The sequence below is a fragment of the Enterobacter sp. GD03975 genome (assembly GCF_029838645.1).
Lineage (GTDB): Bacteria > Pseudomonadota > Gammaproteobacteria > Enterobacterales > Enterobacteriaceae > Enterobacter > Enterobacter quasihormaechei.
The window spans coordinates 115,344-173,014 of record NZ_JAOBZC010000008.1 but is presented as its reverse complement, the minus strand read 5'-3'; the positions used below and the strand labels follow the sequence as shown (position 1 = coordinate 173,014).

The 57,671-nt window shown below is 56.0% G+C and carries 49 protein-coding genes and 1 riboswitch (1 of these 50 only partly in view); of the genes, 27 read left to right on the top strand and 22 right to left on the bottom strand.

Features of this window, described 5'->3' with window-relative positions; translation table 11 throughout:
• Positions 1-2 precede the first annotated feature (2 nt).
• The 4 genes from N5C09_RS14715 (at position 3) to folA (ending at position 3,324) form a co-directional block, all read left to right on the top strand.
• Positions 3-236 (top strand): YgdI/YgdR family lipoprotein, encoded by a 234-nt coding sequence (locus N5C09_RS14715; RefSeq protein WP_003856439.1) that lies wholly within the window; start codon positions 3-5, stop codon positions 234-236.
• 105 nt (positions 237-341) lie between these two features.
• Positions 342-872: a glutathione-regulated potassium-efflux system oxidoreductase KefF gene (kefF, locus tag N5C09_RS14710; RefSeq protein WP_063867430.1), complete on the top strand. Its 531-nt coding sequence runs from the start codon at positions 342-344 to the stop codon at positions 870-872.
• On the top strand, positions 865-2,730 hold the full coding sequence (gene kefC, locus N5C09_RS14705) for a glutathione-regulated potassium-efflux system protein KefC (protein WP_279749303.1): 1,866 nt from the start codon (positions 865-867) through the stop codon (positions 2,728-2,730). The genes kefF and kefC overlap by 8 nt, the downstream gene beginning before the upstream one ends.
• A 114-nt stretch (positions 2,731-2,844) precedes the next feature.
• Entirely contained in the window at positions 2,845-3,324 is a 480-nt protein-coding gene (folA, locus tag N5C09_RS14700) for a type 3 dihydrofolate reductase (RefSeq protein WP_003856431.1), read from the top strand.
• A gap of 38 nt (positions 3,325-3,362) precedes the next feature.
• Here folA and apaH read toward each other — a convergent pair whose 3' ends face one another.
• Genes apaH through lptD form a run of 6 tightly spaced genes read right to left on the bottom strand, consistent with a single transcriptional unit; the run spans position 3,363 to position 10,092 of the window.
• Positions 3,363-4,211, bottom strand: coding sequence for a bis(5'-nucleosyl)-tetraphosphatase (symmetrical) ApaH (gene apaH / locus N5C09_RS14695; RefSeq protein ID WP_204642707.1), 849 nt, complete (start codon positions 4,209-4,211; stop codon positions 3,363-3,365).
• A 4-nt stretch (positions 4,212-4,215) separates the two neighbouring features.
• Positions 4,216-4,593: a Co2+/Mg2+ efflux protein ApaG gene (gene apaG, locus N5C09_RS14690; RefSeq protein WP_003856425.1), complete on the bottom strand. Its 378-nt coding sequence runs from the start codon at positions 4,591-4,593 to the stop codon at positions 4,216-4,218.
• Positions 4,594-4,596: 3 nt separating this feature from the next.
• Positions 4,597-5,418 (bottom strand): 16S rRNA (adenine(1518)-N(6)/adenine(1519)-N(6))-dimethyltransferase RsmA, encoded by an 822-nt coding sequence (gene rsmA / locus N5C09_RS14685; protein ID WP_063450688.1) that lies wholly within the window; start codon positions 5,416-5,418, stop codon positions 4,597-4,599.
• On the bottom strand, positions 5,415-6,404 hold the full coding sequence (gene pdxA, locus N5C09_RS14680) for a 4-hydroxythreonine-4-phosphate dehydrogenase PdxA (RefSeq protein WP_102750038.1): 990 nt from the start codon (positions 6,402-6,404) through the stop codon (positions 5,415-5,417). The genes rsmA and pdxA overlap by 4 nt, the downstream gene beginning before the upstream one ends.
• Positions 6,401-7,687, bottom strand: coding sequence for a peptidylprolyl isomerase SurA (gene surA, locus N5C09_RS14675; protein ID WP_279749302.1), 1,287 nt, complete (start codon positions 7,685-7,687; stop codon positions 6,401-6,403). Before surA ends, pdxA begins: the two co-directional genes overlap by 4 nt.
• A gap of 53 nt (positions 7,688-7,740) precedes the next feature.
• A complete protein-coding gene (lptD, locus tag N5C09_RS14670; protein WP_017383802.1) occupies positions 7,741-10,092 on the bottom strand; it encodes an LPS assembly protein LptD in 2,352 nt (783 codons plus the stop codon).
• A gap of 239 nt (positions 10,093-10,331) precedes the next feature.
• Between lptD and djlA the strand changes: the two genes are divergently transcribed.
• Positions 10,332-11,147 (top strand): co-chaperone DjlA, encoded by an 816-nt coding sequence (gene djlA, locus N5C09_RS14665; RefSeq protein ID WP_102750036.1) that lies wholly within the window; start codon positions 10,332-10,334, stop codon positions 11,145-11,147.
• A 32-nt stretch (positions 11,148-11,179) separates the two neighbouring features.
• On the opposite strand, the gene rluA is transcribed toward djlA, so the two are convergent.
• The 8 genes from rluA to araB all read right to left on the bottom strand — a co-directional run bounded on the left by rluA (position 11,180) and on the right by araB (position 22,727).
• Positions 11,180-11,839 (bottom strand): bifunctional tRNA pseudouridine(32) synthase/23S rRNA pseudouridine(746) synthase RluA, encoded by a 660-nt coding sequence (gene rluA, locus N5C09_RS14660; protein ID WP_279749301.1) that lies wholly within the window; start codon positions 11,837-11,839, stop codon positions 11,180-11,182.
• A 12-nt stretch (positions 11,840-11,851) separates the two neighbouring features.
• The gene (gene rapA, locus N5C09_RS14655; protein WP_063867437.1) at positions 11,852-14,758 is read right to left on the bottom strand and encodes an RNA polymerase-associated protein RapA; all 2,907 of its coding nucleotides are present in this window, start codon (positions 14,756-14,758) and stop codon (positions 11,852-11,854) included.
• Positions 14,759-14,886: 128 nt separating this feature from the next.
• On the bottom strand, positions 14,887-17,244 hold the full coding sequence (gene polB, locus N5C09_RS14650) for a DNA polymerase II (RefSeq protein ID WP_279749300.1): 2,358 nt from the start codon (positions 17,242-17,244) through the stop codon (positions 14,887-14,889).
• A 61-nt stretch (positions 17,245-17,305) separates the two neighbouring features.
• Positions 17,306-17,716 (bottom strand): hypothetical protein, encoded by a 411-nt coding sequence (locus N5C09_RS14645; RefSeq protein WP_239005141.1) that lies wholly within the window; start codon positions 17,714-17,716, stop codon positions 17,306-17,308.
• A gap of 15 nt (positions 17,717-17,731) precedes the next feature.
• Complete coding sequence (locus N5C09_RS14640; protein ID WP_279749299.1) at positions 17,732-18,583, bottom strand: hypothetical protein; 852 nt, start codon at positions 18,581-18,583, stop codon at positions 17,732-17,734.
• A gap of 137 nt (positions 18,584-18,720) precedes the next feature.
• Positions 18,721-19,416 (bottom strand): L-ribulose-5-phosphate 4-epimerase, encoded by a 696-nt coding sequence (araD, locus tag N5C09_RS14635; protein WP_279749298.1) that lies wholly within the window; start codon positions 19,414-19,416, stop codon positions 18,721-18,723.
• A gap of 88 nt (positions 19,417-19,504) precedes the next feature.
• Positions 19,505-21,007: an L-arabinose isomerase gene (araA, locus tag N5C09_RS14630; protein ID WP_063450678.1), complete on the bottom strand. Its 1,503-nt coding sequence runs from the start codon at positions 21,005-21,007 to the stop codon at positions 19,505-19,507.
• Between the two features lie 10 nt (positions 21,008-21,017).
• Positions 21,018-22,727: a ribulokinase gene (araB, locus tag N5C09_RS14625; protein WP_203465642.1), complete on the bottom strand. Its 1,710-nt coding sequence runs from the start codon at positions 22,725-22,727 to the stop codon at positions 21,018-21,020.
• A 335-nt stretch (positions 22,728-23,062) separates the two neighbouring features.
• On the opposite strand from araB, the gene araC reads away from it, so the two are divergent.
• Complete coding sequence (gene araC / locus N5C09_RS14620) at positions 23,063-23,908, top strand: arabinose operon transcriptional regulator AraC (protein ID WP_028015490.1); 846 nt, start codon at positions 23,063-23,065, stop codon at positions 23,906-23,908.
• Between the two features lie 128 nt (positions 23,909-24,036).
• Positions 24,037-24,804, top strand: coding sequence for a DedA family protein (locus N5C09_RS14615; protein ID WP_017383796.1), 768 nt, complete (start codon positions 24,037-24,039; stop codon positions 24,802-24,804).
• A gap of 28 nt (positions 24,805-24,832) precedes the next feature.
• Here the strand turns inward: N5C09_RS14615 and thiQ are convergent, their stop codons facing one another.
• The 4 genes from thiQ to sgrR form a co-directional block, all read right to left on the bottom strand.
• Positions 24,833-25,531: a thiamine ABC transporter ATP-binding protein ThiQ gene (gene thiQ / locus N5C09_RS14610; RefSeq protein WP_279749297.1), complete on the bottom strand. Its 699-nt coding sequence runs from the start codon at positions 25,529-25,531 to the stop codon at positions 24,833-24,835.
• Positions 25,515-27,125, bottom strand: coding sequence for a thiamine/thiamine pyrophosphate ABC transporter permease ThiP (thiP, locus tag N5C09_RS14605; RefSeq protein ID WP_279749296.1), 1,611 nt, complete (start codon positions 27,123-27,125; stop codon positions 25,515-25,517). The genes thiQ and thiP overlap by 17 nt, the downstream gene beginning before the upstream one ends.
• Positions 27,101-28,084 (bottom strand): thiamine ABC transporter substrate binding subunit, encoded by a 984-nt coding sequence (gene thiB / locus N5C09_RS14600; protein WP_279749295.1) that lies wholly within the window; start codon positions 28,082-28,084, stop codon positions 27,101-27,103. Before thiB ends, thiP begins: the two co-directional genes overlap by 25 nt.
• A 31-nt stretch (positions 28,085-28,115) precedes the next feature.
• Positions 28,116-28,216: riboswitch (TPP riboswitch) on the bottom strand.
• 36 nt (positions 28,217-28,252) lie between these two features.
• Positions 28,253-29,908 (bottom strand): HTH-type transcriptional regulator SgrR, encoded by a 1,656-nt coding sequence (gene sgrR / locus N5C09_RS14595; RefSeq protein ID WP_063867445.1) that lies wholly within the window; start codon positions 29,906-29,908, stop codon positions 28,253-28,255.
• Positions 29,909-29,996: 88 nt separating this feature from the next.
• On the opposite strand from sgrR, the gene sgrT reads away from it, so the two are divergent.
• Both sgrT and N5C09_RS14585 read left to right on the top strand, forming a co-directional pair.
• Positions 29,997-30,149 (top strand): glucose uptake inhibitor SgrT, encoded by a 153-nt coding sequence (gene sgrT, locus N5C09_RS14590; protein WP_003856388.1) that lies wholly within the window; start codon positions 29,997-29,999, stop codon positions 30,147-30,149.
• A gap of 120 nt (positions 30,150-30,269) precedes the next feature.
• Positions 30,270-31,448 (top strand): sugar efflux transporter, encoded by a 1,179-nt coding sequence (locus tag N5C09_RS14585; RefSeq protein ID WP_279749294.1) that lies wholly within the window; start codon positions 30,270-30,272, stop codon positions 31,446-31,448.
• Positions 31,449-31,728: 280 nt separating this feature from the next.
• Here N5C09_RS14585 and leuD read toward each other — a convergent pair whose 3' ends face one another.
• The 4 genes from leuD to leuA are packed head-to-tail and all read right to left on the bottom strand — an operon-like array spanning position 31,729 to position 36,410.
• A complete protein-coding gene (gene leuD, locus N5C09_RS14580; RefSeq protein WP_045141617.1) occupies positions 31,729-32,334 on the bottom strand; it encodes a 3-isopropylmalate dehydratase small subunit in 606 nt (201 codons plus the stop codon).
• Positions 32,335-32,344: 10 nt separating this feature from the next.
• Positions 32,345-33,745, bottom strand: coding sequence for a 3-isopropylmalate dehydratase large subunit (gene leuC, locus N5C09_RS14575; protein ID WP_131636667.1), 1,401 nt, complete (start codon positions 33,743-33,745; stop codon positions 32,345-32,347).
• A 2-nt stretch (positions 33,746-33,747) separates the two neighbouring features.
• Positions 33,748-34,839, bottom strand: a complete 1,092-nt coding sequence (leuB, locus tag N5C09_RS14570) for a 3-isopropylmalate dehydrogenase (RefSeq protein WP_063450669.1) — start codon at positions 34,837-34,839, stop codon at positions 33,748-33,750.
• Complete coding sequence (gene leuA / locus N5C09_RS14565) at positions 34,839-36,410, bottom strand: 2-isopropylmalate synthase (protein WP_279749293.1); 1,572 nt, start codon at positions 36,408-36,410, stop codon at positions 34,839-34,841. The genes leuB and leuA overlap by 1 nt, the downstream gene beginning before the upstream one ends.
• Before the next feature lie 805 nt (positions 36,411-37,215).
• On the opposite strand from leuA, the gene leuO reads away from it, so the two are divergent.
• The 18 genes from leuO to ftsA form a co-directional block, all read left to right on the top strand.
• Positions 37,216-38,160 carry a transcriptional regulator LeuO gene (gene leuO, locus N5C09_RS14560; RefSeq protein ID WP_063867450.1) on the top strand — a complete coding sequence of 315 codons (945 nt, stop codon included), beginning with the start codon at positions 37,216-37,218 and terminating at the stop codon, positions 38,158-38,160.
• Between the two features lie 377 nt (positions 38,161-38,537).
• On the top strand, positions 38,538-40,262 hold the full coding sequence (gene ilvI / locus N5C09_RS14555) for an acetolactate synthase 3 large subunit (protein ID WP_279749292.1): 1,725 nt from the start codon (positions 38,538-38,540) through the stop codon (positions 40,260-40,262).
• A gap of 1 nt (position 40,263) precedes the next feature.
• On the top strand, positions 40,264-40,758 hold the full coding sequence (gene ilvN, locus N5C09_RS14550) for an acetolactate synthase small subunit (RefSeq protein ID WP_001252742.1): 495 nt from the start codon (positions 40,264-40,266) through the stop codon (positions 40,756-40,758).
• Positions 40,759-40,933: 175 nt separating this feature from the next.
• A complete protein-coding gene (cra, locus tag N5C09_RS14545) occupies positions 40,934-41,938 on the top strand; it encodes a catabolite repressor/activator (protein ID WP_003856369.1) in 1,005 nt (334 codons plus the stop codon).
• 590 nt (positions 41,939-42,528) lie between these two features.
• Entirely contained in the window at positions 42,529-42,987 is a 459-nt protein-coding gene (gene mraZ / locus N5C09_RS14540; RefSeq protein WP_014830641.1) for a division/cell wall cluster transcriptional repressor MraZ, read from the top strand.
• 2 nt (positions 42,988-42,989) lie between these two features.
• Positions 42,990-43,931: a 16S rRNA (cytosine(1402)-N(4))-methyltransferase RsmH gene (gene rsmH / locus N5C09_RS14535; protein WP_279749290.1), complete on the top strand. Its 942-nt coding sequence runs from the start codon at positions 42,990-42,992 to the stop codon at positions 43,929-43,931.
• Positions 43,928-44,293, top strand: coding sequence for a cell division protein FtsL (ftsL, locus tag N5C09_RS14530; protein ID WP_063450662.1), 366 nt, complete (start codon positions 43,928-43,930; stop codon positions 44,291-44,293). The genes rsmH and ftsL overlap by 4 nt, the downstream gene beginning before the upstream one ends.
• Positions 44,294-44,308: 15 nt before the next feature.
• Positions 44,309-46,075, top strand: a complete 1,767-nt coding sequence (gene ftsI / locus N5C09_RS14525; protein WP_063450661.1) for a peptidoglycan glycosyltransferase FtsI — start codon at positions 44,309-44,311, stop codon at positions 46,073-46,075.
• Positions 46,062-47,549, top strand: a complete 1,488-nt coding sequence (gene murE, locus N5C09_RS14520; RefSeq protein WP_279749289.1) for a UDP-N-acetylmuramoyl-L-alanyl-D-glutamate--2,6-diaminopimelate ligase — start codon at positions 46,062-46,064, stop codon at positions 47,547-47,549. Before ftsI ends, murE begins: the two co-directional genes overlap by 14 nt.
• Positions 47,546-48,904, top strand: a complete 1,359-nt coding sequence (gene murF, locus N5C09_RS14515; RefSeq protein ID WP_112791986.1) for a UDP-N-acetylmuramoyl-tripeptide--D-alanyl-D-alanine ligase — start codon at positions 47,546-47,548, stop codon at positions 48,902-48,904. The genes murE and murF overlap by 4 nt, the downstream gene beginning before the upstream one ends.
• Positions 48,898-49,980, top strand: coding sequence for a phospho-N-acetylmuramoyl-pentapeptide-transferase (gene mraY / locus N5C09_RS14510; RefSeq protein WP_003856353.1), 1,083 nt, complete (start codon positions 48,898-48,900; stop codon positions 49,978-49,980). Before murF ends, mraY begins: the two co-directional genes overlap by 7 nt.
• A 2-nt stretch (positions 49,981-49,982) precedes the next feature.
• A complete protein-coding gene (murD, locus tag N5C09_RS14505; protein WP_279749288.1) occupies positions 49,983-51,299 on the top strand; it encodes a UDP-N-acetylmuramoyl-L-alanine--D-glutamate ligase in 1,317 nt (438 codons plus the stop codon).
• A complete protein-coding gene (gene ftsW / locus N5C09_RS14500) occupies positions 51,299-52,543 on the top strand; it encodes a cell division protein FtsW (RefSeq protein WP_063450657.1) in 1,245 nt (414 codons plus the stop codon). Before murD ends, ftsW begins: the two co-directional genes overlap by 1 nt.
• Positions 52,540-53,604, top strand: a complete 1,065-nt coding sequence (gene murG / locus N5C09_RS14495; RefSeq protein ID WP_279749287.1) for an undecaprenyldiphospho-muramoylpentapeptide beta-N-acetylglucosaminyltransferase — start codon at positions 52,540-52,542, stop codon at positions 53,602-53,604. Before ftsW ends, murG begins: the two co-directional genes overlap by 4 nt.
• 59 nt (positions 53,605-53,663) lie before the next feature.
• A complete protein-coding gene (gene murC, locus N5C09_RS14490; RefSeq protein ID WP_063450655.1) occupies positions 53,664-55,139 on the top strand; it encodes a UDP-N-acetylmuramate--L-alanine ligase in 1,476 nt (491 codons plus the stop codon).
• A complete protein-coding gene (locus N5C09_RS14485; protein WP_279749286.1) occupies positions 55,132-56,052 on the top strand; it encodes a D-alanine--D-alanine ligase in 921 nt (306 codons plus the stop codon). Before murC ends, N5C09_RS14485 begins: the two co-directional genes overlap by 8 nt.
• Before the next feature lies 1 nt (position 56,053).
• Entirely contained in the window at positions 56,054-56,893 is an 840-nt protein-coding gene (ftsQ, locus tag N5C09_RS14480; RefSeq protein ID WP_063450653.1) for a cell division protein FtsQ, read from the top strand.
• A protein-coding gene (ftsA, locus tag N5C09_RS14475) for a cell division protein FtsA (RefSeq protein WP_003856340.1) crosses the window boundary here: on the top strand, positions 56,890-57,671 show its 5' portion. Its footprint extends 475 nt past the window's final position; 782 of the gene's 1,257 nt are visible here — the first part of the coding sequence; the start codon lies at positions 56,890-56,892; the stop codon falls past the right edge of the window. The genes ftsQ and ftsA overlap by 4 nt, the downstream gene beginning before the upstream one ends.

The following is a 57,671-nucleotide window of genomic DNA, read 5'->3' as shown; positions in this document are numbered from 1 at the left end:
CCATGCAAAATAAACTACTGATCGCTTCCGTTCTGGCTGCCACCGCAATGTTCACCGTAGCGGGCTGTTCGTCCAATCAGGCCGTAAAAACCACCGATGGCAAAACGATTGTCACCGACGGGAAACCGCAGGTGGATGACGATACCGGGCTGGTGTCGTACAAAAACGCCGAAACCGGTCAAACTGAACAGATTAACCGCGACCAGGTGAAATCCATGGGCGAACTGGATAACTAATTCAGTTTTCTGACGTTAGCCCGTCAATAATATTCACTATTAGCCTGTTGAATTACTGTCTACACTCTTCTGGTAAAAGAAGGCAGTAAAACAACAGGCTACTCAATGATTCTGATAATTTATGCGCACCCTTATCCGCAGCACTCGCACGCGAATAAGCGGATGCTTGAGCAGGCAAGGACGCTCGAAAACGTAGAGATACGTTCCCTCTATCAACTCTATCCCGATTTTAATATCGATATCGCCGCCGAACAGGAGGCGCTCTCTCGTGCCGATCTGATCGTCTGGCAGCATCCGATGCAGTGGTACAGCACGCCACCGCTGCTGAAACTGTGGATCGACAAAGTCTTCTCGCACGGTTGGGCATACGGACACAACGGCAAAGCGCTTCAGGGCAAAAGCCTGATGTGGGCCGTAACCACCGGCGGCGGTGAAAGCCACTTTGAAATTGGCGCTTTCCCGGGATTTGAGGTGCTGGCGCAGCCGCTTCAGGCTACCGCCCTTTACTGTGGTCTGACCTGGCTTCCGCCTTTTGCAATGCACTGTACTTTTGTCTGCGACGATGAAACCTTGCAGGCGCAGGCTCGTCATTACAAACAACGTTTACTCGAGTGGCAGGAGGCGCACAATGGATAGCCATACGCTGATACAGGCGCTGATTTACCTCGGCGCGGCGGCATTAATTGTGCCGGTAGCGGTGCGTCTGGGGCTTGGATCGGTCCTCGGCTATCTGATTGCCGGATGTGTCATTGGCCCCTGGGGCTTCCGCCTGGTGACGGATGCCGAGTCGATCCTGCATTTTGCAGAGATCGGCGTGGTGCTGATGCTGTTTGTGATTGGTCTGGAGCTGGATCCGCAACGGCTGTGGAAGCTGCGCGCCTCGGTATTTGGCGGAGGCGCTCTGCAAATGCTGGGCTGCGGCCTGCTGTTAGGCGGATTCTGTATTTTGTTAGGCATGGAGTGGAAAGTCGCGGAGCTGATCGGCATGACGCTGGCGCTCTCCTCGACGGCGATTGCCATGCAGGCAATGAACGAGCGTAACCTGACGGTCTCGCAAATGGGGCGCAGCGCCTTTTCCGTTCTGCTGTTCCAGGATATTGCCGCGATCCCGCTGGTGGCGATGATCCCGCTGCTGGCAACCAGCGGCGCGTCAACGACGCTGGGAGCATTTGCCCTCTCGGCGCTGAAGGTTGTCGGCGCGCTGGCGCTGGTGATCCTGCTGGGCCGCTACGTAACGCGTCCGCTGCTGCGCTTTGTTGCGCGCTCTGGCCTGCGCGAAGTGTTCAGCGCCGTTGCGTTATTCCTGGTGTTTGGTTTTGGTTTGCTGCTGGAAGAGGCCGGACTGTCGATGGCGATGGGTGCCTTCCTTGCGGGCGTTTTACTGGCAAGCTCCGAATACCGGCACGCGCTGGAAAGCGATATCGAGCCGTTTAAAGGGCTGCTGCTGGGGCTGTTTTTCATCGGCGTCGGGATGTCTATCGACTTCGGAACGCTGGTCACCCATCCGCTGCGCATCATTATTCTGCTGGTGGGCTTCCTGGTTATAAAAATGACCATGCTGTGGCTGATTGCCCGTCCGTTAAACGTACCAAAACCGCAGCGCCGCTGGTTTGCCGTGCTGCTGGGGCAGGGGAGTGAGTTTGCGTTCGTGGTCTTTGGCGCGGCGCAAATGGCCAACGTACTCGATCCGGAATGGGCAAAAGCCCTGACGCTGGCGGTCGCGCTGTCGATGGCCGCAACGCCGATCCTGCTGGTGCTGCTGACGCGTCTGGAAAAAGCGGGAAGCGAACAGGAACGAGAAGCCGACGAGATCGACGAAGAGCAGCCGCGCGTAATCATCGCTGGGTTTGGCCGCTTCGGGCAAATCACTGGCCGTTTACTGCTCTCCAGCGGTGTGAAAATGGTTATCCTCGATCACGATCCCGACCATGTCGATACGCTGCGTAAATTCGATATGAAGGTGTTTTACGGCGATGCGACCCGGGTTGACCTGCTGGAATCCGCCGGTGCGGCGAAGGCCGAGGTGTTGATTAACGCCATCGACGATCCTGAGACCAGCATGCAGATGGTTGAGCTGGTCAAAGAGCACTTCCCGAACCTGACGATTATCTCGCGTGCGCGCGACGTGGAGCACTACATCCAGCTGCGTCAGGCGGGAGTGGCGGCACCGGAGCGTGAAACCTTCGAAGGGGCGCTCAAATCGGGCCGCATGGCGCTGGAAAGCCTGGGGCTTGGCGCGTATGAAGCGCGTGAGCGTGCCGATCTGTTCCGCCGTTTTAATCATGAGATGGTGGAAGAGATGGTGGCGATGGCAAGCAGTACGGCAACCGAACGCGCAGCGGTGTTTAAACGCACCAGCACCATGCTGACGGAGATCATCAACGAGGATCGTAATCACCTGTCGCTGGTTCAGCGCCACGGCTGGCAAGGAACGGAAGAGGGCAAGCATACCGGTAATCCGGAAGATGAACCGGAGAGTAAACCTTCCGCGTGAAGTGGAGTTGCCAGCAATATTAAAAAATTTCTAATTCTTTACCCTGCCGCCAGTCGACGAAAGATTAAGCTTTCCGTATAGTGGCGGCAATTTTTTGCATCCGGGAAATTTTCAATGATCAGTCTGATTGCAGCGCTGGCGGTAGACCGCGTTATCGGCATGGAAAACGCCATGCCGTGGAACCTGCCTGCCGATCTCGCATGGTTTAAACGTACGACGTTAAACAAGCCGGTAGTGATGGGCCGCCTGACCTGGGAGTCGATTGGTCGTCCATTGCCAGGGCGTAAGAATATTGTGATCAGTAGCCAGCCGGGCACAGACGATCGCGTTCAGTGGGTTAAGTCCGTTGATGAAGCGATTGCCGCCTGCGGTGATGCCGAAGAGATCATGGTGATCGGCGGCGGTCGTGTTTATGAGCAGTTCCTGCCAAAAGCGCAGAAGCTGTATCTGACCCACATTGATGCGGAAGTGGAAGGGGACACGCATTTTCCGGATTACGATCCGGATGAGTGGGAGTCCGTGTTCAGCGAGTTTCACGATGCGGATGCGCAAAACTCACACAGCTACTGCTTCGAAATTCTGGAACGTCGTTAACGGTTTTATCCTCTCCCGGTGGGAGAGGATAAACATCCTCAGGAAGCGACCGCTTCACCCTCACCTAAGCCCAGCTGTCGGTTGGATGGCTGCACAAAGTAAGCTTTATCTTCCCAGCGTAAGCAGGTTAAATCCCCACCCCAGCAGCATCCGGTATCCAGTGCATAGATATTTTCCGGCGTACCTTTCCCTTCCAGAGAGGCCCAGTGGCCAAATACCACGCTGTATTCATTCGTCACGGGGCCCGGAATGGCAAACCACGGCTTAAGCGGCGCAGGGGCATTTTCCGGCGTATCTTTGCAATACATATCCAGCTGCCCGTTCGGGAAGCAGTAGCGCATCCGCGTAAACGCATTGGTGATAAAACGCAGTCGCGCCAGGCCGCTGAGGTCATCACTCCAGTTGTTCGGCATGTCGCCGTACATCGCATCGAGGAAGAACGGATAGGAGTCGCTCGCCAGCACCGCTTCCGCGTCGCGCGCGCAGGTTTTTGCCGTCTCAAGATCCCACTGAGGGGTGATGCCGGCATGGGCCATCACCAGTTTTTTCTCTTCGTCAATCTGGAGCAACGGCTGGCGACGCAGCCAGTTGAGCAACTCGTCGGCGTCCGGTGCTTCCAGCAGAGGGGTAATACGATCTTTCGGCTTATTACGGCTGATCCCGGCGTATACGGCCAATAAATGCAGATCGTGGTTGCCCAGCACCAGCCTCACGCTGTCGCCCAGAGATTTGACATAGCGGAGGACGTCCAGCGAGCCTGGACCGCGCGCCACTAAGTCGCCTGTGAGCCAGAGCGTGTCCTGCCCGGGAATAAAGTCGACCTGTTTTAATAATGCGATCAGTTCATCGTAGCAACCGTGAACGTCGCCAATCAGATATGTAGACATTAGATTAATGAATAAGTGTAGGTACGGCGAGACGGAATACGGGAATGGCAATGCGGAAGGCATTACCGTCGGCATCGACCATTTCGTAATGGCCCTGCATGGTGCCCAGCGGCGTTTCAATTACCGCGCCGCTGGTGTACTGATACTCTTCGCCAGGGGCGATATGAGGTTGTTCACCGACCACACCTTCACCCTGGACTTCAATTTCGCGGCCATTGCCGTTGGTGATAAGCCAGTAGCGCCCGAGCAGCTGCACGGGCATCCGCCCCAGATTGCGAATGGTTACGGTATAAGCAAAGACAAAACGTTCTTCATCCGGTGTGGATTGGGACTCAATGTAGACGCTTTGAACCTGAACACAGACGCGGGGCGAATCAATCATGGCTTAGCTCTCCTTCGGCGGCGCATTGTCGCTGATGTAATTAGCCAGCTTGCAGTACTGCTCAACGGAAATATTTTCCGCACGCATTGCCGGGTCGATACCCAACTCAGCTAACACGTCAACGGTAAACAGATTGCCAAGGCTGTTACGAATCGTTTTACGACGCTGGTTAAAGGCTTCAGTGGTAATACGGCTCAGCACGCGCAGGTCTTTGACCGGGTACGGCATCGTTTTATGCGGCACCAGGCGTACCACCGCAGAATCCACTTTTGGCGGCGGCGTGAACGCGGTAGGCGGTACTTCTAATACCGGGATCACGTTGCAATAATATTGCGCCATCACGCTTAAACGACCATACGCCTTACTGTTCGGCCCTGCAACCAGACGGTTAACGACCTCTTTTTGCAGCATGAAGTGCATGTCGGCAATGGCATCAGTATAGCTAAACAGATGGAACATCAGCGGGGTGGAGATGTTGTACGGCAGGTTACCGAACACGCGCAGCGGCTGGCCCATTTTTTCTGACAGTTCGCCGAAGTTCATGGTCATCGCATCTTGCTGATAAATCGTCAGCTTCGGCCCGAGGAACGGATGCGTTTGCAGACGCGCGGCCAGATCGCGGTCAAGTTCGATAACGGTCAGTTCGTCAAGGCGTTCGCCTACCGGCTCGGTCAACGCGGCAAGACCCGGGCCGATTTCGACCATGGCCTGGCCTTTCTGCGGATTAATGGCAGAGACGATGCTGTCGATCACGAACTGATCGTTGAGAAAGTTTTGCCCGAAGCGTTTACGGGCTAAGTGGCCCTGATGGACTCGATTAGTCATTGAGTATTAACAATCATTTTGATGGCGAGATTAAGCGCCGTAATAAAACTGCCGACATCCGCTTTTCCCTGGCCTGCCAGATCCAGCGCAGTACCGTGGTCAACGGACGTTCGAATAAAGGGTAAACCGAGGGTGATATTCACCCCGCGGCCAAAGCCCTGGTATTTTAGCACGGGCAGACCCTGATCGTGGTACATCGCGAGCACGGCGTCAGCATTATCCAGGTATTTGGGCTGGAAAAGGGTGTCGGCAGGCAATGGCCCGCTGAGGTTCATCCCCTTCGCCCGCATCTCCTCAAGTACCGGAATGATGGTGTCGATCTCTTCGGTGCCCATATGTCCGCCCTCACCCGCGTGCGGATTCAGGCCACAAACCAGCACATGCGGCTGCGGAATGCCGAATTTGGTTTGCAGATCGTGATGCAAAATGCCGATGATCTCACGCAGGAGTTCAGGCGTAATGGCATCCGGAATGGCTTTGATGGGCAGGTGAGTCGTAACCAGCGCAACGCGCATTTCTTCGGTTGCCAGCATCATGACCACTTTCGGGCTGTGCGAACGCTCTTCGAAAAATTCGGTATGCCCGGTAAACGGAATGCCCGCGTCGTTGATTACGCCTTTATGCACCGGACCGGTGATCAGGGCGGCAAATTCGCCCTTCAGACACCCGTCACAGGCGCGCGCCAGCGTCTCGACAACGTAGTGGCCGTTTTCAGTGTGTAACTCACCGGGGACAACAGGTGCACGAAGCGGAACAGAGAGCAGGGTGAGGGTGCCAGCCTGCTGCGGTGCGGGCTGTTGGCCTTCAACGTAAGGGATGAGCGTTAAAGGCAGACCGAGCAAGGCTGCCCGGTCTTGTAACAGTGTTGCATCAGCGCAGACAACCAGCTCGACCGGCCAGCTGCGCTGGGCGAGCTGAACCACAAGGTCAGGCCCAATCCCGGCGGGTTCGCCGGGAGTGATCGCAACACGATGCGGCTTCATCAGTTGCTCAAGACCTTCACGTAAGCGCTGGCGCGTTGTTCCTGCATCCAGGTTGCGGCTTCTTCAGAGAACTTACGGTTGAACAGCATGCGATACGCCCGGTCTTTCTGTGCCGCGTCGGTTTTATCCACGTTGCGGGTGTCCAACAGCTGGATCAGATGCCAGCCGAAGGAGGAGTGCACGGGTGCGCTCATCTGGCCTTTGTTCAGCTTCATTAACGCATCGCGGAAAGCCGGATCGTAAATATCGGCTGCCGCCCAACCCAGGTCACCGCCCTGGTTAGCAGAGCCAGGATCCTGAGAGAACTCTTTTGCCGCTTTATCAAAGGTGGTTTTACCGCTCTTGATGTCTGCCGCGATCTGTTCCAGCTTCGCACGGGCCTGATCGTCAGTCATGATCGGAGACGGTTTAAGCAGGATATGACGCGCGTGAACTTCGGTGACGGAAATGTTCTGGCTCTGGCCGCGCAGATCGTTCACTTTCAGAATGTGGAAGCCCACACCGGAACGGATAGGACCGACGATGTCGCCTTTCTTCGCCGTGCTCAGCGCCTGTGCAAACAGGGATGGCAGCTCCTGAATACGTCCCCAGCCCATCTGGCCGCCTTTCAGCGCCTGCTGATCAGCAGAGTACGTGATGGCCAGCTTGCCGAAGTCATCGCCATTACGCGCCTGCTCAACGATAGCGCGCGCCTGGCTTTCTGCCTCAGCCGCCTGATTGGAGGTTGGGTTTTCCGGCAGTGGGATCAGGATGTGGCTCAGGTTAAGCTCGGTGCTGGCATCATTCTGATTACCCACCTGTTTTGCCAGAGCTTCCACTTCCTGGGGCAGGATGGTGACGCGGCGACGGACTTCATTATTACGCACTTCTGAAATCAGCATCTCTTTACGGATCTGATTACGGTAGGTGGCATAGCTGATGCCGTCATAGGCCAGGCGGCTACGCATCTGATCCGGGGTAATGTTGTTCTGCTTTGCGATGTTGGCGATCGCCTGATCGAGCTGCTCGTCAGAGATCGTCACGCCCATTTTCTGGCCCATTTGCAGGACAATCTGATCCATGATCAGACGTTCCAGGATCTGGTGGCGCAGCGTGGCGTCATCCGGAAGTTGTTGACCTGCTTCGCCCGAATTGAGCTTTACAGATTTCATCAAACCGTCAACGTCACTTTCAAGCACGACGCCGTTGTTAACCACAGCCGCGACTTTATCGACAACCTGTGGGGCCGCGAAGCTGGTATTCGCAACCATAGCGACACCGAGTAGCAGCGTTTTCCAGTTCTTCATACTTTTTCCATTTCAATTAACCGCAAAGCGGATTACGTTGTAAATCAAGCACATTACAATGAACTACGATACGGCAGAATGTTCGAGCGCAGCATCTGCTGCGTGCCCAGACCGTAGTTAGAACTCAGGCCGCGCAACTCGATATTAAAGCCAATCACGTTATCGTATTTGCCCTGACTGTTTTGCGTATCCCAGCCGTTAAGTTTGCGTTCGTAACCGACACGTATTGCGTAACAGCAGGAGTTATATTGCAGACCTAACATCTGGTCGGCAGGTTTTTGGGCATTCGTGTCATAGTAGTAGGCCCCGACGACTGACCAGCGATCGGCGATCGGCCAGCTCGCGGCAGTACCTACCTGTGAAATACCGTCTTTGTATTGGTCCGTATTCGCATAGTTAGGCAGCGTCGCCTGGATATACTCCGGGCTGGCGTAACGATACGTCAACTGCAACATACGGTCTTCATCACGACGATACTCAATGGCAGCGCTGCCCGTCGCGATATTGTCCAGTCGTGTATCGTACTGAACACCACCGCGCAGACCCCAACGATCCGTCATGCGCCAGTAGGTGTCGCCTGCCCATACCAGTGAGCCCGTTTTGTTGTCTTTCTCCCAGTTAATGTCGTCATCACCGGTACGAGACTCGGTGAAATAGTAGATTTGACCAACAGAAACGTTAAAACGTTCAACGGCAGCATCATCATAAACGCGCGTTGTGACGCCGGTCGTTAACTGGTTAGCAGACGCAATACGGTCAAGGCCGCCGTAGGTACGGTCACGGAACAGGCCGCTGTAGTCTGATTGCAGGAAAGACGAGTCGTAGTTTTGAATTTTGCTCTGATCGCGATAAGGCACGTAGAGATACTGCATACGCGGCTCAAGCGTCTGGGTGTATCCATCGGCGAGAAGGCCCATATCACGTTCGAAGATCAGCTTTCCGTCCATTTTGAACTGCGGAAGCGTACGGTTTACCGACTCTTCAAGATCGGTGCCATAGCGTTTGTTATACCAGTCCAGATTCTTCTGCTGGTAGTGGGTAGCCATCAGCTTGGCTTCGGTGTTCAGGCTCGCCCAGTCGTTTGACCATGGCAGATTGATCGTCGGCTCGATATGCAGACGCGTTGATTCCGGCATATCCGAGTTGGTGTTGACGAAATGAACCGCCTGAGCATAAACGCGCGTGTCGAAAGGACCCACATCGTTCTGATACCAGTTCACGTCCAGCTGCGGCTCTGCACCGTAGGTACTGCGCGATTGCGTATCAAATACCTGGAACTGCTTGGTCGACACGGTGGCGTCGAAGTTCTCAATGGCGTAACCCACGCTGAATTTCTGCGTGGCGTAACCGTCGGTACTGGACCCGTATTTAGAGTCAAAGTCGTTGAAGTAATACGGATCGCTGACCTTGGTATAGTCGATGTTGAAGCGCCATACCTGATCCAATACCCCGGCGTGCTTCCAGTAGTACATCCAACGGTGCTTATCGCCTTCGGAAGGATGCTCGTCCTGGAACACTTTATCTGATGGCAGATAATCAAATTCCATCAGACCCGCGCCCGCCTTGGTCAGATAGCGGAACTCGTTCTCCCACATGATGTTACCGCGCTTGTGGATATAGTGCGGCGTGATCGTGGCGTCCATGTTGGGCGCAATGTTCCAGTAGTACGGCAGGTAGAACTCAAAGTAGTTCGACGTGCTGTACTTGGCGTTCGGGATCAGGAAGCCCGAACGACGTTTGTCGCCCACCGGCAGTTGCAGGTAAGGACTATAGAAAATTGGCACCGGGCCAAGCTTGAAGCGGGCGTTCCAGATCTCGGCGACCTGTTCTTCACGGTCGTGGATCACTTCACTGCCCACGACGCTCCAGGTATTTGACCCAGGCAAACAGGACGTAAACGTGCCGTTTTCGAGAATGGTGTAGCGGTTTTCGCCGCGCTGCTTCATCAGGTCTGCGGTTCCGCGACCCTGACGGCCCACCATCTGGTAATCACCTTCCCAGACGTTGGTATCTTTCGTATTCAGATTGGACCAGGCTTTCGGACCTTTCAGGATGACCTGATTGTCGTCATAGTGCACATTACCCAGCGCATCCACCGTACGGACAGGCGCCTGGGCACCTTCCGGTTGCTTCTGGTGCAATTGCACTTCGTCAGCCAGCAGGCGGCTGTTTCCCTGGTTAATATCGACATTGCCCGTAAAGGTCGCGTTGTCAGGATAATTACCTTTTGCGCTGTCGGCATTAATGGTGACGGGTAAGTCATTCGTATCGCCTTTCACCAGTGGGCGATTGTAACTTGGGACGCCAAGCATACACTGCGAGGCGAGATCGGCTGCGAGCCCCTGTTGGCTATACAGGGCGGTGCCAATCATTGTGGCCAGAAGGGTGGGGATACGTTTTTTCATACGTTGTATTTTATTGTTCCGTCATCAGTGGCTACGGCTTACAAACGCTCAGAGACTATCTTACTCATCAGCGCAGTACCAGCGTTAATCCTGCCCGTTTGCGCGCCAGAGTGTTAGGCTCGCTATCGAATGACGAGTATGATAATGCAAATTATAGGCGATGTCCCTCAATTGACCGTGGCGCGACCACTGTAATGATGGCGTTGCGTCGGCCAGGAACATGACCATTCGGGGAGTATATGCAGTATTGGGGTAAAATAATCGGCGTTGCGTTCGCAATTATTATGGGGGCCGGATTCTGGGGCGTCGTTCTTGGCCTCATTATCGGCCATATGTTTGATAAGGCACGCAGCCGCAAAATGGCCTGGTTTGCCAACCAGCGCGAGCGCCAGTCACTCTTTTTCTCCACCACCTTTGAGGTGATGGGGCATTTAACCAAATCAAAAGGGCGCGTAACGGAAGCCGACATTCAGGTCGCCAGCGTCTTTATGGATCGCATGAATCTGCACGGCGAATCACGCATCGCGGCGCAGAATGCGTTCCGGATTGGTAAATCAGATAACTACCCGCTGCGTGAAAAAATGCGGCAGTTCCGTAGCATCTGTTTCGGGCGCTTTGATTTAATTCGGATGTTTCTGGAAATTCAAATCCAGGCCGCTTTCGCGGATGGCTCTCTGCATCCGAATGAACGGGACGTCTTATACGTAATTGCCGAAGAGCTGGGCATTTCCCGTATGCAGTTCGATCAGTTCCTGCGCATGATGCAGGGCGGTGCGCACTTTGGCGGCGGTTATCAGCAGCAATCGTCCGGCGGCGGCTGGCAGCAGGCGCAGCGTGGCCCTACGCTTGAAGATGCCTGTAACGTCCTCGGCGTGAAGCCGTCTGACGATGTCACGACCATCAAACGCGCGTATCGTAAGCTGATGAGCGAGCACCATCCGGATAAGCTGGTGGCGAAAGGCCTGCCGCCGGAGATGATGGAGATGGCGAAACAGAAAGCGCAGGAAATCCAGAAAGCCTACGAGCTGATTAAAGAGCAGAAAGGTTTTAAATAAAAAAAGGCCCGACACAGCGTCGGGCCTTTTTTTCAGAAGTCCACCGGGGCTTTGAACGTCATGGTGTTGCCGAAAGCAGGGTGGGTGATGGTGAGCGTCTGCGCATGCAGTTGCAGGCGCGGCGCTAACGCCAGCGCTTCCGGCGGCGCATAAAATCTGTCTCCCAGAATGGGGTGACCCATCGCCAGCATATGCACGCGCAGCTGGTGGGAGCGCCCGGTAATCGGCTTCAGCAGGACGCGGGCGGTGTTATCCGGCGCGTACTCCAGCACTTCATACTCGGTTTGCGCTGCCTTGCCGGTTTCATAACACACCTTCTGCTTTGGCCGGTTCGGCCAGTCGCAAATCAGCGGTAAATCCACCAGCCCTTCCGCCTGCGCCGGATGGCCCCACACGCGGGCGATATACTGCTTCTTCGGCTCGCGCTCGCGGAACTGACGCTTAAGCTCGCGCTCAGCCGCTTTATTCAGCGCCACCACAATCACGCCGCTGGTGGCCATATCCAGACGATGGACAGACTCGGCCTGCGGATAATCGCGCTGAATGCGCGTCATCACGCTGTCCTTGTGCTCATCCAGACGGCCCGGCACGGACAACAAGCCGCTTGGCTTGTTGACCACCATAATGTGCTCATCCTGATACAGAATGACCAGCCACGGATCCATCGGGGGATTGTAGGGCTCCATTACCATCTTGCGCTCCGCTTACTGATGCGTCACAACGATAAGGCGCAGGGCGTCGAGACGCCATCCCGCCTGATTCAGGCTTTCCAGCACCTGCTGACGGTTGCTCTCAATCGCGGCCAGTTCATCGTCACGAATGTTCGGGTTCACCGCTTTCAACGCTTCCAGACGCGACAGTTCAGCTGACAGCTTCTCGTCAGCTTCGCTGCGCGCCGCATCGATCAGCTCTCTGGCCGCTTTTTCGGCCTGAGCTTCACCCAGTTGCAGGATGGCATGCACGTCCTGCTGCACCGCATTCACCAGCTTGCTGCCGGTATGGCGGTTGACCGCGCTCAGCTGGCGGTTGAAGCTTTCAAACTCCACCTGGCCGGCCAGGTTCGTACCGTTTTTATCCAGCAGCAGACGCACCGGCGTTGGCGGCAGGAAGCGGTTAAGCTGAAGCTGTTTCGGCGCCTGCGCTTCCACAACGTAGATCAGCTCCACCAGCAGCGTGCCCACGGGCAACGCTTTGTTCTTCAACAGGGAGATGGTGCTGCTGCCGGTATCGCCGGAGAGGATCAGATCCAGACCGTTGCGGATCAGCGGGTGCTCCCAGGTGATGAACTGTGCGTCTTCGCGGGACAGCGCCACATCACGCTCAAAGGTGATGGTGCAGCCATCTTCCGGCAGGCCCGGGAAATCCGGCACCAGCATATGATCGGACGGGGTCAGCACGATCATGTTCTCGCCGCGATCGTCCTGGTTAATACCGACGATGTCGAACAGGTTCATGGAGAAGCTGATCAGGCTGGTGTCGTCGTCCTGTTCTTCAATACTTTCGGCAAGCTGCTGCGCTTTTTCACCGCCGTTAGAGTGGATCTCCAGCAGGCGGTCGCGCCCCTGCTCCAGCTGGGCTTTCAGCGCGTCGTGCTTCTCGCGGCAGGATTTAATCAGCTCATCAAAGCCGTCGGTATTTTCCGGTGCCGCGAGATAACCGATCAGATCGCCATGCACTTGGTCATAAATGGTGCGGCCCGTCGGACAGGTATGTTCAAACGCATCCAGCCCTTCGTGATACCAGCGAACAAGAACGGACTGAGCGGTTTTCTCCAGATACGGTACATGGATCTGAATGTCGTGCGCCTGGCCGATACGATCCAGACGGCCGATACGCTGCTCCAGCAGATCCGGGTTAAACGGCAGATCAAACATCACCAGATTGCTGGCAAACTGGAAGTTACGGCCTTCAGAACCGATTTCGGAGCACAGCAGAACCTGTGCGCCGCTGTCCTCTTCACCAAACCAGGCCGCAGCGCGGTCGCGCTCAACAATGGACATGCCTTCGTGGAACACGGCGGCGCGAATACCTTCACGCTCGCGCAGAACCTGTTCCAGCTGAAGCGCGGTGGCGGCTTTGGCGCAGATCACCAGCACCTTCTGGGAACGGTGCGCGGTCAGGTAGCCCATCAACCACTCCACGCGCGGATCGAAGTTCCACCAGGTGCCGGTGTCGCCTTCAAATTCCTGATAAATCTGCTCCGGGTAGAGCATGTCGCGTGCGCGATCTTCCGCCGATTTACGGGTGCCCATGATGCCGGAGACTTTAATCGCGGTCTGATACTGGGTCGGCAGCGGCAGCTTGATGGTGTGCAGCTCGCGTTTCGGGAACCCCTTCACGCCGTTACGGGTGTTGCGGAACAGCACGCGGCTGGTGCCGTGACGGTCCATCAGCATGTCGATCAGCTCTTTACGCGCGGATCCCGCGTTATCGCTGTCGCTGTTCGCGGCCTGAAGCAGCGGCTCGATGTCCTGCTCGCCAATCAGATCGCTCAGGGTGTTGAGTTCATCATTAGAGAGACGATTACCTGCCAGCAGCAGCGCGACGGCATCCGCTACCGGACGGTAGTTTTTCTGCTCTTCAACAAACTGCTCAAAATCGTGGAAACGGTTCGGGTCGAGCAGGCGCAGACGGGCAAAGTGGCTCTCAAGACCCAGCTGCTCCGGCGTTGCGGTCAGGAGCAGAACGCCCGGTACGCGCTCGGCAAGCTGCTCGATCGCCATGTATTCACGGCTTGGCGCATCTTCGCTCCAGACGAGGTGGTGGGCTTCGTCGACGACCATCAGATCCCATTCAGCGTCGCACAGATGCTCCAGGCGCTGCTTGCTGCGGCGCACGAAGTCCAGGGAGCAAATCACCAGCTGTTCGGTTTCAAACGGGTTGTCCGCGTCGTGCTGGGCTTCGGCATAACGCTCGTCGTCGAACAGGGAGAAGCGCAGGTTAAAGCGGCGCAGCATCTCGACCAGCCACTGGTGTTGCAGCGTTTCCGGCACCACAATCAGCACGCGCTCGGCAGCGCCAGAGAGCAGCTGCTGGTGCAGGATCATGCCGGCTTCGATGGTTTTACCCAGGCCCACTTCGTCAGCCAGCAGCACGCGAGGCGCATGGCGACGGCCCACGTCATGGGCGATGTTCAGCTGATGGGGGATCAGGCTGGTACGCTGACCGCGCAGGCCGCTCCACGGCATGCGGTACTGTTCACTCTGGAACTTACGCGCGCGGTAGCGCAGGGAGAAGCGATCCATTCGGTCGATTTGCCCGGCAAACAGACGGTCCTGCGGCTTGCTGAACACCAGTTTGCTGTCGAGCAGCACTTCACGCAGGATGACGTTCGTCTCGTCGGTATCAAGGCGCGTTCCGATGTAGGCGAGCAGTCCATTCTCTTCTTTTACGTCTTCAACCTTTAGCTGCCAGCCGTCATGGCTGGTCACGGTATCACCCGGATTGAACATTACGCGGGTAACAGGGGAGTCATTGCGAGCGTACAGGCGGTTTTCACCGGTAGCAGGGAAAAGGAGGGTAACCATGCGCGCATCGACGGCAACGACGGTTCCTAATCCAAGTTCGCTTTCTGTATCGCTGATCCAGCGTTGACCAAGTGTAAAAGGCATAGTTGTTCGGCTCTAATCTTTAATTGCAGGCAATAGTTCGACCCCCGTCAAAAAAGACGGTCATCGAAAAATGGGTCCGGGAATGGAAAGGGCGCTATGGTACTGGATGGCAACGGTTTCGTCACGCGTCAAAATAGCCCAAGTTGTCCTGTCACTAGTGTAGCAAAGTCGTCGTCGATGAACGGTAAAATTCCCTCCGCAACCGGCTGAAGCTGGCGGGTGAGGTAGTGATCGTAATCGAGAGGCGACTGTTGATAATCAACGGGTTCCGGTCCGTTCGTCGTCCAGACGTATTTTATCGTCCCCCGGTTCTGATACTGCGGCGCGCGTCCCCGACGAACGTTCTCTTCGTCCGCCAGCCGCGCGGCGCGCACGTGAGGGGGAACGTTACGCTGATACTCTGCCAGCGGGCGGCGCAGGCGTTTGCGATACACCAGCTGGTCATCCAGTTCACCCGCCATCAGGCTGGCGATGGTGTCGCGCACGTAATCCTGATAAGGCTCGTCGCGGGATATTCGCAGGTAGAGCGACTGCTGGAACTGCTGTGCCAGCGGCGTCCAGTCAGTGCGCACCGTCTCCAGCCCCTTAAACACCATCCTCTGCGCTTCACCTTCCTGAATCAGCCCGGCGTAGCGCTTCTTGCTTCCCTGGTCGGTTCCGCGAATGGTTGGCATTAAAAAGCGGGTGAAATGGGTTTCAAACTCCAGCTCTAACGCGCTGGTTAACCGCTCTTTTTGCAAAGTTTCGCGCCACCAGTCGTTCACAAAGGCGACCAGATCTTTGCCGATTTGCGCGGCGTCGTCTTCCGAATGGGCGGCTTTCAGCCAGACAAAGGTGGAGTCGGTATCGCCATAAATGACGTCATAGCCCCGGGATTCAATCAGCGCTTTGGTCTGGCGCATAATCTCGTGCCCGCGCATGGTGATGGACGACGCCAGACGCGGATCAAAGAAGCGGCAGGCGCTGGTACCCAGCACGCCGTAAAAGGCGTTCATAATGATTTTCAGCGCCTGCGAGAGCGGTTTGTTGCCGTGGCGTTTCGCCTCGTCGCGGCCGTGCCAGATGTTTCCCACGATTTCCGGCAGGCAGTGTTTTTCGCGCGAGAAGCGTGCCCCAAGAAAACCTTCGGTGCTGTGTTCATCATCTGGCTGCGCCATCCCCTCCACCAGCCCTACCGGGTCAATCAGGAAGGTGCGGATAATCGACGGGTACAGGCTTTTATAGTCCAGCACCAGAACCGAGTCATACAGCCCGGGCCGAGAATCCATCACGTAGCCGCCGGGGCTGGCCTGCGGCGGCACGTCCCCGAGGTTGGGCGCAACGTAGCCCGCACGGTGCATTCGTGGAAAATAGAGGTGGCTAAAGGCCGCTACCGAGCCGCCGTGCCTGTCGACCGCCAGGCCGTTCACCGTCGCGCGCTCCAGCAGAAAAGGCATGATCTCGGTTTTGTGGAAAATCTGCGTCACCAGCTCGCAGTCTTTCAGGTTATAGGTGGCGAGCGCCGGCTTATCCTGGTTAAAGCGCCGGTCAATCTCGTCCATTCTATCCCAGGGATTGTCGATGGATTTCCCTTCGCCGAGCAGCTCCCGGGCGACCGCTTCGAGGGAGAATGACGAGAAGTTCCAGAAGGCGGATTTCAGCGCCTCGATGCCGTCGAGAATCAGGCGACCATTGGCCTGGGCAAAGAAAACGCCGTTCTTGAAACCGTGCTCACGCCACTCCAGCTCGCTGTTGCCGCGTCCCAGTATTAAGGGAATGCGGTAACGTTCGGCATGTTTTTGCAGCACGCGCAGGTCAAACTGGACGACGTTCCAGCCTATCAGCACGTCCGGATCGTGCTCGGCAAACCACTGGTTAAGCTTCTCCAGCAGCTGCGGGCGGCTGCTGACGTACTCTAGCTGAAAATCCAGCGCGGATGCATCGCCGTTCGGTGGCCCGAGCATATAGACAACCCGCTGTCCGCAGCCTTCCAGGCCAATGCAGTACAGTTCGCCGTGGCGGGTGGTTTCGATGTCCAGCGAGACCCACTTGAGCGGGGGGCGATAATTCGGGTTAGGCTTGAGGCGCGCGTTCACGAGACTGCCATTCTGTTCCGCGCCATCCACCCAGACGGGCGCGGTGATAAACCGCTCCATCAGAAAACGTTCCGGCGGGCGAATGTCCGCTTCGTAGAGCGTTACGCCCGCTTCGCGCAGCAGCTTTTCGTAGCGCATCAGCTGGCGATGGGCGCGGCAGTAAAGGCCATACACCGGCTGACGGTGGAAATCTTTTAGCTCAAGAGGCGTGAGACGCCAGCCGTTTTCACCGCGCAGCAGCTGCTTTACCTTCTCGACGTGGCCTTCAGGGATAAACGCCACGGACTCCTGAGGCGGCAGGGTAACGTGCAGCGGGCCGTTATCCGTCGCCAGCCAGAACGCAACCTCGGTGCCCTGAGGAGTATCCCGCCAGTGTCGGGTCAGTAAAAAGCCTTCTTGCGCCTGTGCCACGCTGTGATCCCACAAAACAAAACCTGATTATAGCCTGGTTTGCTGTGTTTTTATACAGCGTTTATTTTGCGATTTCAAAAAACTCAAGTTCCAGAGTGTTGCCTTTTTTATATACACAATAGCGTTGATAATCATTGCTGTAATCGTTATGGTTTTTATAAACCCATGAACAGTTATATTTGCTAATCCCTTTGAATTTATTAATGAAGTTAAATATTTTTTGTTCCTGCTTAGTAATGTCTTTTATGTTTTTATATTGGATGCTTACTATTGTTTCTTGATGATCGATATCATAGCTATAGCTAAATATCATATCTGTTGATAATTGAGGCGCGTCTTTTAGCGAATTAGGGGTATAGAGCCACCATGAGAATAAATCATCACGTTTGTAATGATGGTCTCCAGATTTAAATGCAAAAGCACTAAAGAAAAATAAAAAAGGAGCCAGGAGCAAGATTGCGAGAATAAACATGTATCTTTTCATGATTCACCAACGACTTACTGGTGTATGAGGATTTAGTAGAAAAAATAATGGCCGTTCAAAAGGGGAGGTTGAGTAAGTTTTACTGTTTTTTATTGATATGGTTCCGTAAAGTTCATGATTTAGTTGATTATCTTTACGAAAGTAGCTTTTTATGGGGCTGTTCTTATATTCATTAAAGAGTGATCCTGAGTTTGCGTGGTCTAATGGATTTATATAATTCATCCATTCAGGCAGTTCTCTTTTTATAGGCTCGCCATATTTAAAGGGCACTTTTTTTTGAAATAAATAAGGAGAAAATTTTCTGTTCTTAAACTTTCCGGGTGAACCACTTGCATCCCATATCTGAATTGCTGTCTGATATGACACAGGTTTTGCTAGCCAGAGTGGATCGGGGCCAGAACCAAAAACACGATAAAAACCAACTAAATCTGAAAGTAAGGCTTCCGCACTAAAACCGCTGTCAGTATACCAGCGAAAGAGGAGGGAATTTTGCCATGCCTCGAATCTTTTTGCCGTCCCATACATCAATGTCAAGGCGACTCTTGCTTTCATAAATGGGGATAGGCATGAGCGAACCATAATTTTTGTAAAGACGCCCGTTTGAAAGGATAGATCCATGCCTAAAATATTTTTACGTGCTATCATCTCCTGATTATAGGAAACCGGGAAATACCAATCATTAAATTCTTTATAGTATGTCGAGTGCCATTCTTGATCTAGTTTGCTTTTTAACCTTCTCGCATCATTCCCTTGGGCATGACCTAAATCTACCCATCCTAATTCTTCGGTGTAAATAAGGCCATTTTTTTTTGTGGTTGCGAATGCCCCGTCAGTAATATCTTTCCTGTTGCTCATCTATCAATCTCCTTTTCGATACGTTGTTGTAACAAAAGAAATGTTGATGAGCAAATATCATGTTTTTATCTTTCAATTATTAATAATTAATTTGATGAATGGTAAAGATGCCTGATGTTCAGACATCTTTACCATAATTACTGCCCGTAGTACGCCTTCGCGCCGTGCTTGCGCAGATAATGCTTATCAAGCAGGGTTTGCTGCATATCCGGCAGTTGCGGCGCCAGCTGGCGGCAGAAGATCCCCATGTAGGCGACTTCCTCCAGCACTATCGCGTTATGCACCGCATCTTCCGCATTTTTCCCCCAGGCAAACGGGCCATGGGAGTGCACCAGTACGCCGGGCATTTGCGCCGCGTCGATCCCCTGTTTTTCGAAGGTTTCGACAATCACATTACCCGTTTCCCATTCGTACTCACCGTTAATCTCCGCATCGGTCATCAGACGCGTGCAGGGAATGGTGCCGTAAAAGTAGTCCGCGTGGGTGGTGCCGGTGGCCGGAATGGGCTGGCCCGCCTGCGCCCAGATGGTCGCGTGACGCGAATGGGTATGCACGATACCGCCGATGGTCGGGAAGGACTGATACAGCAGGCGATGAGTCGGCGTATCGGATGAGGGCTTTTTGTTGCCTTCGACCACTTCACCCGTTTCGATGCTGACCACGACCATATCCTCTGCGGTCATCACCGTGTAATCCACGCCCGAAGGCTTGATCACGAATACCCCTTTTTCCCGGTCAACGGCGCTGACGTTGCCCCAGGTCAGGGTCACCAGGTTATGTTTTGGCAGCGCCAGGTTAGCTTCAAGTACCTGACGTTTGAGATCTTCTAACATGGTTGTCTCCAGTGCCGGATGGCGCTTCGCTTATCCGGCCTACAGGATCGTAGGCCCGGTAAACGCAGTGCCACCGGGCATTGCGTACTTAGCGTTTTGAACCGTAATAGACTTCGTTCCAGCGCAGCGCGTCTTTAAAGGCTGGCAGACGGGTGTCGTTATCAATCACGGTCAGCTCGATGTCGTGCAGCTCGGCAAACTGACGCATATCGTTCAGGTCAAGCGCATGGCTGAAGACGGTGTGGTGCGCGCCACCCGCCAGGATCCACGCCTCTGACGCGGTTGGCAGGTCCGGCTGCGCTTTCCACAAGGCATTGGCGACCGGCAGCTTCGGCAGAGAGTGCGGGGTTTCAACCGCATCGACGCAGTTCACCAGCAGGCGGAAGCGGTCGCCGAGGTCGATCAGGCTGGCGTTGATGGCCGGACCGGTACGGGTGTTAAAGATAAGACGGGCCGGATCCGCTTTGCCGCCAATGCCGAGGTACTGCACGTCAAGGATCGGTTTCTCTTCAACCGCGATAGAGGGACACACTTCCAGCATGTGCGAGCCGAGCACCAGATCGTTGCCGTTCTCGAAGTGGTAGGTGTAGTCCTCCATAAAGGAGGTGCCGCCCTGTAGACCGGTCGACATCACCTTCATGATGCGAAGCAGAGCGGCAGTTTTCCAGTCGCCTTCGCCCGCAAAGCCGTAGCCCTGCTGCATCAGACGTTGTACTGCCAGACCCGGCAGCTGTTTCAGGCCGTGCAGGTCTTCAAATGTAGTGGTAAAGGCGTGGAAGCCGCCCTGTTCCAGAAAGCGCTTCATGCCCAGCTCAATGCGTGCGGCATCCAGCACGTTCTGGCGCTTGTCGCCGTTAACTTGCGCCGCAGGCGTCAGGCGGTAGCTGCTTTCATATTCATCTACCAGCGCGTTAACGTCACCCTCGCTGATGTCATTCACCACCTGCACCAGGTCGCCCACCGCCCAGGTGTTCACGGAGAAGCCAAACTTGATCTGCGCGGCCACTTTGTCACCGTCGGTGACCGCCACTTCGCGCATGTTGTCGCCAAAACGCACCACCTTCAGGTGACGGGTGTCCTGCTTAGAGACCGCCTGACGCATCCAGGAGCCAATGCGTTGTTGTGCCTGGCCGTCCTGCCAGTGGCCGGTCACCACGGCGTGCTGCTGGCGCATGCGCGCGCCGATGAAGCCGAACTCGCGGCCGCCGTGCGCGGTCTGGTTCAGGTTCATAAAGTCCATGTCGATGCTGTCCCACGGCAGGGAGGCATTGAACTGAGTGTGGAATTGCAGCAGCGGTTTGTTGAGAATTGCCAGGCCGTTGATCCACATTTTGGCCGGTGAGAAGGTGTGCAGCCACACCACCAGGCCGGCGCATTTGTCGTCGTAGTTGGCATCACGGCAGATGTTGGTGATTTCGTCCGGCGTCGTACCCAGCGGCTTCAGCACCAGTTTGCACGGCAGTTTGGCTTCCGCGTTCAGCGCGTTAACTACGTGCTCCGCATGTTTCGTCACCTGCTGCAACGCTTCCGGCCCGTACAAATGCTGGCTGCCAATCACAAACCACACTTCATAATTATTAAAAATGGTCATTATCGTGTCCTTAATGTGTCAGGGTTGCCGTAGTGTCCGCGGTACTTTTGGCCGGGGCGGCGACAGGGAGATAGTGAAGTTCGGCGCTTTTTGCCCATTGCTGGTAGCGCTGATAAAGCTGTTCAAAGCGTTGTGCCTGCTGAGGCTGCGGCTGGAGCGTACTTTCGACGGCGCTCGCCATATGCTGTTGCGCGGTCGGGATATCCGCATGTACGCCTGCGGCCACGGCAGCGAAAATCGCGGCGCCCAGCGCACAGCACTGATCGGAGGCCACTATTTGCAGCGGCCGGTTCAGCACGTCGCAGCAGGCCTGCATAATTACCGGGTTTTTACGGGCGATACCGCCCAGCGCCATCACGTTATTCACGTCGATGCCCTGTTCGGTGAAGCACTCCATAATGGCGCGCGCGCCGAACGCGGTGGCAGCAATCAGGCCGCCGAACAGCGCGGGCGCGTCGGTTGCCAGGTTGAGATCGGTAATCACCCCTTTCAGACGCTGGTTCGCGTACGGCGTGCGGCGACCGTTAAACCAGTCCAGCACCACCGGAAGGTGATCGAGAGACGGATTTTTTGCCCAGGCTTCAGTGAGCTGCGGCAGGAGCTGTTTTTTGCTCGCGATAATCTGCGTTTTCAGTTCAGGATGCGCGGCAGCCAGCTGATCCAGCGGCCAGCCGAGCACGCGGCCAAACCAGGCGTAGATATCGCCAAACGCGGACTGACCCGCTTCAAGGCCGATAAAGTCCGGCACCACGCTGCCGTCAACCTGGCCGCAGATGCCTTTTACCGCGCGGTCGCCGACGCTGGCCTTATCTGCCGTCAGGATGTCGCAGGTAGAGGTGCCAATCACTTTCACCAGCGTGTTAGGCTGCGCACCCGCGCCCACGGCGCCCATGTGGCAGTCGAACGCGCCGCCGGAAATGGTCACGTTTTGCGGCAGGCCGAGACGCGTCGCCCACTCTTCGCAGAGCGTGCCGACCGGAATATCGGCAGTGAAGGTGTCGGTAAAGAGCGGGTATGTCAGGTTTTTGTTGATGATCGGGTCAAGCTCATCGAAGAACGCTGCCGGAGGAAGACCGCCCCAGCCTTCATGCCACAGGGATTTATGTCCGGCGCTACAGCGTCCGCGGCGGATATCCTGCGGGCGAGTGGTGCCGGAGAGCAGTGCGGGCACCCAGTCGCACAGCTCAATCCATGATGCCGCGGCCTGGGCGACCGAAGCGTCCGCGCGGGTAACGTGCAGGATTTTCGCCCAGAACCACTCGCTGGAGTAAATCCCGCCGATATAGCGTGAGTAGTCGGTCTTGCCCGGCTGATGGCATAAGCGGGTGATGGCTTCCGCCTCTTCCACGGCGGTATGGTCTTTCCACAGCACAAACATGGCGTTCGGGTTGTCGGCAAACTCCGGGCGCAGCGCCAGCACGCGGCCTTCGGCATCGACAGGGGCCGGCGTTGAGCCAGTGCTGTCGACGCCAATCCCCACGACGTCGGCCCGCTGGGCGTCCGTCAGTTCAGCCAGCACGGTTTTGATCGCCGCTTCCATTGATTCAATGTAATCGCGCGGGTGGTGACGGAACTGGTTGTTTGGCGCATCGCAGTAGCGCCCCTCTTGCCAGCGCGGATACCACTCAACGCTGGTTGCTATCTCCTGGCCAGTCGTACAGTCCACTGCCAGCGCGCGAACCGAGTCGCTGCCAAAATCGAGGCCAATTGCAATTGCCATGGTGTTGCTCCATCCGAAACAGGTATGGAAGAACATTAGAGACTGGGGACAAAAATCGTCAGGCAGGATCCGCTAATCTTATGGACTAAATTGCTGTAGCAACGGAAAGTGTGACGCCGTGCAAATATTCAATGTGGACATTTCTGCCGCACTTATAGACACTTTTGTTACTGCTTCTCTGCCCGTGTCGGCAGAAAAATCAGGGGAAAAGGCTGAAACATGGCGGACGTAAAAGAGGCGTGATGCTTTTTGGATCTTTTCGCGGGCCATTTTTATACTGCTTTTAACGATATGGACAAATGGTTTCCTTCAGGACCCTTTGGAGAACTGAATCTATGGCCGAACCGCAAAACGATCCCCTGCTGCCGGGATACTCATTTAATGCCCATCTGGTGGCGGGGCTGACGCCAATTGAGGCCGAGGGGTATCTCGATTTTTACGTCGACCGACCGCTCGGCATGAAAGGGTATATTCTGAACCTGACCGTACGCGGGGAAGGGGTGATCAAAAACGGCGATCGGCAGTTTGTTTGCCGCCCGGGCGATATGCTGCTGTTCCCGCCGGGGGAGATCCACCACTACGGGCGTCACCCGGATGCCAAAGAGTGGTATCACCAGTGGGTCTATTTCCGCCCGCGCGCCTACTGGCAGGAGTGGCTCTCATGGCCGGCTATTTTCGCGCAAACCGGTTTTTATCGTCCGGATGAGGCGCATCTGGCGCAGTTTCGTGAGCTGTTCGCACAAATTATTGAGGCGGGGCAGGCGGGCGGGCGCTATGCCGAGCTGCTGGCGATCAACCTGCTTGAGCAGGTGCTGCTGCGCCGCATGGAGGCGATCAACGAATCGCTTAACCCGCCGCTGGACAACCGCGTCCGTGATGCCTGCCAGTACATCAGCGACCATCTGGCCGACAGCCAGTTTGATATCGCCAGCGTTGCCCAGCACGTCTGTCTTTCGCCGTCTCGCCTGTCACACCTGTTCCGCCAGCAGCTTGGCGTGAGCGTGCTCAGCTGGCGTGAGGATCAGCGCATCAGCCAGGCGAAACTGCTGCTCAGCACCACCCGAATGCCTATCGCCACCGTCGGACGTAACGTGGGCTTTGAAGATCAGCTCTATTTTTCTCGCGTGTTTAAGAAGTGCACCGGCGCCAGCCCCAGTGAATTTCGCGCGGGATGTGAATAATCGGTAAAAAAAGCTAAACATACAGGTGAACTCAGAAAGCACCCTGTAAACTATTCAGACAATTGTTGCCTTGACGCGGTGCAGGGCGCTAAGCAGAATCGCTGATTCGTTTTCTGACCGGAATAGTTATGCAGGCATTGCTGGAACATTTTATTACCCAGTCCGTTATGTATTCGCTCATCGCCGTGGCGCTGGTGGCGTTTCTGGAATCGCTGGCGCTGGTCGGGCTGATCCTGCCCGGCACCGTGATGATGGCGGGGCTTGGGGCGCTTATCGGCAGCGGTGAGGTCAATTTCTGGCAGGCGTGGATGGCCGGGATTATCGGCTGTTTGCTGGGGGACTGGATCTCCTTCTGGCTGGGCTGGCGCTTTAAGAAGCCGCTGCACCGCTGGTCGTTCATGAAAAAGAACAAAGCGCTGCTGGATAAAACCGAGCATGCGCTGCATCAGCACAGCATGTTCACCATCCTCGTGGGGCGCTTCGTTGGCCCAACGCGTCCGCTGGTGCCGATGGTTGCCGGGATGCTGGACCTGCCCGTCGCGAAATTCGTGGTGCCGAACATCATTGGCTGCGTCTTCTGGCCGCCGTTCTACTTCCTGCCGGGTATTCTGGCAGGCGCGGCCATTGATATTCCTGACGGTATGCAAAGCGGTGAGTTCAAATGGCTGCTGCTGGGAACGGCGGTGCTGCTGTGGCTGGCGGTCTGGCTCTGCTGGCGGCTATGGCGCAGCGCGAAAGCCAGCGTCGATCGCCTGACGCGCTATCTCCCGCGCACGCGCCTGCTCTGGCTGGCCCCGCTGACGCTGGGCGTGGCGGTGGTCGCGCTGGTCGCGCTGATTCGTCACCCGCTGATGCCGGTGTACGGCGAGATCCTGCTGAAGGTGGTGAGCCGTTAAACGCCGGGCGGCACTGCGTTTGCCCGGCCTACGGTTTTATACCCAGTAATCCTGACGCGCTTTCTTTCCCGCTCATCAAGGCGTCGGTTGTGCCATCCCACAAAATCCGCCCCTCCGCGATCACTACCGATCGCGGCGCGATGCGTGCGGCATCTTCAATGCTGTGCGAAACCATCAGCATCGTGATCTGCTGGCGCTGGCAAACCTCCTCAACCAGCGAGAGCATCTCCTGTCGCAGGGCTGGATCAAGGGCCGAGAAGGGTTCGTCGAGCAGCAGCAGCGGCTGTTCGCGCACCAGGCAACGTGCCAGCGCCACGCGCTGACGCTGGCCGCCGGAAAGCTCGCCGGGCAGTCTGGTAATCAACGCGGACAGGCCCATTTGTTCGGCAATCGCCGCCAGCTTCTGACGCTGCGCAGCATTGAGCTTTAACCCCGGATCGATTCCCAGCGCGATGTTCTGCCACACCGTAAGGTGATTAAACAGATTGTTTTCCTGAAACAGCATCGACACCGGGCGCTTAGCCGGCGGAGCGTAGGTATACTCGCCATTATCAATGACGATCGACCCGCTGGCAGGCTGTAAAAAACCGGCAATCAAATTGAGCAGGGTACTTTTTCCGGCCCCGCTTGGGCCAAGCACCGCAATTCGCTCTCCCTGACGAACGGAGAGGGTAAAACGCATGGGCAGGTGCTCGTAAAGCCAGGTTACATCAGTCAGTTTTAACATCACGCCCCGGAAGTTTTTCGATAACGGTAAATAAGGCAAAGCACAGCAGCAGCAGGAGCAGCGCCGTGACGGCACCGTCCTGGCTGCGGTAGGAGCCAATTTGCTGATAAAGCCAGAACGGCAGCGTGCGGAAATCCTCGTTGCCAAAGAGGGCCACCACGCCAAAATCTCCAATCGACAGCACGCAGGCGAAGGCCATCGCCTGGGCGAGCGGCCGTTTCAGGGCGCGCAGCTCGACCACTTTCAGCCGCCGCCAGCCCATAATGCCAAGGGACTGGCACAGGGCGCTGTACCGGCTGTTAACATCCCGCATCGGGTTTTCCAGCACCTTCAGCGCATACGGGATGGCCATTAAGGCGTTGGTAAAAATGACGATGCCGTCGGCACTTTCCGGCAGGCCGATGGTGCTGTTAAACAGTAAAAAGAAACCGGTCGCCAGCACGATGCCCGGCATCGCCAGGATCAGCATACCCGTCACCTCCAGCGCGTGTCCGGCTTTACGGGCATGCCGCGCGTAAAGCTCGCGGCTGCTCCAGAGCAGCATCATGGTCAGGATCACACACATGAGCCCGGCTGCCAGCGCGATGCGCAACGAGGTCCACGTGGCCTGCCACAGGACCGGCTGTTGCAGTACCGACACCACATTCCTGTTGAGGCCATCGGCGATCACGGCCAGCAGCGGCGGCAGCAGAAGCAGAAGCGCCAGCGCGATCAGCATCACGTCCGAGATGCGGCTGTGCAGGCTGTCCTGCGGATCGCGCCAGCCGGTAATGTTATTGCTTCCTGCGGGGATCGCTTTGCTCAGCCGCTGGCTAAGTAACACCAGCGCCAGGCAGCACAGCATCTGCACGATCGCCAGCAGCGCGGCGCGCCCCGGATCGTAGTCGTAGCTTAAGGCCTGATAGATCGCCAGCTCAATGGTGGTGGCCTGCGGGCCGCCGCCGAGCGAAAGGACGGTGGCAAAGCTGGCGAAGCAGAGCATAAAGATCAGCGCGGCAACCGGGGCGATCTGACGTCGCAGCCACGGCCATTCGACAAAACGGAAGAACGACCAGCCGCGCATGCCAAGCTGGGCCGCAATCTGACGCTGCTCGCCGGGAATGTTCTCCAGCGCCTGTAAAAAGAGGCGCGTTGCCATCGGCATATTGAAAAAAATATGCGCCAGCAGAATGCCCTTTAGGCCGTAAGGGGAGAAGGTCCATTCCAGACCAAGCAGGTTGAAGAGAGAGGCCAGCCAGCCCTGGCGACCGTATACGCTCAGAATCCCGAACACCGCCACCAGCACGGGCAGGATCAGCGTCATGGCGCACAGGCGCAGCAGGGCCAGCCTGCCGGGGAAACGTCTGCGATAGAGGGCGCGGGCGAGGAAAATGGCCGGGGTGACTGACAGCAGCGCGGAGAGAAACGCCTGCCAGAAGGAGAAACGGATGACGTGCCAGAGATAGCTATCGCGCCAGAGCGCGAGCAGATCGCTCTCTGGCGCGTTAAACCACAGCGCGAGAAACGCGCCCAGACTGACGATCACCATCAGTATGGCGGCAATCAGTCCGGGCACTAACCAGCCGGGGATCAGCGGCTGACGGCGCGTTGCCATTCACTTATCCATGCGGCGCGCTGAGTGGCAACCTGCTGCGGCGTAAATTCCAGCGCGGTCTGCGGTTTGTCCAGCTCCTCAAAGCCTGCCGGCAGCGCCGCGTCGGTGACCGGGTACATCCAGTTGCCCGTCGGAATGGCGTTCTGGAATGCCGGGGAGACCATAAATTTCAGGAATTTTTCGGCCAGTTCCGGCTGCTTGCTGGCAGCGGTCCGCGCCGCCACTTCCACCTGGAGATAATGCCCTTCGGCAAAGTTCGCGGCGGCGTAGTTATCTTTCTTCTCGGCAATAATGTGGTAGGCCGGAGAGGTGGTGTAGCTCAGCACCAGGTCGCTTTCGCCTTTCAGGAACAGGCCATAGGCTTCGCTCCAGCCTTTCGTGACCGTAACGGTTTTCGCAGCCAGCTTCTGCCACGCCTCCGGCGTTTTGTCGCCGTAGACTTTCTGCATCCACAGCAGCAGCCCCAGGCCCGGCGTGCTGGTGCGCGGATCTTCATAAATCACGCGCCATTTCTGGTCGCTTTCGACCAGCTCTTTCAGGCTCTTCGGCGGATTTTTCAGCTTGTTTTTATCGTAGACGAACGCAAAGTAGCCGTAATCGAAGGGAACGAAGGTGTCGTTTTTCCAGCCGCCCGGCACGTTGACGGCATCTGCCGATACGCCGCTTTTGGCAAACAGTCTGGTTTGCGTGGCGGCTTCCAGCAGGTTGTTATCCAGCCCGAGCACCACGTCGGCCTTGCTGTTTTTGCCTTCCATGCGCAGACGGTTGAGCAGCGACACGCCATCTTCCAGCGCCACGAACTTCAGCTCGCAGTTGCAGTCGGCTTCAAAGGCTTTTTTCACCACCGGGCCGGGGCCCCAGTCGGCGGAGAAGGAGTCGTAGGTGTAGACCGTCAAAACAGGTTTAGCAAAAACAGGCAGCGCAAACAGCGCCAGCAGAGGAAGAACGTTTTTTAACACTTTGCACCTCAGGGTTGAGTGGCAAAGGATTTTGAGAAACAGCCTCAAATCCCTTCGCCGGCGTTATCCGGATCAGGTTCGACGGGTATTATCTCAGCGCACATCAGTGATGCAGCACCCCGTTGAGAACGGCGCTATTGTAATGATTTGGTGAATATTACGAAAGCGTTATGGCTCCGGCGGCGCAAACCACGCGGATTTAAAATCAAACCAGCCCAGGGTGTTCATCCGCAGGCCGCGCATGCTGCGCTGCCCCTGGATCAGCAGCCAGTGGTGAATTAACGGTACGATCGTCTGCCCGGCCAGCAGCTCCTGGCACCAGGCGGCCAGATCCATCTCTCCTGCCCGCCACCTTGCGGCGTCCTGCTGCCAGTCCCGGCTGATGCAGTGCTGAATAAGAGGCACTTCATACAGGTGTGAAAAGAGCGAGAAATCCAGCGGCAGCGTGAAGTTCGCGCTGTTGAGCCAGATATCGCTGACCACATCCCCGCGGTGCCATTCATCATAGTCCACTTCCTGTATCGCCAGCGTCACCCCCTCGGCTGCCAGCAGCTTACTCATGATCCTTGCGATAAACCGGTGCTCAATGTGATCGCGATAGTAGCTGAGGGTGATGGTCTCCAGTCCGGCAGGTTTCTCGCTGCGGACCGGCTGTGCATGGTGCCAGCGCGGAAGCAGGCCATAGGCCGGGAACCACCAGGTCTGGTATTGCTCTTCAGCGTGATAAATCAGGTTAGCGGGGGCCAGAATATGGCTTATCCACTTACGGACGTCGTGATTCGCCCCGCGATGGCTGCGGCTGTCAAAAAGCAGATAGTAGCAGCCCTCTTCCAGGCGACTCTCGAACGCCTTTTCGCTGGTTGTTGGTCCTTCCAGGGTGAGGCCTGCACTCAGCTCTTCGTTGAGATCCGGTAACACCCAGACGTTCACTTCGTCGATCAGCGCCCGATAGCCAAAATAGTCATCAAAGGCGCGGATCTTCAGCTGATTGCTGTTATTGCGCGTAACGGAGTAGGGGCCTGTACCAATCGGCTGGCTGGAAAAATTGTTCAGGGATCGCCACTCGGCAGGCAGGATCATCGAGGGCACGTAGCCAAGAAGCCACGGAAGCCAGTTGTCCGGCTGCGATAGCTCAATATCCAGCGTCCAGGCCGTTGGGGAGTGGATCCGCGTGATATGCGAATAGAGCGGCAGCGTGCGGGCGCGCTCTAAAGAAGCGATGACGTCACGCATCTCCAGCTCGCGTCCATGGTGGAAATGAATGCCCGGGCGTAAAAAGAAGCGCCAGTGCAGCGGGGAAAGCTGCTGCCAGTGGTGCGCGATATCCGCTTCCAGTTCCCCGTTTTCCTCATTTATTTTCGTCAGGCCGCTGAATATCTGCCGGGCCATGTGGGTTTCAGAGCGACGCAGCGCCGTACCGGGCAGCAGATTTTTCATTGGGCGGTAGTAAAGCACCCGCAGAATGTGGCGTCCCTGGCGAAAGCTGCGTCCCAGGTGCGAGACCAGCATCTGGCGCACGGCGGCTTTGTCGCCCACCAGCTGGACCAGCTGATCGATGCGGTCCTGCTCCAGCAAATCTTCCGCCCGCTGCTGCTGCAACGCCAGGCCGGTATAAAGGAACGTCAGGCGCGAGCGCTTACCGCGTCCCGCCTCCGCTTCCCAGCTGAGCCAGCCGTGCTGCTGCATGGTGTTGAGAAGGGTGCGCATATGACGCCGGGAGCAGTTAAGCAGCTCGGCCAGTTCGTTCAGCGTGGTCTCCTGCGACTGCCCCTCGCAGCACTGCCACAGGCGGATGAATTGTTGTTGCAGACGACCGGAAGGCATAAAAGGGGAACTCCTGACAAAAAACCAGCAATTTATTTATCCCTATATTAGGCCAATAATTCTTCCCGATGAAGCGAGGAGGTAAATTATGAAGAGGTCTACCGCACGTCAGTTTTATCAGCACTATTTTTCAGCGACAAAGGGAGTGTCCTGGCTGGCCCGCCAGTGCGCAGAGCAGCGGCTGAGAATCCTGGAAGATCTGATGCAGTGGGACGTTACGAAACCGACCTCTTCTCGCTAACTCGCCTCGATCATGTGTGACTGAGTATTGGTGCTAATCACCCGCCAGCAAAATGTTTTTGCTGGCTTTTTTCGTTTACTATTTCACCCAAATTCGATTCGCTTTCACAAGGACTTGCGCATGCTCTGGTTGATGACGATGGGGCGACGCCTGAACGGCGTGTACGCCGCTTTTATGCTGGTGGCCTTTATGATGGGCGTGGCCGGTGCGCTACAGGCACCGACGCTGAGCCTGTTTCTCAGCCGTGAGGTGGGGGCGCAGCCGTTTTGGGTGGGTCTGTTCTATACCGTCAACGCCATTGCCGGGATCCTCGTCAGCCTGTGGCTGGCGAAACGATCCGACAGCCAGGGCGATCGCCGCAAACTGATCCTCTTTTGCTGCGCCATGGCCGTGGGCAACGCGTTGCTGTTTGCCTTCAACCGCCATTACCTGACCCTCATCACCTGCGGCGTGCTGCTGGCTTCTCTGGCAAACACCGCCATGCCGCAGCTGTTCGCTCTGGCCCGGGAGTACGCCGACAACTCGGCGCGGGAAGTGGTGATGTTCAGTTCGGTGATGCGTGCCCAGCTCTCTCTCGCGTGGGTCATCGGCCCTCCGCTGGCGTTCATGCTGACGCTGAACTACGGTTTCACCGCCATGTTCTCCATCGCCGCGGGGATTTTTGCCATCAGCCTGGCGCTGATTGCCTTTGCGTTGCCGTCGGTGGCGCGCGTGGAGCAGGCGTCGGACAAGCCCATCACGCAGGTAAGCGGCTGGCAGGATAAAAACGTCCGCATGTTGTTTATCGCCTCCACGCTGATGTGGACCTGCAACACCATGTACATCATTGATATGCCATTGTGGATCAGCAGCGATCTGGGGCTGCCGGACAAGCTTGCGGGGATCTTAATGGGTACCGCTGCCGGGCTGGAAATTCCGGCAATGATTCTGGCGGGATATTACGTCAAGCGCTTCGGAAAACGCAAAATGATGGTGGTGGCGGTTGCCGCCGGGGTGATGTTCTATATCGGGCTGATCTTCTTCCACTCGCACAACGCGCTGCTGGCGCTGCAACTGTTTAATGCCGTGTTTATCGGGATTGTCGCCGGGATAGGCATGCTCTGGTTCCAGGATCTCATGCCTGGACGCGCTGGCTCGGCGACCACGCTTTTTACCAACAGTATTTCGACCGGCGTGATCCTGGCGGGTGTAATTCAGGGGGCGCTGGCGCAAAGCTATGGCCATGCATCCGTGTATTGGGTGATTGCGGCGATTTCGATTGTCACGCTGGTGTTGACGTGCCGGGTTAAAGACGTTTGATTCTGGAAGGCGGCTTCACGAAATGAAACGATTTTCTGACAGGTGCAAAGAAGGCGCATAGAGTGCGTGACGGGTGCTTGAGGCTGTTTGCCTCAGGCTCTCGCAAGAGGCAAACAGTGGAGAGTCCCACATCAAAAAACTGATGGGGAGACAAACTTCACAACGATCATTGCGAGGTTAGTCTCTTCATTGCCGAAAAGCAATATGGAGGCTGGAATGCCGAAACGTACTTGCCTCAACGCACCCTTATCAATGGCCCGCGCCCTGCGGGCCATTGCTTCTACCCCATAAACGCAGGCTGTTTTTTCTCGTAGGCGGAGATAGCCTCTTCGTGTTGCAGCGTCAGGCCAATGCTGTCCAGACCGTTCAGCATGCAGTGGCGACGGAACGCGTCAATGCTGAAGCTATAGGTTTTATCCCCGGCTTTCACCACTTCCGCTTCCAGATCCACCTCAAACGAAATCCCCGGATTCGCCTGCACCAGCGCAAACAGCTCATCGACCTGCTCGTCGCTCAGCGTCACCGGCAGCAGCTGGTTGTTGAAGCTGTTGCCGTAGAAGATATCCGCGAAGCTCGGGGCGATAACCACCTTAAAGCCGTAGTCGGTCAGCGCCCAGGGCGCGTGTTCACGCGACGATCCGCAGCCAAAGTTTTCCCGCGCCAGCAGAATCGACGCGCCTTTGTATTCCGGAAAGTTCAGGACGAACTCCGGGTTGGGCACTTCGCCTTTATCGTCAAGGAAACGCCAGTCGTTGAACAGGTGCGCGCCAAAGCCCGTGCGCGTCACTTTCTGTAAAAACTGCTTAGGAATGATCGCGTCAGTGTCAACGTTCGCGGCGTCCAGCGGGACAACACGGCCCGTATGTTGGGTAAATTTCTCTGCCATGATTGTCTCCTTATTTCAGGCTGCGAATATCGGCGAAATGACCGGTGACTGCGGCGGCGGCGGCCATTGCCGGGCTGACAAGGTGGGTGCGTCCACCCCGGCCCTGACGGCCTTCAAAGTTACGGTTGCTGGTGGATGCGCAACGCTCGCCCGGATTCAGGCGGTCGTTGTTCATCGCCAGACACATGGAGCAGCCCGGCAGGCGCCACTCGAAGCCCGCGTCGATAAAGATCTTATCCAGACCTTCCGCTTCCGCCTGGGCTTTCACCGGACCGGAACCCGGCACAACCAGCGCCTGCACACCGGGCGCCACTTTGCGGCCTTTAGCAATCTCAGCCGCCGCGCGTAAATCTTCGATACGGGAGTTGGTGCAGGAGCCGATGAACACCTTATCAATGCTCACGTCAGTCAGCGGTACGCCGGGTTTCAGCCCCATATAGGCCAGCGCTTTTTCCGCACTGGCGCGTTCGACCGGATCGGCGAAGGAAGCCGGGTCAGGAATGCTGTCGTTGACGGAGATGACCTGGCCCGGGTTGGTGCCCCAGGTGACCTGGGGGGCGATCTCTTCCGCCTGCAACGTTACCACGGTATCAAAAACTGCCCCCTCATCCGTTTGCAGGGTTTTCCAGTATGCGACTGCGTCGTCAAAATCCTGTGCTTTCGGGGCATGCAGACGCCCCTTCACATAGTTGAAGGTGGTTTCGTCCGGTGCGACCAGCCCTGCCTTGGCACCCATCTCAATGGCCATATTGCACAAGGTCATACGACCTTCCATGCTCAGCGCCTGGATAGCGTCACCGCAAAATTCAACCACGTGACCGGTGCCGCCTGCGCTGCCGGTTTTGCCGATAATCGCCAGCACGATATCTTTCGCGGTGATACCCGGTGCGGCTTTGCCCTTCACCTCAATCTTCATGGTTTTGGCGCGTCCCTGTTTCAGAGTCTGTGTCGCCAGAACGTGTTCAACTTCAGAGGTGCCAATCCCGAACGCCAGCGCGCCAAACGCGCCGTGCGTCGCGGTATGGGAGTCGCCGCAGACGATGGTCATGCCCGGCAGCGTAATACCCTGCTCAGGTCCCATCACGTGGACGATCCCCTGATACGGGTGGTTCAGATCGTACAGCTCCACGCCAAATTCGTTGCAGTTCTTGATCAGCTCCTGCATCTGGATGCGCGCCATCTCGCCGGAAGCATTAATGTCTTTGGTCTGGGTGGAGACGTTGTGATCCATCGTGGCAAAGGTTTTACCCGGCTGACGCACCGGGCGCTTGTGCGCACGCAGTCCGTCGAAGGCCTGAGGGGAGGTCACTTCGTGCACCAGATGGCGGTCAATGTACAGCAGCGGGGTTTCGTCTGGCGCCTCGTGGACAACGTGCGCATCAAACAACTTCTCATATAACGTTTTAGCCATGATTACACCCCTTCAGCGACATAGCGGGCAATGATGTCGCCCATTTCATCGGTACTGACTGCCGCCGTGCCGCGTGCTAAATCACCGGTACGGACGCCTTCTTCTAACGCCCGGTTAATGGCGTTTTCAATTGCGGTTGCTGCATCGCCTGCATCCAGGCTGTAGCGCAGCAGCAGGGCCAGGGAGAGGATCTGCGCAATCGGGTTGGCAATGTTTTTGCCGGCGATATCCGGCGCGGAACCGCCCGCCGGCTCGTACAGGCCAAAGCCTTCTTCGTTCAGGCTGGCAGAGGGCAGCATGCCCATCGAGCCGGTAATCATTGCGCACTCGTCCGAGAGAATATCGCCGAACAGGTTGGAACACAGCAGGACGTCAAACTGTGACGGGTCCTTGATCAGCTGCATCGTCGCGTTATCGATGTACATGTGCGACAGCTCAACGTCCGGGTACTGCTTAGCCACTTCGCTGACGATTTCGCGCCACAAAATAGACGACTGGAGTACATTCGCTTTATCAATGGAGGTCACCTTGCGGCGGCGTTTGCGCGCCGACTCAAAGGCGATATGGGCAATACGTTCAATTTCAAAACGGTGATAGACCTCGGTATCAAACGCTTTTTCATGCTGACCGCTGCCTTCGCGGCCTTTTGGCTGACCGAAGTAGATGCCGCCGGTCAGCTCACGCACGCACAGGATGTCGAAACCGTTGGCTGCGATATCCGCGCGCAGCGGGCAAAACTCTTCCAGCCCCGGGTACAGCTTCGCCGGACGCAGGTTGCTGAACAGCTTGAAATGTTTACGCAGTGGCAGCAGCGCGCCGCGCTCAGGCTGCCCGGCCGGCGGCAGGTGTTCCCACTTCGGGCCGCCCACGGAGCCAAACAGCACGGCATCGGCATTTTCACAGCCTTCCACCGTTGCATTTGGCAGCGGCGTACCGTGGTTATCAATCGCAATACCGCCCACATCGTAGTGGCTGGTGGTAATTTTCATCGCAAAACGCGAGCGAACGGCTTCCAGTACTTTCAGCGCCTGTGCCATCACTTCCGGGCCAATACCGTCACCCGGCAACACGGCAATATGGTAATTCTTCGACATCACACGGTTTCCTTGTTGTTCTCTTTATTCTGAGCTTTGCGTTGCAACTCTTTTTCGACTTCGGCGGCGCGCCAGATGTTGTTCAGGACATGCACCATCGCTTTTGCGGAGGATTCGACAATATCTGTCGCCAGACCCACACCGTGGAAGCGGCGACCGTTGTAATTGACGACGATATCGACCTGCCCCAGGGCGTCTTTGCCGTGCCCTTTTGCCGTCAGGTCGTATTTCACCAGCTCTACGTCGTACTCGGTAACGCGGTTAATCGCCTGGTAAATGGCATCCACAGGGCCGTTACCGTTGGCGGCTTCCGCTTTAATTTCCTCGCCGCAGGCCAGCTTGACGGAGGCGGTAGCGATATCGCTTGAGCCTGACTGCACGTTGAAGTAGTCCAGACGGAAATGCTCTGGCTCTTCCTGCTGTTTGTTGATGAATGCCAGCGCTTCCAGGTCGTAATCGAATACCTGGCCTTTCTTGTCGGCCAGCTTCAGGAAGGCGTCGTACAGCTGATCCATGTTGTAATCGCTGTCCTGATAGCCCATCTCTTCCATACGGTGTTTCACCGCCGCGCGGCCAGAGCGTGAGGTCAGGTTCAGCTGAACCTGGTTCAGACCGATGGATTCCGGGGTCATGATTTCGTAGTTTTCACGGTTCTTCAGCACGCCGTCCTGATGAATACCGGAGGAGTGGGCGAACGCGCCGGTTCCAACAATCGCCTTGTTAGCCGGGATCGGCATGTTGCAAATCTGGCTCACGGTCTGGCTGGTGCGCCAGATTTCGTTGTGATTAATGCGGGTGTGCACGTTCATGATGTCTTTGCGCACCTTGATCGCCATGATCACTTCTTCCAGCGAGCAGTTGCCGGCACGTTCCCCAATGCCGTTCATTGCGCCTTCAACCTGACGCGCGCCGGCGTGGACGGCGGCGATGGCGTTACCCACCGCCAGACCCAAATCATCGTGGGTGTGCACGGAGATGATGGCTTTATCAATATTTGGCACGCGGTCGTACAGGCCGGTAATGATGTTGGCGAACTCAAACGGCATGGTATAGCCGACGGTGTCCGGGATGTTGATGGTTTTAGCGCCCGCGTTGATAGCGGCTTCGACTACGCGCGCCAGATCGTCAATCGGCGTGCGGCCAGCATCTTCACAGGAAAATTCAACGTCATCAGTGTAGTTACGCGCGCGTTTGACCATGTAAACCGCGCGTTCGATCACGTCATCCAGCGTACTGCGCAACTTGGTCGCAATGTGCATAGGTGAGGTGGCAATGAACGTATGGATACGGAAGGCTTCTGCAACTTTCAGGGATTCCGCGGCCACATCGATATCTTTCTCAACGCAGCGCGCCAGACCGCACACGCGGCTGTTTTTGATGGTGCGGGCGATGGTCTGCACTGACTCAAAATCACCCGGCGAGGAGACAGGAAAACCGACCTCCATTACGTCTACACCCATGCGTTCCAGGGCCAGCGCAATTTGCAGTTTCTCTTTAACACTCAGGCTCGCCTGTAACGCCTGTTCACCGTCACGTAAAGTAGTATCGAAAATAACGACTTGCTGGCTCATGGGTTAGGTCCTTGTCAGTCTTAGGGCGCCTTGCTACGAGCATAAAAAAACCCGCGCAGTGGCGCGGGTTTTTAGTTTTACTGAAGACGATTCAACGCTGAATTTCGCCCGCCAGTCTACCGCGCACAGTGGATGCGTTTAGTAGTAGTAGACCGGTGAAACGAAGGGTGCGAATCATGAATCGTGCTCCAGGTGAATGCGTTATGCTTTTAGTGGTACTGGATACGCTGACGCATGTCAACCCCTCACAGGCAAAACGGCTATTCAGTACAGGGTAAGTACGTTAGCTAATTGTGCTGGTTTTGGCATGGCTAACCGACTTTATTGTCTATTATTGGACTGAAGATTCATCTCTGGAATAATTTGAATATAATTGGTAGCAATTGAACACAGTATTTTTACCGACATGCTGTGAAAAGAAATCTGTTTCATCTTGTTGATTTATAAGTGACGTGAATGAGTTGCGGGTGAGTAAATGATCAATATTGATATCAGTTTGTTAATGAAAACGCGGCCTATGCCATTAATAGTTTAATAATACTTAAGTCGTTATTCACGAGGGCGGTGATTGTGTATTTGTCTGGTTTATGGTTTCATGCCTGCATTAAAGTTTAAGATATCATTTGAACGTTTTTAGCGCTTCATTTTTGGGCGGCGTAATGCCACGCCAGAAACGAGGGCTCTTTATATATTCCGAATTTTAAATAATTCTCTTTCGCTTGTTGTATATGCATGGTAAATCATATTTTTCGAACTTATTACTGTACTTTGGCAAAGGGAATTTAGCGTGACGGTGGAGTCAGAAATGCCAGAAAATAATATTAACCAACCACAGTCTTATGATGGGGTTAAGCCTCAGTTACGCACAGTGGATCTTAACTTGTTAACGGTATTTGATGCAGTGATGCAGGAGCAGAATATTACACGAGCAGCGCAATCTCTGGGAATGTCTCAACCTGCCGTGAGTAATGCCGTAGCCAGACTTAAGGTGATGTTTAACGACGAGTTATTTGTACGTTATGGACGGGGTATACAGCCCACGGCGCGTGCATTCCAGCTATTCGGTTCGATTCGTCAGGCGCTACAGCTGGTTCAAAATGAGCTTCCCGGTTCGGGCTTTGAACCCTTAAGCAGTGAGCGAGTTTTCCATCTCTGTGTTTGCAGTCCGTTAGACAATTATTTGACGTCTGTTATATATAATAAAGTTGAACAGATCGCCCCAAATATTCACCTCGTTTTTAAATCATCATTAAATCAAAACACTGAACACCAGCTTCGTTATCAGGAAACAGAGTTTGTTCTGGGCTATGAAGAGTTCCGCCGTCCAGAATTTGCCTGCGTTCCATTGTTCAAAGATGAAATGGTATTAGTTGCCAGTAAAAAACATCCCCGTATGAATTCGCCGCTGCGTGAAAGCGATGTTTACAGCGAGCAGCACGCCGTTGTTGCGCTTGACCGATATGCCTCATTCAGTCAGCCGTGGTATGACACTGCCGATAAACAAGCCAGCGTGGCCTATCAGGGGATGGCCATGGTCAGCGTATTAAACGTCGTTTCTCAGACCCATTTGGTCGCCATCGCACCGCGCTGGCTTGCTGAAGAGTTCTCCGATTCGCTGGACCTGCAAATTTTACCTCTGCCGCTCAAGCTTAATAGCCGTACCTGTTACCTTTCATGGCATGAAGCCGCGGGTCGGGATAAAGGGCATCAGTGGATGGAAGAGCTGCTGATCGCTATTTGTCGTCGTTAAATTCGGGTGAATAAACCGCATGGCACCGTGCGGTTTATTCTGTGATTTTTCATGTGGGCAAAATTTTGTTCTGCTTTCATTTTTTTCACTCACTCAGACATGCTCAAAAATAGATGATTTCCTGATCCCTCCTCTTTTTAAGAGATGAATTATTATTGTCTCCACGCATTCCAGACGAATACACCATATTCGTATCTGACACCTGTTTATTCTGCTTTTCTTACTCATTCCCGCTTCCGGTTTGCTAATTGCCTGCCTCATAACGAGCGGTTAAGGTAGCAATCACTCTGCAAATTATAAGATGGGTTAACCCTGTCAGAAGACGGCGCGGAAATGAATTCTGTAGACCGTCTATAACAAAAGCCTGGAGGCAAAGCATGGAGATGTTGTCTGGCGCGGAAATGGTCGTCCGATCGCTTATCGATCAGGGCGTGAAGCAGGTGTTCGGCTATCCTGGAGGCGCGGTTCTCGATATCTATGACGCGCTGCACACGGTAGGCGGTATCGATCATGTTCTGGTTCGTCATGAGCAGGCCGCTGTGCATATGGCTGACGGTCTGGCCCGCGCCACGGGCGAAGTGGGTGTTGTGCTGGTCACTTCCGGGCCGGGGGCGACCAATGCCATTACCGGCATCGCGACGGCGTATATGGATTCCATTCCGCTGGTCATTCTTTCCGGACAGGTGGCGACGTCACTGATTGGCTATGATGCGTTTCAGGAGTGCGACATGGTGGGGATCTCACGCCCCGTGGTGAAGCACAGCTTTCTGGTTAAGCAAACTGAAGACATCCCGGGCGTACTGAAAAAAGCCTTCTGGCTGGCCGCCAGCGGTCGTCCCGGGCCCGTAGTTGTCGATCTGCCAAAAGATATTCTCAACCCGGCGAACAAACTGCCTTACCTGTGGCCTGAGTCGGTGAGCATGCGTTCGTATAATCCAACGACGCAAGGGCACAAAGGACAGATTAAGCGTGCGCTGCAAACGCTGCTGGCTGCGAAAAAGCCGGTGGTCTATGTGGGCGGCGGCGCCGTCAATGCGGCCTGTGAAACGCAACTACGCGAACTGATCGAGAAGCTTAATCTTCCTGTCGCGTCATCGCTGATGGGGCTGGGGGCATTCCCGGCTACCCACCGTCAGGCGCTGGGCATGCTGGGTATGCATGGCACCTATGAAGCCAATATGACAATGCACAACGCTGACGTGATTTTTGCCGTCGGCGTGCGTTTTGACGATCGCACCACCAATAACCTGGCGAAATACTGCCCGAATGCGACGGTGTTGCATATTGATATCGATCCTACCTCTATTTCTAAAACGGTGCCGGCGGATGTACCGATCGTAGGTGACGCTCGTCAGGTGCTGGAGCAGATGTTAGATCTGCTGGCGCAGGAATCCGCGTCTCAACCCCTGGACGAGATCCGCGACTGGTGGCAGCAAATCGAGCTATGGCGGAGCCGTCAGTGCCTTAAATACGACACGCAGAGTGAGAGCATCAAGCCGCAGGCGGTGATCGAGACGATCTGGCGTCTGACGAACGGCGATGCGTATGTAACGTCTGACGTGGGCCAGCATCAGATGTTCGCTGCGCTGTATTACCCGTTTGATAAACCGCGTCGCTGGATCAACTCAGGCGGGCTGGGCACGATGGGCTTTGGCCTGCCCGCCGCGCTGGGGGTAAAGCTGGCGCTGCCGAACGAAACGGTCATCTGCGTGACGGGTGACGGCAGTATTCAGATGAATATTCAGGAGCTTTCTACCGCGCTGCAATATGAGCTGCCAGTGCTGGTGCTGAATCTGAATAACGGTTATCTCGGGATGGTGAAGCAGTGGCAGGATATGATTTATTCCGGCCGTCACTCTCAGTCTTATATGAGGTCACTTCCGGATTTTGTCCGTCTGGCTGAAGCCTATGGCCATATTGGCATGCGGGTAACCGATCCGTCAGAGCTGGAAGCGAAGCTCGGCGAAGCGCTTGAGCACGTTAAAAGCAATCGCCTCGTCTTCATGGACGTGATCGTTGACGGCTCAGAACACGTTTATCCGATGCATATTCGCGGCGGTGGTATGGATGAAATGTGGTTAAGCAAAACGGAGAGAACCTGATATGCGCCGGATATTATCTGTATTACTGGAAAATGAGTCGGGCGCACTGTCGCGCGTCATTGGGCTTTTTGCGCAGCGTGGCTACAACATTGAAAGCCTGACCGTTGCACCGACCGACGATCCCACGCTCTCCCGCATGACGATCCAGACCGTCGGCGATGCGAAAGTGCTTGAGCAGATCGAAAAGCAGCTGCATAAGCTGGTGGACGTGTTGCGCGTCAGCGAGCTGGGGCAGGGGGCTTACGTTGAACGTGAAGTGATGCTGGTGAAAATCCAGGCCAGCGGTTACGGCCGTGAAGAGGTCAAACGCAACACGGATATCTTCCGTGGGCAGATCATCGACGTCACGCCTTCTATATATACTGTGCAGCTTGCCGGAACGAGCGATAAGCTGGACGCATTCCTGGCGTCTGTCAGGGATGTGGCAAAAATAGTTGAAGTTGCGCGCTCTGGTGTTGTTGGCCTCTCGCGCGGCGATAAAATCATGCGTGAGTAGCGCAAAAGGTTCGCCTCTTTCAGCCCGGTAGCCAAAGCCGGGCTTTTTTTTGCGTAATCCGCCGACAACGCAGACAAAAGCGGTTGCCGTGAAGGCTATTCTGCGTTTAGATGTTAAAATATTTAACCATAACCTTGACAGGGCCATGGACTTTTTTCTTTTTTGAGAGGCAATTGTGAAACTGGATGAAATCGCCCGGCTCGCCGGCGTGTCGAGAACCACGGCCAGCTATGTGATTAACGGTAAAGCAAAGCAGTATCGTGTCAGCGATAAGACCGTTGAGAAAGTGATGGCAGTCGTTCGTGAGCATAATTACCATCCGAATGCTGTCGCCGCAGGTTTACGTGCCGGGCGCACCCGCTCGATTGGCCTGGTGATCCCGGACCTGGAAAACACCAGCTACACCCGCATCGCCAACTATCTGGAACGTCAGGCTCGCCAGCGTGGCTATCAGCTGCTGATTGCCTGCTCCGAGGATCAGCCCGACAACGAAATGCGTTGCATTGAGCATCTGCTGCAACGTCAGGTTGACGCCATCATCGTGTCGACCTCTTTACCACCGGAGCATCCTTTCTATCAGCGCTGGGCGAACGATCCGTTCCCTATTGTGGCGCTGGATCGTGCGCTTGACCGTGAGCATTTCACAAGCGTAGTGGGTGCCGATCAGGACGATGCAGAAATGCTGGCTGCCGAGCTGCGTACCTTCCCCGCTGAAACGGTGCTGTATCTGGGGGCGTTGCCTGAACTCTCCGTGAGCTTCCTGCGTGAACAAGGGTTCCGTACCGCATGGAAAGACGATCCGCGTGACGTTCACTATCTGTATGCCAACAGCTATGAGCGCGAAGCGGCTGCTCAGCTGTTCGAAAAATGGCTGGAAACGCACCCCATGCCGCAGGCCCTGTTTACCACCTCGTTTGCCCTGTTGCAGGGGGTCATGGACGTCACATTACGTCGCGATGGCAAGCTGCCATCCGATCTGGCGATTGCGACCTTCGGCGATAACGAACTGCTCGACTTCCTGCAATGTCCGGTGCTGGCCGTGGCCCAGCGTCACCGCGACGTCGCCGAGCGGGTGCTGGAGATCGTTCTGGCAAGCCTGGATGAACCCCGTAAGCCGAAACCCGGGCTGACGCGCATCAAACGTAATCTCTATCGGCGCGGAATTTTGAGCCGTCATTAATATCTCAGCGGGGGGAGTGAAAACTGCCCCCTAGCTGTACATTTATTACGTAAATTAAAATCCGGATAAAAATTAAGATTATTCCTTATGAAAGATAGCCTGCTATTTTTCTGAATCTTTTTTTGCTTATAAAAGACCTTTTATTACTCTATAAAAGATTTTGTTTGTATTGTTTTGTTACAAACAGGCGCCAGCCGATGAATATTCAGCCATTTTTTAAAACGTCTCCAGCCCTTAAGGCACCTGAAGGGCACCTTATCGCCTTATCGCTCATCTGAGGCTGTCATCACCCGCCAATATGCCTTAAAATGCTGCCCGCGTCGCAAACTGACACTTTATATTTCCTTGCGATGATATTGAGTGACTCTTAACGCTCGTGTGCATATTCGGTTTTTTTCTTACAAATATTCATAACGTTAATTTTGCCTCGCCAGTTGTGTAGTTATTAGCCAGGTCACTCTTGCTCTGTAAATACGGTGCTTTCGCCCCGGTATAGAGAGAGTCCTGGCTTGACAAGCTTTTCCCTCGCTCCGTAAACTCCTTCAGGTGGGAATTTGTGGGTTAAAGTGGTGAGGAGGGGTGAGGCTGGCATGTTCCGTGGAGCAACGTTAGTCAATCTCGACAGCAAAGGGCGTTTATCGGTACCAACCCGATACCGCGACCAGCTGATCGAGAACGCTTCGGGTCAACTGGTTTGCACCATTGACATCAACTCCCCCTGCCTGCTGCTTTACCCTTTGCCTGAATGGGAAATCATTGAGCAAAAGCTGTCACGACTGTCGAGCATGAACCCGCAGGAACGCCGTGTGCAGCGGCTGTTATTGGGTCATGCCAGTGAATGTCAGATGGATAGCGCCGGGCGATTATTGATTGCGCCGGTGTTGCGGCAACATGCTGGTCTGACAAAAGAAGTGATGCTGGTCGGGCAGTTCAACAAGTTTGAACTGTGGGACGAAACGACCTGGTATCAACAGGTCAAGGAAGATATCGACGCTGAGCAATCTGATTCCGCAACATTGTCGGAACGGTTGCAGGACTTGTCACTATAAATATGATGGAAAATTATAAACATACAACGGTGCTGCTGGACGAGGCCGTTAACGGCCTGAATATTCGTCCGGACGGCATCTATATCGATGGCACTTTTGGTCGCGGTGGTCACTCGCGTTTGATTCTCTCTCAGCTTGGAGCGGAAGGACGCCTGCTGGCAATTGACCGCGATCCGCAGGCGATTGCCGTTGCGCAAACCATCGATGATCCTCGCTTTTCCATCGTGCATGGACCTTTCTCTGCGCTTGCGGATTATGTTGCCGAGCGCGACCTGACCGGCAAAATCGACGGGATCCTCCTCGATCTTGGCGTCTCTTCACCACAGCTTGATGATGCAGAACGCGGCTTCTCCTTTATGCGCGACGGTCCGCTGGATATGCGTATGGACCCCACCCGCGGTCAGTCTGCCGCCGAGTGGTTACAAACCGCCGACGAAGCGGATATCGCCTGGGTGATTAAAACCTTCGGCGAAGAGCGTTTTGGCAAACGTATCGCGCGCGCCATCGTTGAGCGCAACCGTATTGAGCCAATGACTCGCACCAAAGAGCTGGCAGAAGTCATCGCGGCGGCAACGCCGGTGAAGGATAAGCACAAACATCCTGCGACCCGTACCTTCCAGGCGGTTCGCATCTGGGTAAACAGTGAACTGGAGGAAATAGAGCTGGCGCTAAAAAGCTCGCTCGACGTGCTGGCCCCGGGTGGGCGGTTATCCATCATCAGCTTCCATTCGCTGGAAGATCGCATCGTGAAGCGTTTTATGCGTGAACAGAGCCGCGGTCCACAGGTTCCAGCGGGGCTGCCGATGACGGAAGAACAACTCAGTAAACTGGGCGGCCGTCAGTTGCGAGCATTAGGCAAGTTGATGCCGGGCGAAGAAGAGGTGGCAGAGAATCCACGTGCCCGTAGTTCAGTGCTGCGCATTGCAGAGAGGACGAACGCATGATCGGCAGAGTGACAGAGACCCTAAGCAAAGTTAAGGGATCGTTAGGAAGCAACGAGCGCCATGCCTTGCCTGGCGTGATCGGCGACGATCTTTTGCGGTTTGGGAAGCTGCCACTCTGCTTGTTCATTTGCATCATTGTGACGGCAATCATGGTGGTCACTACCGCGCACCATACCCGTTTATTGACTGCGCAGCGCGAGCAGATGGTGCTGGAGCGCGATGCGCTGGATATTGAATGGCGAAACCTGATCCTTGAAGAAAATGCGCTCGGCGATCACAGCCGGGTTGAACGGATCGCAACGGAAAAGCTGCAATTGCAGCATGTTGATCCTTCGCAGGAAAATATCGTAGTACAAAAATAAGGGAAAACGCGACGCATGAAAGCAGCGGCAAAAACGCTAAAACCAAAACGTCAGGAAGAACAGGCCAACTTTGTCAGTTGGCGTTTTGCGTTGCTTTGCGGCTGCATTTTACTGGCGCTGGGTTTCCTGCTGGGCCGCGTGGCGTGGCTGCAAATCATCGCCCCCGACATGCTGGTACGTCAGGGTGATATGCGTTCTCTGCGCGTGCAGGAAGTCTCTACCTCTCGTGGGATGATCACCGACCGCTCCGGCCGTCCGCTGGCGGTAAGCGTGCCGGTGAAGGCAATCTGGGCCGATCCGAAGGAACTGCACGACGCCGGCGGGATCTCGCTGGATAACCGCTGGAAGGCGCTCGCAGACGCGTTAAAAATGCCGCTGGACCAGCTGGCTTCCCGCGTGAATGCCAACCCGAAAGGGCGCTTTATCTATCTGGCCCGTCAGGTAAACCCTGATATGGCTGACTATATTAAAAAGCTGAAGCTGCCGGGCATTCATCTTCGTGAAGAATCCCGCCGCTACTATCCTTCCGGCGAAGTAACCGCTCACCTCATTGGCTTCACTAACGTCGACAGCCAGGGGATCGAGGGCGTTGAAAAAAGCTTCGATAAATGGCTGACCGGCCAGCCCGGCGAGCGAATCGTACGTAAAGACCGCTATGGCCGCGTCATTGAAGACATTTCCTCGACAGACAGTCAGGCCGCGCACAACCTTGCTCTGAGTATTGATGAGCGCTTGCAGGCGCTGGTCTACCGCGAGCTGAACAACGCCGTGGCGTTTAACAAAGCGGAATCGGGCAGTGCCGTGCTGGTGGATGTGGCGACAGGTGAAGTGCTGGCGATGGCCAGTAGCCCTTCATACAACCCAAATAATTTTGCCGGTACAGCAAAAGATGCGATGCGTAACCGCTCAATCACCGATGTGTTTGAACCCGGCTCAACCGTAAAACCGATGGTGGTGATGACGGCTCTACAGCGAGGCATCGTCAACGAAAATACCGTTCTGAATACCATCCCTTACCGAATTAACGGTCACGAAATCAAAGACGTGGCGCGGTACAGCGAACTGACCCTGACCGGGGTCTTACAGAAGTCGAGTAACGTCGGTGTGTCAAAGCTGGCGTTAGCGATGCCGTCCTCAGCGTTAGTAGATACTTATTCACGTTTTGGGCTGGGAAAGGCGACCAATTTGGGGTTGGTCGGAGAACGCAGTGGCTTATATCCTCAAAAACAACGGTGGTCTGACATAGAGAGGGCCACCTTCTCTTTCGGCTACGGGCTAATGGTAACCCCGTTACAGTTAGCGCGAGTCTACGCAACGATTGGCAGCTATGGCATTTATCGCCCGCTGTCGATCACCAAAGTTGATCCACCGGTTCCGGGTGAGCGTGTTTTCCCTGAATCTATCGTGCGTACCGTTGTGCATATGATGGAAAGCGTTGCGCTGCCTGGCGGTGGCGGCGTGAAGGCCGCGATTAAGGGCTACCGTATCGCCATTAAAACCGGTACGGCTAAAAAAGTGGGGCCGGACGGCCGCTATATCAACAAATACATTGCCTATACCGCAGGCGTAGCGCCTGCAAGCAATCCGCGTTTTGCGCTGGTGGTTGTCATTAACGATCCGCAGGCGGGTAAGTACTACGGCGGCGCCGTCTCCGCGCCTGTATTCGGGGCTATTATGGGCGGCGTGTTGCGCACCATGAATATTGAACCGGATGCGCTGGCGACGGGCGAAAAAAGTGAATTTGTAATTAATCAAGGCGAGGGAACAGGTGGCAGATCGTAATTTGCGCGACCTTCTTGCTCCGTGGGTGCCAATGCTACCTGCGCGAGCACTGCGAGAGATGGTACTGGACAGCCGCGTAGCGGCTGCTGGCGATCTTTTTGTGGCAGTGGTAGGTCATCAGGCGGACGGGCGTCGTTATATCCCGCAGGCGATTGCGCAAGGTGTTGCTGCCGTTATTGCTGAGGCCAAAGATGAGGCAACAGACGGTGAGATCCGTGAAATGCACGGCGTGCCGGTCATCTATCTCAGCCAGCTGAATGAGCGTCTCTCCGCGCTGGCAGGACGTTTTTACCACGAACCTTCCGACCAGTTAAAGCTGGTTGGTGTGACAGGAACCAACGGAAAAACCACCACAACCCAGCTGATGGCGCAGTGGGCGCAGCTGCTGGGCGAAACCGGCGCCGTCATGGGCACGGTGGGGAACGGTCTTCTGGGCAAAGTCAGCCCGACGGAAAACACCACCGGCTCGGCGGTTGACGTGCAGCGTGTGCTGGCGGGCCTTGCAGAGCAGGGGGCGACCTTTGCCGCGATGGAAGTCTCTTCCCATGGCCTGGTACAACATCGCGTGGCGGCGCTGAAATTTGCCGCCTCCGTTTTTACCAACCTGAGCCGCGATCACCTTGATTATCACGGTGATATGGAACACTACGAAGCGGCGAAATGGCTGCTCTATTCCACTCACCACCACGGACAGGCGATCATTAACGCCGACGACGAAGTCGGTCGCCGCTGGCTGGAAAAACTGCCGGATGCGGTAGCGGTGTCGATGGAAGATCATATTAACCCGAACTGCCGTGGCCGCTGGCTGAAGGCGGTCGAGGTGAACTACCACGATAGCGGGGCGACGATCCGCTTTACTTCCACCTGGGGCGACGGTGAGATCGAAAGCCGCCTGATGGGGGCCTTTAACGTCAGCAACCTGCTGCTGGCGCTGGCGACGCTGCTGGCGCTGGGGTACCCGATGGCGGAGCTGCTGAAAACGGCTGAGCGTCTGCAACCGGTTTGTGGCCGAATGGAAGTGTTCAGCGCACCGGGCAAGCCGACGGTGGTGGTGGATTACGCCCACACGCCGGATGCGCTGGAAAAAGCGCTGGAAGCGGCGCGTCTGCACTGCGCAGGCAAGCTCTGGTGCGTATTTGGCTGCGGCGGCGATCGCGACAAGGGCAAACGACCGCTGATGGGCGCGATTGCCGAGCAGTTCGCGGATATTCCGGTGGTGACCGATGACAACCCGCGTACCGAAGAGCCGCGTGCCATTATCAACGACATTCTGGCCGGCATGCTGGATGCGGGCCGCGCGCGCGTGGTCGAAGGCCGTGCGGAGGCCGTGACTAACGCCATTATGCAGGCGCAGGAGAATGATGTGGTTCTGCTGGCCGGTAAGGGTCATGAAGATTATCAGATAGTCGGCAATCGTCGTCTGGATTACTCGGACCGCGTGACGGCAGCGCGTCTGCTGGGAGTGGTGGCATGATTAGCATTACCTTAAGCCAGGCCGCTGCGGTATTGCAGGGGGCACTGCATGGTCAGGATCTGACCATCGAGGCCGTGACGACCGACACCCGTAAAGTGACTGCGGGCTGCCTGTTTGTGGCGCTGAAGGGCGAACGTTTTGACGCCCACGATTTTGCACAGCAGGCCAAAGATAACGGCGCCGGCGCGCTGCTGGTCAGCCGCAAGCTCGATATCGATCTGCCGCAGATTGTGGTGAAAGATACGCGCCTGGCGTTTGGCGAGCTGGCGGCATGGGTTCGCCAGCAGGTGCCGACCCGCGTAGTGGCGCTGACGGGCTCGTCGGGAAAAACCTCCGTTAAGGAGATGACGGCTGCCATCCTCAGCCAGTGCGGCAACACGCTTTATACGGCGGGCAACCTTAATAACGACATCGGCGTGCCGATGACGCTGCTGCGCCTGAGCAAAGAGCATGAATATGCGGTGATTGAGTTAGGGGCTAACCACCAGGGCGAAATCGCCTGGACCGTGAGCCTGACGCGTCCGGAAGCGGCGCTGGTGAATAACCTGGCGGCGGCACATCTTGAAGGTTTTGGTTCGCTGCAAGGCGTGGCGAAAGCGAAAGGTGAAATCTATACCGGCCTGCCGGATGACGGCATCGCCATCATGAACGCCGATAACAACGACTGGCTGAACTGGCAGAACATCATTGGTTCACGCAAGACATGGCGCTTCTCGCCAAACGCGGCAAACAGCGATTTTTCGGCGACCAACATTCATGTGACGTCACACGGTACTGAGTTCACCCTCTCTACCCCAACGGGCGACATTGACGTGCTGCTCCCGCTGCCGGGTCGTCATAACATCGCCAACGCGCTTGCCGCGGCAGCGCTGTCGATGGCGGTAGGTGCTTCACACGATGCGATCAAAGCAGGTCTGGCAAACTTAAAGGCCGTGCCGGGACGTCTGTTCCCGATTCAGTTGGCTGAAAACAAACTGCTGCTGGATGACTCCTACAACGCCAACGTCGGCTCCATGACGGCGGCCGTGCAGGTACTGTCTGAAATGCCGGGCTATCGGGTGATGGTTGTGGGCGATATGGCCGAGCTGGGTGATGAAAGCGAAGCCTGCCATATTCAGGTTGGCGAAGCGGCGAAAGCGGCAGGACTTGACCGCGTACTGAGCGCCGGCACGCTGAGCAAGGCTATTTCTGATGCCAGTGAAGTTGGCGAACATTTTGCCGATAAATCTGCACTGATTGAACGCCTGAAGGCGCTGATTGCAGAAAAACAAATTGTGACTGTTTTAGTTAAAGGTTCACGTAGTGCCGCCATGGAAGAGGTTGTGCACGCATTACAGGAGAACGGGACATGTTAGTTTGGCTGGCCGAACATTTGGTCAAATATTATTCAGGCTTTAACGTCTTTTCCTATCTGACGTTTCGCGCCATCGTCAGCCTGCTGACTGCGCTGTTCATCTCGCTGTGGATGGGCCCGCGCATGATTGCCCGTCTGCAAAAACTCTCTTTCGGCCAGGTTGTGCGTAACGACGGTCCGGAATCGCATTTCAGCAAGCGCGGTACGCCGACCATGGGTGGGATCATGATCCTGACCGCGATTGTGGTGTCCGTTCTGCTGTGGGCATATCCGTCTAACCCGTACGTCTGGTGCGTGCTGACGGTTCTGGTTGGCTACGGGATCATCGGCTTCGTGGATGATTACCGCAAAGTCGTGCGCAAAGACACCAAAGGCCTGATCGCCCGCTGGAAGTATTTCTGGATGTCGGTGATTGCGCTGGGCGTGGCGTTCGCGCTGTACCTGGCGGGTAAAGACACCCCGGCCACCGAGCTGGTGGTGCCGTTCTTCAAAGACGTGATGCCGCAGCTGGGGCTGTTCTACATCCTGCTGGCCTATTTTGTCATCGTCGGCACCGGTAACGCCGTCAACCTGACCGATGGTCTGGATGGCCTGGCCATCATGCCAACCGTTTTTGTCGCCGGCGGTTTCGCGCTGGTAGCGTGGGCGACCGGTAACATGAACTTTGCTAACTACCTGCACATTCCGTACCTGCGTCACGCGGGTGAGCTGGTGATCGTCTGTACGGCGATTGTCGGGGCGGGTCTCGGCTTCCTGTGGTTCAACACCTATCCGGCGCAGGTCTTTATGGGCGACGTCGGTTCGCTGGCGCTGGGCGGCGCGCTGGGCATTATTGCGGTGCTGCTGCGTCAGGAGTTCCTGCTGGTGATCATGGGCGGTGTGTTTGTGGTTGAGACCCTGTCGGTGATTTTGCAGGTCGGTTCCTTCAAGCTGCGCGGTCAGCGCATCTTCCGTATGGCACCGATTCACCACCACTATGAACTGAAAGGCTGGCCGGAGCCGCGCGTCATTGTGCGCTTCTGGATTATTTCGCTGATGCTGGTGCTGATTGGCCTGGCAACGCTGAAGGTACGTTAATCATGGCAGATTACCAGGGCAAAAAAGTCGTTATCATCGGGTTGGGCCTGACTGGGCTCTCCTGCGTGGACTTTTTCCTTGCGCGTGGCGTGACGCCGCGCGTGATGGATACGCGTGTCTCTCCGCCGGGTCTGGACAAGCTGCCGGAGCAGGTTGAACGCCACCTGGGTGGTCTGAATGATGAGTGGCTGCTGGCCGCGGATCTGATTGTTGCCAGCCCGGGCATGGCGCTGGCGCACCCTTCGCTGAGCGCTGCGGCGGATGCCGGGGTTGAGATCGTTGGCGATATCGAACTGTTCTGCCGGGAGGCGCAGGCCCCGATCGTTGCCATTACCGGTTCAAACGGTAAAAGCACCGTCACCACGCTGGTGGGTGAGATGGCGAAAGCGGCGGGTAAAAATGTCGGCGTGGGCGGTAACATTGGTCTGCCCGCGTTGATGCTGCTCGATAAAGGGTGTGAGCTGTTTGTACTGGAGCTTTCCAGTTTCCAGCTGGAAACCACCACAAGCCTGCATGCGGCGGCGGCGACGATCCTTAACGTCACCGAAGATCATATGGACCGCTACCCGTTCGGCTTGCAGCAGTACCGCGCGGCCAAGCTGCGCGTCTATGAAAATGCCAACGTTTGCGTGGTGAACGCCGATGATGCGCTCACCATGCCGGTGCGCGGCGCGGACGATCGCTGCATTAGCTTCGGTATTAACATGGGTGACTATCACCTCAACCGTCAGCAGGGCGAAACCTGGCTGCGGGTGAAAGGTGAGAAGGTGCTGAACGTGAAAGAGATGATACTTTCTGGCCAGCATAACTACACTAATGCCCTGGCGGCGCTGGCGCTTGCGGATGCCGTTGGCCTGCCGCGATCGTCCAGCCTGAAAGCGCTGACCACCTTTACCGGCCTGGCGCACCGCTTCCAGCTGGCGCTGGAGCATAACGGCGTGCGCTGGATTAATGATTCCAAAGCCACCAACGTGGGCAGCACCGAAGCCGCGCTGAACGGCCTGTACGTTGACGGCACGCTGCACCTGCTGCTTGGCGGCGACGGTAAATCGGCCGACTTCTCCTCGCTGAAGCCGTATCTCGGCGGCGATAACGTGCGCCTGTACTGCTTTGGTCGCGATGGTCGCGAGCTGGCGGCGCTGCGTCCTGAGGTTGCCGAGCAAACCGAGACCATGGAGCAGGCGATGCGCCTTATTGCCCCGCGCGTGAAGCCCGGCGATATGGTGCTGCTGTCGCCTGCCTGCGCCAGCCTCGACCAATTTAAGAATTTCGAACAGCGGGGCGATCTCTTTACCCGCCTGGCGAAGGAGTTAGGCTGATGCGTTTTTCACTCCCTCGCCTGAGAATGCCGCGCCTGCCAGGATTTGGCATCCTGGTGTGGCTGTTTGAGGCGCTGAAAGGCTGGGTGATGGCTTCCCGGGATAAAGATTCCGACAGCCTGATCATGTATGACCGTATGCTGTTCTGGCTCACGCTGGGGCTGGCAGCAATCGGCTTTATCATGGTCACCTCGGCGTCAATGCCCGTTGGACAACGTCTGGCAAACGATCCGTTCCTGTTTGCCAAGCGTGACGGGCTGTACATCATTCTGGCGTTCTGCCTGGCGATGATCACCTTACGCCTGCCGATGACGTTCTGGCAGCGGCACAGTACGGCCATGCTGATTGCGTCGATTATTATGCTGCTGATTGTACTGGTAGTCGGGAGCTCCGTTAACGGGGCATCGCGCTGGATCGCCTTTGGTCCACTGCGTATTCAGCCTGCGGAGTTCACCAAGCTCTCTCTGTTCTGCTACCTCGCGAACTACCTGGTGCGTAAAGTCGACGAAGTTCGTAACAACCTGCGCGGCTTCTTAAAACCGATGGGCGTGATTCTGGTGCTCGCGATCCTGCTGCTGGCGCAGCCCGACCTCGGTACGGTAGTCGTACTGTTTGTCACAACGCTGGCGATGCTGTTCCTGGCGGGCGCAAAGCTGTGGCAGTTCATCGCCATTATCGGAATGGGGATCTCGGCGGTTGTGCTGCTGATCCTGGCCGAGCCATACCGTATCCGCCGCGTAACCTCGTTCTGGAACCCGTGGGAAGATCCGTTCGGCAGCGGCTATCAGCTGACGCAGTCGCTGATGGCGTTTGGTCGCGGCGAAGTCTGGGGACAAGGCCTGGGCAACTCGGTGCAAAAACTGGAGTATTTACCGGAGGCGCACACCGACTTCATCTTCTCCATTATTGGGGAAGAACTGGGTTATATCGGTGTGGTATTGGCGCTATTAATGGTATTCTTCGTCGCTTTCCGCGCCATGTCGATTGGCCGTAAAGCGCTGGAGATCGATCATCGCTTCTCCGGTTTCCTGGCCTGCTCAATTGGTATCTGGTTTAGCTTCCAGGCGCTGGTAAACGTTGGGGCCGCAGCGGGTATGCTGCCAACCAAAGGCCTGACGCTGCCGCTGATCAGTTATGGTGGTTCGAGTCTGTTGATCATGTCGACGGCCATCATGTTTTTGTTACGCATAGATTATGAAACGCGTCTGGAGAAAGCCCAGGCGTTTACACGAGGTTCACGATGAATCAACCGAAGCGGTTAATGGTGATGGCAGGCGGTACCGGCGGACACGTGTTCCCGGGGCTGGCGGTTGCGCACCATTTAATGGATCAGGGCTGGCAGGTACGCTGGCTGGGAACCGCAGACCGCATGGAGGCCGACCTGGTACCGAAGCACGGTATCGAGATCGACTTTATTCGTATTTCCGGCCTTCGTGGCAAAGGGATTAAGGCGCTGCTGCTGGCTCCGGTGCGTATTTTCAACGCCTGGCGTCAGGCGCGCGCCATTATGAAGCGTTTTAAGCCTGACGTCGTACTGGGTATGGGCGGTTACGTTTCCGGTCCTGGTGGGCTGGCGGCGTGGTCGCTGGGGATCCCCGTTGTTCTGCACGAGCAGAACGGTATTGCCGGTTTGACCAACAAATGGCTGGCGAAAATTGCCACCAAAGTGATGCAGGCCTTCCCTGGGGCATTCCCGAAAGCAGATGTCGTAGGGAACCCGGTGCGCGTAGACGTGCTGGCGCTGGCGCTGCCAGAGGTGCGTCTGGCCGGTCGCGAAGGACCGGTGCGTGTGCTGGTGGTTGGCGGTTCACAGGGCGCACGTATCTTAAACCAGACGATGCCGCAGGTTGCGGCAAAACTGGGTGATGCCGTGACCATCTGGCACCAGAGCGGGAAGGGCGCACAGCAGACCGTTGAGCAGGCCTACGCGACAGAAGGTCAGCCGCAGCATAAGGTCACTGAATTTATTGATGACATGGCCGCAGCCTATGCCTGGGCCGATGTCGTGGTCTGTCGTTCGGGCGCGCTGACGGTGAGCGAAATCGCTGCCGCCGGCCTGCCTGCGCTGTTCGTGCCGTTCCAGCACAAAGACAGACAGCAGTACTGGAATGCGCTGCCGCTGGAGAAAGCGGGCGCGGCGAAAATTTTTGAGCAGCCACAATTTACCGCTGAGGCGGTCGCCACTACCCTGGCGGGCTGGAACCGGGATGTATTACTGGAGATGGCGCAACGCGCGCGCGCGACCGCTATCCCGGATGCAACGGAACGGGTGGCAAAAGAAGTGAGCCTGGCAGCCCAGGCATAATTCTCGCAGCGCGTGTTGCGCTGCACGATTTTTTTGAAGTAGTCGATGGCGTTTAGAGAATGAATACACAACAACTGGCAAAACTGCGTTCTATCGTGCCCGAGATGCGTCGCGTCCGGCACATTCACTTTGTCGGCATCGGTGGTGCTGGCATGGGCGGTATTGCCGAAGTGTTAGCTAACGAAGGCTATCAGATCAGCGGGTCTGACCTGGCGCCAAACCCTGTTACGCAGCAGCTGGCGTCGCTTGGGGCGACTATCTATTTCAATCATCGCCCGGAAAACGTGAGCGATGCGAGCGTGGTGGTGGTATCCAGCGCAATCTCCGCAGATAACCCGGAAATCGTTGCCGCGCATGAGGCGCGTATTCCGGTGATCCGTCGCGCGGAAATGCTGGCGGAACTGATGCGTTTTCGTCACGGCATTGCGGTGGCCGGTACGCACGGCAAAACCACTACCACGGCGATGGTTTCCAGCATTTATGCGGAAGCGGGTCTCGATCCGACGTTCGTTAACGGTGGTCTGGTGAAAGCCGCTGGCGTACATGCGCGTCTGGGTCACAGCCGTTATCTGATTGCGGAAGCGGATGAGAGCGACGCGTCGTTCCTGCATCTGCAACCCATGGTGGCGATCGTCACCAATATCGAAGCTGACCATATGGATACCTACCAGGGCGACTTCGAGAACTTAAAGCAAACCTTTATTAATTTCCTGCACAATCTGCCGTTTTATGGCCGTGCGGTAATGTGCGTGGACGATCCGGTGATCCGCGAGCTGCTGCCGCGCGTCGGGCGTCAAATCACCACCTATGGTTTCAGCGAAGACGCTGACGTACGCGTAGAAGATTACAAGCAGATTGGTGCGCAGGGGCATTTCACCCTGGCACGTCAGGACAAAGACCTGCTGCGTGTCACCCTGAACGCGCCGGGACGCCACAACGCCCTGAATGCGGCTGCGGCCGTGGCGGTTGCGACAGAAGAAGGCATTGACGATGAGGCGATCCTGCGAGCGCTGGAAAGCTTCCAGGGAACGGGCCGTCGCTTCGACTTCCTCGGTGAATTCCCACTGGAGCCGGTAAACGGTAAGCCAGGTTCTGCGATGCTGGTAGACGACTACGGTCACCATCCGACCGAAGTGGACGCCACCATCAAAGCGGCACGCGCGGGTTGGCCAGAAAAGAATCTGGTTATGATCTTCCAGCCGCACCGTTACACGCGTACCCGCGATCTGTACGACGATTTTGCCAACGTGCTTTCGCAGGTCGATACCCTGCTGATGCTGGACGTTTATGCCGCAGGCGAAAATCCGATTCCGGGTGCGGACAGTCGTTCTTTATGTCGTACCATCCGTGGACGAGGTAAAGTGGATCCTATTCTGGTTCCCGACCCGGCACAGGTGGCAGAAATGCTTGCCCCGGTCCTGACAGGCAACGATCTGATCCTGATTCAGGGTGCGGGAAATATCGGCAAAATCGCCCGTACCTTAGCTGAAATCAAACTGAAGCCGCAAACTCAGGAGGACGAGCGTCATGGCTGATAAGATTGCTGTCCTGTTTGGCGGCACCTCCGCCGAACGCGAGGTTTCTCTGAATTCGGGCGCTGCCGTGCTGGCGGGCCTGCGTGAAGGGGGCGTCGACGCGCACCCGGTTGATCCGAAAGACGTAGACGTTACGCAGCTGAAAGCGATGGGCTTCGATAAAGCCTTCATCGCGTTGCACGGTCGCGGCGGTGAAGACGGCACGTTACAGGGGCTGCTGGAGCTTATCGGTATGCCGTATACCGGCAGCGGCGTGATGGCATCTGCCATTTCCATGGATAAACTGCGCAGCAAACTGCTGTGGCAGGGCGCGGGCCTGCCCGTTGCGCCATGGGTTGCACTGACGCGTCGCGAATATGAATTAGGCCTGTCGGACAGCGTTAATACACGCATTGCCGCGCTGGGCTTACCGGTTATTGTCAAGCCGAGCCGCGAAGGGTCGAGCGTGGGAATGTCCAAAGTGGATAAAGCTGACGATTTAGCGTCCGCTTTAGCATTGGCATTTCAACACGATGAAGAAGTATTGATTGAAAAATGGCTCAGCGGGCCGGAATTTACCGTCGCGATGCTTGGCGAAGAAATTTTACCGTCAATTCGCATCCAACCTGCGGGAGTCTTCTATGATTATGAGGCGAAGTATCTCTCTGATGAGACGCAATATTTCTGTCCTGGTGGCCTTGAAGCAGAACGCGAAGCCGAATTACAGTCTCTGGTGCTTAAAGCCTGGAATGTTCTGGGATGCCGTGGCTGGGGACGCATCGACGTGATGCTCGACGGTGACGGGAAATTTTATCTGCTGGAAGCAAACACGTCGCCGGGTATGACCAGTCATAGCCTTGTGCCAATGGCGGCGCGTCAGGCAGGAATGAGTTTCTCGCAGTTAGTCGTACGTATTCTGGACCAGGCGGGCTGATATGTCTCAGGCTGCATTGAACACGCGCAACCGCGAGGAAGAAGAATACACTTCTTCGCGCCGGAGTAATGGTACGCGTCTTGCAGGTATCATCTTCCTGCTCGGAGTGCTGTGCACCGTGTTTATCAGCGGCTGGATGGTGCTGGGCTGGATGGAAGACGCGCAGCGGTTGCCGCTGTCGAAGCTGGTGGTGACCGGGGAACGTCACTACACGCGTAACGATGACATTCGCCAGTCTATTCTGGCACTGGGGTCGCCTGGCACCTTTATGACGCAGGACGTCAACATTATCCAGAGTCAGATTGAACGTCTGCCCTGGATTAAACAGGCGAGTGTCAGAAAGCAATGGCCTGATGAATTGAAGATTCATCTGGTTGAATATGTGCCGATTGCGCGTTGGAATGATCAGCATATGGTTGACGTCGACGGAAATTCGTTCAGCGTCCCGAGCGATCGTGTCAACAAGCAGAATTTACCGATGTTGTATGGCCCGGAAGGAAGCGAAAACGAAGTCTTGCAGGGTTTTCGTGAGATGGGGCAGGTGCTGGCTAAGGATCGTTTTGCGTTAAAAGAAGCTGCGATGACGGCGCGCCGCTCCTGGCAGTTGACGCTTACGAACGGCATTAAGCTTAACCTTGGCCGCGGCGACACAATGAAACGTCTGGCGCGTTTTGTAGAACTTTACCCGGTTTTACAGCAGCAGGCGCAGACGGATGGCAAACGGATAAGCTACGTTGATTTGCGCTATGACTCAGGCGCAGCAGTCGGTTGGGAGCCGGCTCCGGTCGAGGAACCTAATCAGCAACAGAATCAGGCACAGGTACAGGCAGAACAACAATGATCAAGTCGACGGACAGAAAATTGGTAGTAGGACTGGAGATTGGCACCGCGAAGGTTGCCGCTTTAGTAGGGGAAGTTCTGCCCGACGGTATGGTCAATATCATTGGCGTGGGCAGCTGCCCGTCCCGTGGTATGGATAAAGGTGGGGTAAACGACCTTGAGTCGGTGGTGAAATGCGTTCAGCGCGCCATCGACCAGGCTGAATTGATGGCAGATTGCCAGATTTCCTCTGTCTATCTGGCCCTTTCTGGTAAGCACATCAGCTGCCAGAATGAAATCGGTATGGTGCCGATTTCCGAAGAAGAAGTGACGCAGGAAGACGTTGAGAACGTTGTCCACACGGCGAAATCCGTGCGCGTTCGCGACGAGCACCGAGTGCTGCATGTGATCCCGCAGGAATACGCGATCGACTACCAGGAAGGCATTAAGAATCCGGTCGGTCTGTCGGGCGTGCGTATGCAGGCAAAAGTGCACCTGATCACATGTCACAACGATATGGCGAAGAACATTGTAAAAGCCGTTGAACGTTGTGGCCTGAAAGTTGACCAACTTATTTTCGCCGGTCTTGCCGCGAGCTATTCCGTGCTGACCGAAGACGAACGTGAACTGGGCGTCTGTGTGGTGGATATTGGTGGTGGTACAATGGACATGGCTGTCTATACCGGCGGTGCGTTGCGCCACACCAAAGTGATCCCGTACGCCGGGAATGTGGTGACCAGCGATATCGCTTACGCCTTTGGTACGCCACCGAGCGACGCAGAGGCGATTAAAGTGCGCCA

What these genes read in the sequence shown, in the direction of transcription:
- N5C09_RS14715 (WP_003856439.1), top strand. Translation starts at nt 3, where the DNA reads ATGCAAAATAAACTACTGATCGCTTCCGTTCTGGCTGCCACCGCAATG.
- kefF (WP_063867430.1), top strand. Translation starts at nt 342, where the DNA reads ATGATTCTGATAATTTATGCGCACCCTTATCCGCAGCACTCGCACGCG.
- kefC (WP_279749303.1), top strand. Translation starts at nt 865, where the DNA reads ATGGATAGCCATACGCTGATACAGGCGCTGATTTACCTCGGCGCGGCG.
- folA (WP_003856431.1), top strand. Translation starts at nt 2,845, where the DNA reads ATGATCAGTCTGATTGCAGCGCTGGCGGTAGACCGCGTTATCGGCATG.
- apaH (WP_204642707.1), bottom strand. Translation starts at nt 4,211, where the DNA reads ATGTCTACATATCTGATTGGCGACGTTCACGGTTGCTACGATGAACTG.
- apaG (WP_003856425.1), bottom strand. Translation starts at nt 4,593, where the DNA reads ATGATTGATTCGCCCCGCGTCTGTGTTCAGGTTCAAAGCGTCTACATT.
- rsmA (WP_063450688.1), bottom strand. Translation starts at nt 5,418, where the DNA reads ATGACTAATCGAGTCCATCAGGGCCACTTAGCCCGTAAACGCTTCGGG.
- surA (WP_279749302.1), bottom strand. Translation starts at nt 7,687, where the DNA reads ATGAAGAACTGGAAAACGCTGCTACTCGGTGTCGCTATGGTTGCGAAT.
- lptD (WP_017383802.1), bottom strand. Translation starts at nt 10,092, where the DNA reads ATGAAAAAACGTATCCCCACCCTTCTGGCCACAATGATTGGCACCGCC.
- djlA (WP_102750036.1), top strand. Translation starts at nt 10,332, where the DNA reads ATGCAGTATTGGGGTAAAATAATCGGCGTTGCGTTCGCAATTATTATG.
- rluA (WP_279749301.1), bottom strand. Translation starts at nt 11,839, where the DNA reads ATGGTAATGGAGCCCTACAATCCCCCGATGGATCCGTGGCTGGTCATT.
- rapA (WP_063867437.1), bottom strand. Translation starts at nt 14,758, where the DNA reads ATGCCTTTTACACTTGGTCAACGCTGGATCAGCGATACAGAAAGCGAA.
- N5C09_RS14645 (WP_239005141.1), bottom strand. Translation starts at nt 17,716, where the DNA reads ATGTTTATTCTCGCAATCTTGCTCCTGGCTCCTTTTTTATTTTTCTTT.
- N5C09_RS14640 (WP_279749299.1), bottom strand. Translation starts at nt 18,583, where the DNA reads ATGAGCAACAGGAAAGATATTACTGACGGGGCATTCGCAACCACAAAA.
- araD (WP_279749298.1), bottom strand. Translation starts at nt 19,416, where the DNA reads ATGTTAGAAGATCTCAAACGTCAGGTACTTGAAGCTAACCTGGCGCTG.
- araA (WP_063450678.1), bottom strand. Translation starts at nt 21,007, where the DNA reads ATGACCATTTTTAATAATTATGAAGTGTGGTTTGTGATTGGCAGCCAG.
- araB (WP_203465642.1), bottom strand. Translation starts at nt 22,727, where the DNA reads ATGGCAATTGCAATTGGCCTCGATTTTGGCAGCGACTCGGTTCGCGCG.
- araC (WP_028015490.1), top strand. Translation starts at nt 23,063, where the DNA reads ATGGCCGAACCGCAAAACGATCCCCTGCTGCCGGGATACTCATTTAAT.
- N5C09_RS14615 (WP_017383796.1), top strand. Translation starts at nt 24,037, where the DNA reads ATGCAGGCATTGCTGGAACATTTTATTACCCAGTCCGTTATGTATTCG.
- thiQ (WP_279749297.1), bottom strand. Translation starts at nt 25,531, where the DNA reads ATGTTAAAACTGACTGATGTAACCTGGCTTTACGAGCACCTGCCCATG.
- thiP (WP_279749296.1), bottom strand. Translation starts at nt 27,125, where the DNA reads ATGGCAACGCGCCGTCAGCCGCTGATCCCCGGCTGGTTAGTGCCCGGA.
- sgrR (WP_063867445.1), bottom strand. Translation starts at nt 29,908, where the DNA reads ATGCCTTCCGGTCGTCTGCAACAACAATTCATCCGCCTGTGGCAGTGC.
- sgrT (WP_003856388.1), top strand. Translation starts at nt 29,997, where the DNA reads ATGAAGAGGTCTACCGCACGTCAGTTTTATCAGCACTATTTTTCAGCG.
- N5C09_RS14585 (WP_279749294.1), top strand. Translation starts at nt 30,270, where the DNA reads ATGCTCTGGTTGATGACGATGGGGCGACGCCTGAACGGCGTGTACGCC.
- leuD (WP_045141617.1), bottom strand. Translation starts at nt 32,334, where the DNA reads ATGGCAGAGAAATTTACCCAACATACGGGCCGTGTTGTCCCGCTGGAC.
- leuC (WP_131636667.1), bottom strand. Translation starts at nt 33,745, where the DNA reads ATGGCTAAAACGTTATATGAGAAGTTGTTTGATGCGCACGTTGTCCAC.
- leuB (WP_063450669.1), bottom strand. Translation starts at nt 34,839, where the DNA reads ATGTCGAAGAATTACCATATTGCCGTGTTGCCGGGTGACGGTATTGGC.
- leuA (WP_279749293.1), bottom strand. Translation starts at nt 36,410, where the DNA reads ATGAGCCAGCAAGTCGTTATTTTCGATACTACTTTACGTGACGGTGAA.
- leuO (WP_063867450.1), top strand. Translation starts at nt 37,216, where the DNA reads ATGCCAGAAAATAATATTAACCAACCACAGTCTTATGATGGGGTTAAG.
- ilvI (WP_279749292.1), top strand. Translation starts at nt 38,538, where the DNA reads ATGGAGATGTTGTCTGGCGCGGAAATGGTCGTCCGATCGCTTATCGAT.
- ilvN (WP_001252742.1), top strand. Translation starts at nt 40,264, where the DNA reads ATGCGCCGGATATTATCTGTATTACTGGAAAATGAGTCGGGCGCACTG.
- mraZ (WP_014830641.1), top strand. Translation starts at nt 42,529, where the DNA reads ATGTTCCGTGGAGCAACGTTAGTCAATCTCGACAGCAAAGGGCGTTTA.
- rsmH (WP_279749290.1), top strand. Translation starts at nt 42,990, where the DNA reads ATGATGGAAAATTATAAACATACAACGGTGCTGCTGGACGAGGCCGTT.
- ftsL (WP_063450662.1), top strand. Translation starts at nt 43,928, where the DNA reads ATGATCGGCAGAGTGACAGAGACCCTAAGCAAAGTTAAGGGATCGTTA.
- ftsI (WP_063450661.1), top strand. Translation starts at nt 44,309, where the DNA reads ATGAAAGCAGCGGCAAAAACGCTAAAACCAAAACGTCAGGAAGAACAG.
- murF (WP_112791986.1), top strand. Translation starts at nt 47,546, where the DNA reads ATGATTAGCATTACCTTAAGCCAGGCCGCTGCGGTATTGCAGGGGGCA.
- mraY (WP_003856353.1), top strand. Translation starts at nt 48,898, where the DNA reads ATGTTAGTTTGGCTGGCCGAACATTTGGTCAAATATTATTCAGGCTTT.
- murD (WP_279749288.1), top strand. Translation starts at nt 49,983, where the DNA reads ATGGCAGATTACCAGGGCAAAAAAGTCGTTATCATCGGGTTGGGCCTG.
- ftsW (WP_063450657.1), top strand. Translation starts at nt 51,299, where the DNA reads ATGCGTTTTTCACTCCCTCGCCTGAGAATGCCGCGCCTGCCAGGATTT.
- murG (WP_279749287.1), top strand. Translation starts at nt 52,540, where the DNA reads ATGAATCAACCGAAGCGGTTAATGGTGATGGCAGGCGGTACCGGCGGA.
- murC (WP_063450655.1), top strand. Translation starts at nt 53,664, where the DNA reads ATGAATACACAACAACTGGCAAAACTGCGTTCTATCGTGCCCGAGATG.
- N5C09_RS14485 (WP_279749286.1), top strand. Translation starts at nt 55,132, where the DNA reads ATGGCTGATAAGATTGCTGTCCTGTTTGGCGGCACCTCCGCCGAACGC.
- ftsQ (WP_063450653.1), top strand. Translation starts at nt 56,054, where the DNA reads ATGTCTCAGGCTGCATTGAACACGCGCAACCGCGAGGAAGAAGAATAC.